Raw genomic sequence first — 57,671 nt, forward strand, 5'->3', positions numbered from 1 at the left:
TTTCGGGCATTGCTTTCAATTCCAACCAGCCAAAACAATTCCTGAATTCCTCAATTCCCAATCCCTCAATTCATGCCTGCTTTCTCTTATACATTGCTTCGATCAGGTCGCCGAATGCCTCATTTACATATTTCCGTTTGACCTTCATGGTAGGCGTCACCTCGCCGTCCTCTTCATAAAGCTTCTTGGGGAGGATGGTGAATTTCTTGACCTGTTCCACCCTTGCCAGGGTTTCATTCACCTGATCCACCTCTTTTTGAATCAGCTTGATGATTTCCGGGCTCTGGGTCAGGTCTTTATAGGTGGAAAACTGGATTTTGTTATCCTGGGCATACTTGACCACATTATCCTCATCGATCATGATGAGGCTGCTCAGGAACTTCCTTCGATCGCCGATGACCACCGCATCATTGATATACGGGCTGAACTTCAACTTATTTTCAATATACTGCGGGGTGATGTTCTTGCCCCCCGCCGTCACGATGATGTCCTTCTTTCGATCCGTAATCTTGAGGTATCCGTCCTCGTCAAACTCTCCCACGTCTCCCGAGTAAAGCCACCCATCCTTCAGGGTCTCTGCCGTACTTTCCGGGTTTCTGTAATATCCTTTGAAAACGCTGGGAGATTTCACCAGGATCTCCCCGTCCTCGGCGATCTTCACCTCTGTACCGGTAATGGGGGGACCCACCGTTCCGAACTTGACCTTCCCCACCCTGGAAACGCACGTCACCCCCGTGCCTTCTGTCTGGCCATACCCCTCGATCAGGTTAACGCCGATGGACTGGAAAAAGTGGAGCACATCAGGCGAGATGGGCGCCGCCCCGGAGTAGGCGACCCTTAGCCGGTCGAACCCCAGTCTCTCTTTGAGTTTTCGAAAAACCGCGAGATGGGCGAGGTGGTAGAGCGCCTCCAAATAAGCAGGTACGGGCTTGAAGTTCATCTTGAGGGTGGCTCGGGTCTTTCCGATCTTGAGGGCCAGGCCGAAGACGACTTTCTTGAACCACGTGGCGTCGGACATCTTGATATAGACGGCGGAAAGATATTTTTCCCAGATACGCGGCACCGCATATCCGACGGTGGGCGATATCTCGGTCATGTTGTCTGTCACCGTGTCCAGACTCTCGATGAAATTGACCGTATACCCATGGGTAATCTGGGCAAAGACCGAAAAGAGCCGCTCGAAGATGTGACATAGGGGGAGAAAGGACATGACCTCATCGGTATCGTATACCGGGTTGTCTTTGGAGATGGTCTTTCCCATCCACATGACGTTTCGATGGGTCAGCATGGCCCCCTTGGGCGGGCCGGTGGTCCCGGAGGTATAGATGAGCACAGACAGATCCTCCGGCGTCACCTCGTCCATCCTTTTTTCGATCAGCTCCGGTTGTTTTTCCACCACCTGGCGACCCAGTTCCAGGATGTCCTCAAAGGTCATGACCATCGGATCTTCAAAATGTCTCAACCCTTCCAAATCCCACACAATGACCTTCTGAAGATTCGGTGCATTGTCCCTGAAGTTGAGCCACTTATCCAGCTGCTCTTCGTTTTCGACAAAGAAGAATTTCGATTCAGAGTCGGAGATGACATATTCCACCTGGGGCCATGCATTGGTGGAATAGACCCCTACGGCCACGCCGCCCGCGCACTGAACGCCGAGGTCGATGATGACCCACTCAGGGCAGTTGTCGCCGATGATGGAGACGCACTCCCCTTTCTTAAGTCCCATGGAGATAAGCGCCGCCCCCACGTACTTGGCCCGGTTGAAATATTCCGTCCAGGAGATATCCTGCCAGAGGCCATATTCCTTTTTCCGCATGGCCGTTCGGTCGCCATATTTCTCTGCGGTCTTTTTGAAGATGCTGGGTACTGTTTCAAGGGTCATTGATCAGCCCCTTTGTAAATTGAATAGTGAGAATTGATGAGTGGATATTGATGGTCTCGCAAAAAAACCGGGACATTCGGAGGGGCAAACACTGCTGCCAGGACTAACCAACGTCTCCGAATTCCTATAAGTTGATGTAATCATATATCTTTCGCCGGCAGTTGGCTGTGCTGTTGACCTGGAATGATGGAATCGTGGAATAATGGAATGATGGGCATGAGAAGCAGAAAATCATTTTTTCTAATTGTCTCCATTCCGCTAAACCCATAATTCTCACGCCTGGGCGTGATTCCATCATTCCAACATTCCAATTGGGGCGAAGCCACTGAGTTCCAATCCCTCAATTCCTGAATTCCCAAAAATTGAATATTTCCTATCTCCACCGTTTTTTACGCTTCCAACGCTGAAATCCCTTTGCCGATTCCTCTGACCGCATGCCCATGTAAAACTCCTGCACATCCTTGTCTTCCATGAGTTCCCTGGACTTGCCTTTCATGACAAACCGGCCGCTTTCCAGAATAAGACCCACATGGGAAATGGTCAGGGCCATTCGCGCATTCTGTTCCACCAGCAGGATGGACACCCCCTTCTGGTTGATGGTCCGGATGATCCTGAAGATCTCCTTGACCAGGAGAGGAGACAGACCTAAAGACGGCTCATCCAGAAAGAGGAGTTTCGGCCGGTTCATGAGGGCCCGGCCGATCGCCAGCATCTGCTGTTCGCCGCCAGACAGGGTTCCTGCCCACTGAGCCTCTCTTTCCCTGAGAACGGGGAAATAGCCGTATATCAGTTCAAAATCCTTCTTGATGCCTGTCCGGTCCCGCCGGATATAGGCCCCCATGAGGAGGTTTTCCCTCACGCTCAGTTCGTCAAAGACTTCCCTCCCTTCAGGGACGTACGACAACCCCGCGCGGACAATCACCTCCGGATCTTTGCCGTCGATCCGTTTCCCCATGAATTCGATGGTCCCTTTATCCGGCTGATCATCCAACAGCCCCATCACGGTCTTTAAAATGGTCGATTTTCCGGCCCCGTTATTCCCTAAGATGGCGGTAATGGTGCCTTCTTCCACCGAAAGGGAGACTCCCCTGAGTGCATAGATCAAGCGGTAAAACGTCTCAATATTTTTTATCTCAAGCAATGTGCTCAATAGCTTCATCCTCCCCCAGGTAGGCCTTTAGGACCTCGGGATGCTGCTGCACCTCTTCAGGGATCCCCTCGATAATCGGTTTGCCGAAGTTGATGGCCAGAATCCGGTCCGATATATCCATCACCATCTTCATGTCGTGCTCGATCAAGAGGATCGTGACGTCCAACTCATCCTGAATATCCTTGACCCAGAATATCAGGTCCTGCTTTTCTTCGGAATTCATGCCTGCCGAAGGCTCATCCAAGAGGAGGAGCTGGGGTTCCAGGGCCAGGGCCCTCCCCAGTTCAATCAGCTTCTGCGTGCCGTAAGGGAGGCCTCCCACAAACTGGTTTCTGGCGGACTGGAGGTCAAGAAGATCAATGATCTGCTCAACCCTTTCCCGGTGCGCGATTTCCTCCCGGGCGGCGCTGGAGCCCTTCCTGAAGAAGGTGGCACCGGTCCAGACATTGGTCTTCATATGGATATGCCGGCCCAGCATAAGGTTTTCCATGGTGGTCATTCGTGAAAACAGCTCGATATTCTGAAAGGTCCTGGCGATTCCCTTCCTGGCGATCTGGTGGGGTTTGAGGCCGGTGATGTCTTCCCCCTTGAAGGTAATACTCCCGGAATCCGGTTTATAAAGGCCGCTGATGCAGTTGAAAATCGTGGTCTTGCCCGCCCCGTTGGGGCCGATAATGGAGAAGATAGTGCCCTTCGCCACCCCGAAATTGACCTGGTCTACCGCCCTGAGTCCGCCAAAGCTGATATTGAGACTTTCCACTGAAAAGAAGTTGTGATCCGTCATATTGTCACCGGTCATTGGTCAATTGCCATCGGTCTTCGGGATCTTCTCGCCCTGAATGGCGTTCCTGGATTCATTTTTTTCCGGGCCCCTTGGTCTTGGCTGATCTTCCCCGCCCATTTCTCATCCTTAATTCTTCTTTACACCTTTCTCACATAGTGCCTGGCAAAGAGTCCGCTGGGCTTGAAGCAGAGCACCAGCACAATAACCAGAAAGGCAACCACGGACTTGAATTCCAGAGAGACATATCCGCCGAAGAGGTTTTCGAGAACCCCGAGGATGTATCCTCCCAGGGCGGCCCCGACCAGCGTGGTCATTCCGCCCAACACAGCGGCGGCAAAACCTTTCAAAAGCGGTTCAAGCATTAGATTGGGATCCAGGGTCGCAATAGGCGCCAGCATCATGCCGGCCACGGCCCCGATCATGGAACTCAAGGCCCAGGTCAGGGCCAGGATGCGATTGGTCCTTATGCCGTTAATCCGCGCGGCCATGGCATTCTGCTGGGTGGCCTTCATGGCAATGCCGACCTTGGTATATTTAAAAAAGAGAAAGAGGATAAACATCAGAAACAGGGTGATCAAAAGGGTCGCGATATTGAGATAACTGACCACTGCGGGGCCTATATTGACGATGTCGAAATCCGAGACCGGAAATGGAAAATTCATCTGTTCCGCACCCCATTTCCAGCTTGCCAGGCCATACAACACCATTTCGAACCCCAACGTGATCAGAATCAGGCTGAGGATATTGGGATCTTTGGCCCGTCGCAGAAAAACAAACTCCAGAAACATCCCCAGGGCCGCAGCAAAAGCAAGGGCGCCCGCAAAAGAAACGACAAAGGAATACCCATGGGTAACAAGCAGGGTATGGGCCACAAAGGTCGAAATCATGGCCATTTCACCCTGACCGAAATTGGGCACTTCCGAGGTCTTGTAGATAATCACCATGGCGAGGGCGATCAGGGCGTACAGACTCCCAAAAGCAAGACCGCTGATGATGAGTTGTAAAAACATGATGACAACCCCTGAGACGGAAAAAAGTGAGCAACATGCCTAAAGCGGATACCCGAAACCAATCCCACCCATGCGGGACTCACACAAAGCCACCAAGACACAGAGATTTTTTTGTCTAAAGGCGATGATCGAATAACGATCTACCACCCGGCAGGGCTTGGTCTGTTCTGATCCTGAATCTTTCTTCCAGGATCAGAAAAGACCCATCAAGCCTTCTTCGCGTCCTTCGCGCCTTGGCGGTTCAACAAAACTTCTCCGCAAATTGTCCCGCAGGGCGGGATTGCAAACAAGATTCTAAAACGGCCAGGTCTTCCAGTAGATCTTGGTCCGTATCCAGAAGCCATACAGCCCCAGCGGTTCAAAAACCACCAGCAGAATAATAATGAGACCGAAAATAATGCTGGCGATATTGGGAAGCCCGGAAAGGTTCATCCATCGCTCTGAAAAAGATATCAGGGCCGTTCCTAAGTACGGAAGTTCCTGGACCTTGTCCAGGACCAGGAGGAGCCAGGTCATGACCACCCCTCCCATGATAGAGCCGAAAATAGACCCGAGTCCCCCGACAATGACAAACGCCAGAAAATAGATGGAGAGAATGAAGTTAAAGGAGTTGGGGCTGATAAATCCGAGGAGGAATGCCATGAGCCCCCCGGCAACGCCGGTGTAAAATGCACTCACCGCAAAGGCCAGCGTTTTATAAAGGGTCAGGTTGACTCCCATGGTTTCCGCCGCGATGTCGCTGTCCCGAATAGCGATAAACGCCCGCCCGACCCTTGTTTTCATCAGGTTCCGGGCCGCCAGGATCAGTAAAAAAGCGACGGAGACGATCACGAAATAGAGTTGTCTGTCGGTCCCCATCACATAAGGCCCGAATGAGAGTTTGGGGGCCTCGAGCCCCATACGTCCGCCAAACACCTGCCACCGCCCGATCACCTGGGTAATGGCCATCCCAAAGCCCAGGGTGGCAATGGCCAGATATGGCCCTTCCAGTCGCAGGGCCGGCAATCCCAGAATAAAGCCGAAGAATGCCGCAATAAGGCCGCTCGAGATCAGGGCCAGCAGGAAAGGGAAATGGAGGTTCGTCATCAAGAGGACCGTACCATAGGCCCCTATGGCAAAGAATCCGGCATGGCCGAGGGATATCTGACCCGTATATCCCACAAGGATGTTCAATCCTACGGTGACAATGACGTTGATGGCCATATAGTTGGCCATGTAGATATGATAGTTTCGGGCCACAAAGGGAAAGGTAATAAGGGAAGCAATCAGCATGAGGAACCAGAACCAAAGGACCCTGCTGTCCAGAAGCTGAATATCCTCGTAGTAATCCCTTTTCATATCCATAGGCTGGTTCTCCCCGCACTCAGAGAGCAGTTAAGATCATTTCCCTGCAAACTTGTCAAGCACCTTTTTGTAATAGATCTCCGTCTCCTCCAGAAGGGGGGATCGATTTCTCATCACATTAAGCTGCATGATCTTGTAGTTGATTTTCTTGATCTGGCGGTATTTTTCCTTCTCATCCGGGATGCCCTCCAGTATATCCTCCATCTGCCTGATCTCTTTTTGGAGCTGAAGTTCCGGAGGGATGCAGTCCGCATTTTTCAGGATCTTATACACCAGGCGGAGGTCTTCGGGAATATGGCTGTCATCTTCCAGGTGAATGGGCTGGCCATGGCCGGGGAGGTTATCAAAGTCCCCCCTCTCCTGAGCCTCCTTGATCCGCCTTTCCACGATGTTTTGTAAGGCAAGCATCATAATATTTTAAAAATCCTTCATTTCTTAACCGGTTCATGAAACTATAAAAACCGGGGGTCCGATACATTGACTACAACTTTCATACATGACAAACAAGATCATTTCAAGCGAAATGATATGGCAAACTCGAAATATCGCGCTTGACAAGCCAGGCCCTATTCGATATCTCCACAAATACGTGAGACGCAAGGGGGCCATAGGCATCGGGCGCAAGGCGCAAGGAGGGGAGTGTGCGTTTTAAACCCGAAACTCCAAATTTGGGAATACCGGCATCCAGCAACAAGTAACCCGCATCATGATAGATCAAACAGATAAAAAGATCATCAGCGTCATTCAGGGCGATCTCCCCCTGCATGCCAAACCCTTTGCCGTATTGGCGGAAAAGATCGGGATGACGGAAAAGGCCTTTTTGAAAAGAATAAGGGACCTCAAAAAGGAGGGCATTATCCGGCGATTCGGGGCGACCCTCCGTCATCAGGAAGCGGGCTTCAACTCCAATGCCATGATCGCCTGGTTGGCGCCTGATGAAAGGATAGACGAAATAGGAACCCTTTTTTCCCGGTCCCGAGAGGTATCCCATTGTTATCACAGGGCGCCTCAAAAAGATTGGCCTTACACTCTCTATACCATGGTTCACGGCAGGAACCGGGAAGCATGCCGCCGGATTGCGGAAAGGCTGTCGCAGTCTGCGGGAATGAGCGACTATCTCCTCCTTTTCAGTGAAAAGGAGTTCAAGAAAACCAGTATGGCGTATTTTTCGGAGAAAAGTCATGACCAATGAATCTGAAGCCCTCTTTGAAAGGGCCCGGAAAACCATTCCCGGAGGGGTCAACAGCCCGGTGAGGGCCGGTAAATCAGTGGACATGGATCCCCTCTTTATTGCCGAGGCCAAAGGGGCGATCATCCGGGATGTGGACGGAAATGAGTATATCGACTATGTCGGATCATGGGGGCCCATGATCCTGGGACATGCCCATCCCGAGGTGGTGGCTGCCATTCAGGAAAGACTCGGCCTGGGGACCAGCTATGGTGCGCCCACGGAGTTGGAGGTGATCATGGCGGAGGCCATTGTCCAGATGGTCCCCTCCATCGAGATGGTCCGGATGGTCAATTCCGGAACCGAGGCCGCCATGAGCGCCATTCGTCTTGCCAGGGGGGTCACGGGGAAAAAGATGATCGTCAAATTCGACGGCTGTTATCACGGACACGCAGACAGTCTCCTGGTATCCGCAGGGTCGGGCGTGGCTACCCTCGGGATTCCCGGCAGCCCGGGCGTCCCGGAAGACCTGGTCAGGCATACCCTCTCCCTCCCCTTTAATGACATTCAGGCCCTCAACATGGCTTTTGACCGGTACGGTTCCGACATCGCCTGCATCATTGCCGAGCCTGTCCCCGGCAACATGGGCGTGGTCATCCCGGATAAGGCCTTTCTGCAGAGGCTCAGGGACATCACAGAGGGCTCCGGCGCCCTTCTCATATTTGACGAGGTCATCAGCGGCTTCAGGGTCGCCCCGGGAGGCGCGCAGGAACTGTATGGCGTACTCCCCGATCTCACCTGCCTGGGCAAGATCATCGGGGGCGGCCTCCCTGTGGGGGCATACGGGGGCAAACAGGAGATTATGCTCAATATGGCCCCTGAGGGGGATATCTATCAGGCCGGCACCCTGTCAGGAAACCCGTTGGCCATGGCCGCGGGAATTGCCGCGCTCACCCTTCTCAGGCAGGAGGGTCTCTATCAACGGCTTGAAAAAATGGGGAATGCCCTGTTCTCAGGGCTTGAAACCCTGGCGGTGAATGAAGGGGTCCCGGTGACGGTCAATCGGATCGGCTCGATGGGCTCCCTCTTTTTTACAGATACACCGGTTTCGGATTTCAGGACGGCGAGCGCGAGCGATGCAGGACGGTTTAAACGATATTACAGGGCCATGCGCGAGCAGGGCATCTACCTGGCGCCGTCACCCTTTGAAGCCTGCTTTGTATCCGCGGCCCACACTGAAGAGATGATAGACAAGACACTGAATGCCGCCGAAAACGCCTTCAGGCAAATCTTGCGCTGAGCCGACAAAAACCTGTTGACTTTGCCGGAAAACCTGTGATACGAACGGCTCGTATCTGGTTCGCCGTGCTCACGGTCCCTGGAGGTGACCCGAATGGATAAAGACTTGAAAAAAACCTTCAAGGACCTGGGGTATATCAGCACGGTCGGCATGACCATGGCCTTTTCCATCGCCTTGGGGGCGTTGTTCGGCTATTATTTGGATAAGTGGCTGGGGACAAAGCCGTGGTTATTTTTCCTTTTTTTAGGATTCGGCATCGCCGCGGCGTTCAGGAACCTTTATATCCTGTACAAAAAGGCAAAGGACCTATGAGGGACAGAGAACCGCTGATTAAGCACATCCGAACCAACAACTGGATCATCCTCTTGATCGTAGGATCGCTGAGTTCTGTCTTTATGAGCGCCTCATTTACCCTGGGGGTGATCATAGGGGGTCTTATGGTCATTGCCAACTTCAGCGTGCTGCAGCATACCATTCGCTATGCCTTCTCCGATCTGGGGGCATTCCAGGGAAGAAAGCTGGGTCTCATTGCAAAGTCATATTTAAGGCTTGCCTTTATGGGCCTTATTATTTATATGGTGATCACCAAAGGGTGGGTACATCCTCTAGGTTTGACCATCGGGCTGTCGGTCGTCATATTCAGCATCGTTGGATTTGGAATCCGTTCGGTCTGGAAAACATCATCGCGGGAGGCAATATAGGACTATGGATCATCCAATTTTCTTCATTGATGCCATCTTATCGGCCATGGGAGTTGCGCATGCTGCTGCGTATACACATGTCACCTATACATGGTTGGTGATGCTCATTCTGATCGTGAGTGCCCTTTTCCTTGCGAAAAAAATCAAGCTCGTCCCTGAAGGCAGACAGAATTTTTTTGAGGTTGTAATTGACGGTCTTGAAAAGTTCATGGTGGATATCACCGGGCCTGAAGGGAGATTCTTTTTCCCCTTTGTCGCCACCCTCTTTCTCTTTATTTTCGTCTCAAATCTCATCGGCCTCGTGCCAGGCTGCTTTTCACCCACAGCCAATCTGAATACCACGCTGGCCATGGCGCTTTGCACTTTCGTGCTCACCCATATCATCGGGATCAAGTTCCACGGTGCCAAATATATCAAGCACTTTTTGGGCCCTGTATGGTGGTTGGCCCCTTTGATGTTCCCCATTGAATTAATAGGTCATTTTGCCAGGATCATGTCCCTGAGCGTTCGACTCTTCGGGAACATCTTCGGCAAAGAGATGGTGCTTGCAATCCTGTTCGGGCTGGCAGGTCTCTATCTTGCGCCCCTGCCGATCCTTTTCCTCGGGATATTGGTGTGCTTTATCCAGGCGCTTGTCTTTATGCTTCTGTCCATCATGTATTTTGTCGGCGCAATGGAGCATGCACATTAGGCGAATTCAGGGATTCAGGAATTAAGGAATTGGGTAATTGGGTAATTGGAAATCAAGGAATTCCGTCCAATTCGTAATCCCCAAATTTCGTTTCGTTTTTTAATCTTCGGAAGAAGGCCACAAACATAATTTTTGGGAAAGGAGGTCCACATGTCTAAGAGAACTTTAGTTGGCGTTTTGACACCGGTGTTTCTCCTCGGGATAGCCTCATTGGCCTTTGGCCAGGAAGACGCTGCAGCCAAGGCCGCAGGGTTATGGGTATATTTCGGAATCGCCATTGCCTGCGGAATCGGCATCGGAATGGCTTCTCTGGGTACCGGTCTCGGCATGGGCAATGCCATTAACGCCGCCCTGCAGGGAACAGCCAGGAATCCGGAAGCAGGAGGAAAGATCATGACGACCATGATTATCGGTCTGGCACTGATCGAGTCCCTCTGTATTTATGCCCTGGTTATCTGTTTTATTCTTGTATTCAAGATCCCGGACCTGGGTGGCATGCACGAACTCATCGTAAAATCCTTCGGCGCTTAACAAACCTTCAAACCAAAAAAGAGGGCCTCATGGAGGTCCTCTTTTTAACGCAACTCATGTGCATTATTTCACAAAAGAGGCGCTTCGCAATAATGTCCTTGTCCATATCGAATTATCCCAGCCATACAGACGGGATTCATATTCAAAGCCTTCATCTATACTCAGTTTAAGGGCGTTGTCTTAGATAAACCGATGACAAAGGAATCCAAAATACCCAATCCCACGATTGAGAGACTCGCCCTTTATTCAAGACCTCTCGAGGCCTTTGTGAAGGGCGATATGTTGATCGTTTCATCAGATAAGCTCGCCGAGCTGTGCGGGGTCAATCCTGCCCAAGTCAGAAAGGACCTGGCCTACTTCGGTGAATTCGGCGTCCGCGGAGTGGGTTATGAAGCCCATGACCTGTTGAGGGAAATCAAACGGATATTGGGAACAGACAGAAAATGGTCCCTTTGTATCGTTGGCATGGGGAACCTAGGGATAAGCCTGGTTGAAGACGACAACTTCAGGAAAAGAGGCTACCGGTTTGCCGCGGCCTTTGATCTAGACCCCAGAAAAGCAGGCAAAAGTCTCCCCTGTGGCCTGACTATCCAGCCGGCGGGCAACATACCGGAACAGGTCCGGGCACTGGGTATTGACTTAGGCATCATTACCACCCCCGCCCGTGAGGCGCAACGGGCAGCGGAACTTCTCCTTAAAGCGGATATTAAAGGGATTCTTAATTTTTCCGCCATCCAGGTGAGAACGCCCGAGTGCTGCATCGTTGAAAATGTCGACCTCTCCGTCAAGCTCGAGAATCTTGTTTACCATCTGGAAACGCTCTTTAAGAAAAAAGTGGGGTAAGGTTTCATCAACACCGGGCACATTCCCGTGGCCTTTTGTGAGACAGCTGCTTTCGCCTATTCGGCTCCAGCTTATTTTTTGAGGATATCTTTCAAGAACTGTCCGGTATAGGACCCCTTGATCATCGCCACCTCCTCCGGGGATCCCGCCCCTACAATGGTGCCCCCTTTTTCACCCCCCTCCGGGCCGAGATCAATGATATGATCGGCCGTTTTGATAACATCCAGGTTATGCTCGATCACCACAACCGTGTTTTTCATCTCCACCAGGTAATTGAGCACCTCCAGCAGCTTCTGAATATCGGCGAAATGGAGACCTGTTGTGGGTTCGTCAAGGAGATACAACGTCCTTCCGGTATTGCGCTTGCTCAACTCCTTTGAAAGCTTGATCCGCTGGGCCTCCCCTCCGGAGAGGGTCGTGGCCTGCTGCCCCAATCGAATATAGCCCAATCCCACTTCCACGAGGGTCTTGAGCTTGTTCCGTATGCTCGGAACATTCTCGAAAAAGGCAAAGGCCTGGTTGACCGTCATATCCAGGATCTTGGCGATATGATATCCCTTGTAGGCGATCTCCAGGGTATCCCGGTTATACCGAAGCCCCTTGCACGCCTCACAGGTGACATAGACATCCGGGAGAAAATGCATTTCGATCTTGATGATCCCATCGCCCCTGCACGCCTCACATCTCCCCCCCTTGACGTTAAAACTGAATCGACCGGGCTTGTACCCCCGGGCCTTCGATTCGGGGAGCATGGAAAAGAGTTCCCGAATATGGGTAAATGCCCCCGTATAGGTGGCAGGGTTTGAACGGGGGGTCCTCCCGATGGGACTCTGGTCGATATTGATGACCTTGTCGAGGTGTTCCATCCCCCTGATCGCCCTGACAGGCCCCACCCTTTCCTTTGAACGGTACAGCCGCTGACTGAGGGCCGGATAGAGGACCCCGTTGATAAGGCTGCTCTTCCCGGAACCCGATACCCCTGTGACACAGGTAAAGGTCCCCAGCGGGATGGCAGCAACCACATCTTTCAGGTTGTTCTCCCGTGCACCATCTATGACTATCGCATTTCCGTTGCCCCGCCGCCGCTTCGCGGGAATAGGGATGGATTGCCTGCCGGACAGATAGGCGCCGGTCAGAGATTCCTTGTGAGACATTAATGCACCAGGGGGACCGTCAAAGACCACCTCGCCCCCCTTCATTCCCGCGCCGGGACCCATGTCGATGACATGGTCCGCCGACAGAATCGTCTCTGCGTCATGTTCCACCACCAAGACCGTGTTCCCCAATTCCTGGAGACGTCTCAGGTTCTGCAAAAGTCTCAAGTTATCTCTCTGGTGAAGACCGATGCTCGGTTCGTCCAGCACATAGAGTACCCCGGCAAGCCTCGAACTGATCTGAGTGGCGAGCCTGATCCGTTGATCCTCCCCCCCTGACAGGGTGCCGGATGAACGATCGAGGGTGAGGTAATCGAGTCCCACGCTCAACAAAAAACCGATCCGGTCCCGAATCTCCTTGAGCACCCTGCGGGCGATCAGCTCCTCCTTGGGATTCAGCTTCAGGACCTCGAAAAACCCATATGCCCCTTCAATGGAAAGGCCGGTCACCTCGTGGATGCCCTTTCCTCCCACCCTGACCGCCAGGCTGACCGGCTGCAGTCTCGCCCCCTGACAGACAGGACAGGGTCGGATACTCATATAGTTCTCGATCTCGTACCTCACCGGGTACGAATCTGTCTCATGATACCGCCGGTCCAGATTGGGGATAATCCCCTCAAAAGGACGTTTATATGAATACCTCCGGTTTTCCCTTTCAAAATAGAACTGGATCTCCTCTGATCCGGATCCATGGAAAAAAACATTCTGAATCGCCTTGGGGAGGTCTCTGAAAGGGGTATGAATACGGATCCCATAATGCTGGCACAGGGAGTCGAGCATCTGCTGGAAATGCACCGAATGCCGGTTCGCCCATGGTGCAATAGCCCCCTCTCTCAGAGAAAGGTCGGGATTCGGGACGATGAGCTCCGGATCGAAATATCGCTTGGTCCCCAGGCCGCTACACGCCTCGCAGGCCCCCTGGGGATTGTTGAAGGAAAACATCTGGGGGGTCAGATCAGGAATGCTGAGACCGCATTTGGGACAGACGGCCCTCTGGTTGAAGAAAAGGATCCTGCCGCCGACAACGTCCACAGCAGCCTTTCCACCTGAAAGGGAGAGGGTAAGCTCCAGCGAGTCGGTCAGACGTCTCCGAATATCCGGTTTAATGACGAGCCTGTCCACCACCACCCGGATCTCATGCTTCTTGTTCTTTTCAAGGGTGATCTCCTCGTCTAACGGCCTGACATCTCCGTCTATCATGACCCGGGTGAACCCATCCTTCCGGAGTCCCTGGAAAAGCTTCTGATAGGCGCCCTTCCGTCCCTCGATCAGGGGCGCCAGGATCTGGACCCTGCTCCCCTCTTCCAGGGCCATGATCTGGTCGACGATCTCCTGGGTGGTCTGGGAGCGGATTTCCAGACCGCATTCGGGGCAGTATGGCTGCCCGACCCGTGCAAAAAGGATCCGAAGGTAGTCGTATATTTCAGTGACCGTCCCCACGGTGGAACGGGGATTTCGGCTGGCGCTCCGCTGGTCAATGGCAATGGCCGGGGACAGCCCTTCGATGGAGTCCACATCCGGTTTGTCCATCTGCTCCAGGAACTGTCTGGCATAGGCGGAGAGCGACTCCACATACCGCCGCTGGCCCTCTGCATAGATGGTGTCAAAGGCCAGAGAGGACTTGCCTGAACCGGACAAACCGGTAATCACCACAAACCGGTTCCTCGGGATATCGAGGGAGATATCCTTGAGGTTGTGCTGTCTGGCCCCTCTGATTTTAATGGTGTCGGTCATAGGGTATTGGTCATGAGTTATCCGTTATCGGTGATCGGTGATATGCAAGGTTTCAGGGGCATCGAATTTATTGGGACACCGGATTTCTGAGTTTATCGGGTTTATTAAGATCGCAGAGGTCATCGGGTGCGCGGTTGCGCTCCCGGTTTTCGGCCATCAGCACCGCCGTTCGGATGGCGGCCTTGAGGCTGGAAGGATCGGCCTTTCCGGTCCCGGCGATATCATAGGCCGTGCCGTGGTCCACCGATGTTCGGATGATGGGAAGACCCAGGGTCACATTCACCGCATCGGAGAAATGGAGGAGCTTGAGGGGGATGAGCCCCTGATCGTGGTACATGGCCACCACTGCGTCGTATGCGCCGGATACCGCCTTGTGAAACAGGGTATCGGCGGGAAATGGCCCTTCCACCTGAAGGCCCTCTTTTTGGGCCTCCTCTACAGCGGGAGCAATGATGGTGGTCTCCTCATCCCCGAACAGCCCGGCCTCGCCCCCGTGGGGATTGAGGGCAGCTACGGCCAGGCGGGGACTCCGCAGCCCGAAATCCCGTCTCAGGGCCCTTTCGGTAATTCGAATCGTCTTGAGGACCCCGTCCCGGGTCAGAAGCTGCGGCACGTCCCTGACGGCGCAGTGGATGGTCACAAGGGTTACCCGAAGCCGATCTCCGGCCAGCATCATGACAACATCGGATGTGTCCGTCAGGTGGGCGATCAGTTGGGTGTGCCCCTCAAAGGCATATCCGGCCTCCTGCATCAACGCCTTGCTGATGGGGCAGGTAACCATACCGGCGATATCACCCCGCAGGGCCATTTCCACCGCCCGGATGATGTAGGCCACCATGGCCCGGCCCCCGGCCGCCGACGGTCTGCCGGGCAGGAACGCCCCATCCTCCAATTGGGAAACGGCCATCAGATCCACCACCCCGGGCCTTCCCCCGGCCTGATCCGGTGTCGGGATCACGTTCACCGACAATCCTCGTACACCCCCGAGGGAACAGCGCGAAAGGGCGGACAGGAAGACCCCGGGATCCCCCAGGACCACGGGCCGACAGCATTCATAGATGGTCTTGTCCACCAGGGTCATGGCAATGATCTCCGGACCGATTCCTGCAGGATCGCCCGTGGTAATCCCTATCAGCGGTAACCTATTCAACCATTTCCCTCCATTGAAAACGCAGGTATGGCATTCGCGCGATTCATGTATGTTGAAGGCGTCTCGATTTTCACACACAACAAAGCCCGGCCAAAAAAAAAGACCGGGCCCGGATCGAGTTGGATCTTGGCCGTTGCCTTACATCATGCCAAGTTCTTCCGGGGAGACCTCCTTTAATATGGAAACCTCATGGCTTTCCACGGCCCCTGCCCACTCCTGCATCATCTGCATCATTTCCGGATCAGCGATCATCCTGTCCATCAATGTCTCCATGCGGGCAAGGCTGTCCCAGTCGCTTTCAAATGTGAGGGTCTGCACTGCATCCCCGCCGCTGATATACACATACATCTTGAATGGAGGGTAACCGTTCTTCTCTCCCACTTCCTTAAAGCGTTTCATCAGCGGGCCGGCCTCTTTCCACTTTCCAACGGCAAATTTTACCTTTTCAACGACCTTGACTTTCATCCGTGCCTCCTGTGAATTATAAGGTTGTCGGGTCTTGACATACCACGACCGACCCGATGGAGCCTGGATACCGTCCGATGCCAATCCCGTCATGTCGCCGTCGCCACATCTTGTATAGAAACTACCAGTTTTGAGATCCGGTCTCAAGGGAAAAATAAGGGCTCGCCCGGGGTCTTTCATTCGACAAGAATCTCATCCACCTTCTTCTTGATCCTGGCAAAATGAGTCCCTTGCCAGTAGATCCTGTCACACCCGCTGCAATATGAATAGTCCTCGTGACAGGCCCTGGCCTTTGGGGGGATCCTGTCACATACGCTCTCCTTGGTGACCCTGGCGAGGGGGCTGTTGCACCGAAGACACCTTGAAAAAGGTACAATCACCCCACGCAGCGACAGCAAATCCATGATCCTCCTGATCTGCTCGACAGGGGTTCCGGGTCGCAGGAATATCCCCCGGGTGACGTCTCTGAATTTGAGGAGCTTTCTGCTCTTGGTCAGGATCGTCCTATTCTCTTCTCTGGATATCCGGACGATATCGGCCGGGGACAACCTTGGATCACAATAGACGTCCAGCCCCAGGGCCCGCATATATTTCACGATATCGCCGATGTTGACATCTGCAATGAACCGGGTTTGCCTGAGGGGCAGATCCCTTAGACGGGTCGCGTCCCGGATATCAAGGGATTCAAACACCGGATATACACTGACCCGGTCCTTATCCTGCACCATATATCCGAAATCCACCGATATCCCGTTCACTAAAATAAGATCCACTTCCGTGTGCGGCACGCCGATGGCCTCAATCATGTCCTTTACAGATTGTCTCCCTTTGAACACCCCTTTAAACTCCCGCCTACGGCGTTCCGGCGGCAGAAAATCATTCAGCTCTTCATAAAAACGGAAAGTCGCGGCCGGCATCCTCTATCCCCTTCGCTTTAAGGCTTCATGGTCCCGTCTGATTCTGGTCCGAATCACACCCCATCATCTTGTATTCAGTATACACCCTTTTTCCTGCCACCCCCAAACAATGACCGGCATCAGGACAGTATGATCTGCCCACCCGGCTGTCCATCGGCTTTTTTCTTGACCGGATCAGGCGGTTTCTTATATATATATCCGGTAATTTCCGAATGGCCCGGAGACCTCAAACGGCAGTTAGGATCAGCGTTTGGTTTGTAATAGTGATTCTCCCATCACGGAAAAGGCCTCTTCATGAAACGCTCTGCCCTGGCAGCAAGCCTGATCGCCACTGCCCTTCTCACCACGCTGGCCTACCATCTATTGAAGCCCGATTGGGTCCTGTTTCGTAAGGCGGAGGTCTACTTTTCCAAAAAGGCCTATGCAGAGGCCATCCCCTGCTACACCCGACTGCTCAAAAACGGGTTTGAAACACCGAGGCTCCTGAACCACCTGGGGACCTCCTATGTCGCCACCGGTCAATTTGCAGAAGCCGCAACGATCTTCGAGAACATCCTCAATCAGACCCCGCATAAACTGCCGGTCTTGAAGGAACTGGCCAATATCTACGTGGCCTTCGGCCGATTTAAAAATGCCATCACCCTCTATCAGAAGTTCCTTCAAAAGGAACCCGAAGACAGATCCGTCCGTATCCTTTTAGCAAGGGTTTTGTCCTGGTCCGATCGTTTTGATGAGGCCATTGTTCAATACAGAAAAGCCCTGGGAGAAGAAAAATGAAAAGCTCAAAAGTCCGATGTCTTCTGTTTGCATGCGTATTGCTGTCATGGCTCTGTCTGTTGGGGACACCCCCTGCCTTTTCAGAGGAAGCTACGCCAAAATTCCCCATTCCACTCATCACTCAAGGCACTTCACCCCCCGAATCACAGGGGGCCAATCCGGAGCAGGTGAAACCCGGAGAGGATATCCCGGACTGGGTCGCCCGTTGGGAGCTGGCCCGGGTCCTCAGTTATGTGAAGCGATACGATGAGTCAATTGCCGAATACGAAAAGGTCCTGAAAGAAAAGCCCGGGCTTACGGAAGCAAGGGTCGAGATGGCCAAGGTCCTTTTCTGGAAGGGCGATCAAAAGGCGGCAGCCCATATCCTGGAGCAGGTCCCGCCAAAAGACATCACCGGAGACACAAAGGTCCTGATGGCCGATCTTTTTGTGGCGCAAAAAGATTATGCAAAGGCAGAACCCCTGTACAGGGCCTACCTGGAGAGCCACTCCGAGGACCAGGCCGTGAGGCTCAAGCTGGCGGAAATGCTGAGCTGGCAGAGGAAATACGATGCATCCCTGGCTGAATTCCGAAAGATCCTGGAGGCACGGCCCGACGATATACAGGTGAGAAGGCGGTATGCCTTTGTGCTCATCTGGGCCGGTAAACATGCCGAAGCCGCTGCGGAACTGAAGAAAACCCTGGATTGAGTCGGTGCTGCCAGGGAGCTTTCAACAATGACGGTCTTGATAGGACAATCCTCATGGATCAGGCGGATGGATATATGGCATTGGTTCTCTTGACGACATTGCTGACGTGCCTCGGAAGGGCGACGTCTTTCCGCCTCCCAAAGGATCTGCCTCAGCGCACGCCAACATCAAGAATAGGACGGAGATACGGATACATCCTCTTCTTCACCATCCTGTGTACCTCCCTGATTGCTCCATACTCGGTATACGCGCTCCGGTCCCCCCGGTCGATGGTTGACTTGACCGGCCTGACATGGGAGAGAACCCCGCGGGGAATAGATGCCGTTATCTCTCTTTCCGGGCCGCTGAAATTCCAGGAAAACCGATTGCAGAACCCGGAGAGGGTTTTTCTTGACCTGAACCATGCAAAAATCCGGACCGGGGTCCAACGAAATTACGGCATCAACCATCCTCTTCTGAAGGCCATCAGGGTGGGTCAGTTCGACCGAGAGACGGTAAGGATCGTGTTTGATCTTGGTGCAGACCATAACAGGATCAATGCCGTTTTTCTCGAAGATCCATATCGAATTACGGTTCGCATCCACAACAAAATCGAAAAGGAGGAGACGGCGCATAAGCCGCCGGCGCACACCCCCGATGGGCTGATCCCCAAAGACCAGTGGATCACCGATACGGACGCCCGACTGGCCCTTGCCAGGATTCTCTCCTACGACGATGCCACCCTGGATGAATCGCTCAACGCATACAGGATCCTTCTCCGTCAGAAACCTGAAGACCCCCTCATCGTCCTGGAGATGGCGCGTGTCCTCATCCGGAAAGGGGATACCCGAGAGGCCGTTTCCCTTGCCGGGAGTATTCAACGAACGGCCCTGAATAACCCTGAAACCCTGGTTGCCCTGGCTGACCTGGAGGCAAGTCTCGGACACGCTGCGCGATGCCGCGACCTCTATCTGGAGGCCATTCGACGTAGCGATCGGCCCGAGACCATCCGGCTCGAACTGGCGGACCGGATGAATATGTGGGGGGATTTTTACGGGGCCGAAAGGATTTACCGCGAGCATCTTCATGCCCACCCTCAAGACAGGGAGGCAGCCCTCCGGTTGGCCGCCCTTCTGAGAAGTCAGGAGCGGTTTGCCGAATCAGAAGGGATCTACAAACAAATGCTTCCGAAATCCCCTGATTCAGGCGAAATCCTCATGGGGCTTGCCCAGTTAAAACGCCTGGAGAAAAATTTCCGTACATCCGAGAAATATGTTGACCGACTGCTTGAGCGTGACCCCGATAATCCCCAAGGTCTTCTCCTGAAGGCGGATATCCTGTTCCTCCAAAAGCGATATGAGGATGCACTGGCAATCTACTCGAGATTGTCAAAGATGCCGTGCTGCCGCGTCAAGGGCCTTATCGGCATGGGAAAGACCTATCTGGAACAGGGAAAAGACGACCTTGCCCGCCCCTGCTTTAAAAAAGCCCTCGGGGTTGATCCACAGGATATAGAAGCCCGATTTTATGCGGTGGGGTCAAATACGGCCACATCCGAGGACTTTGTGAACGCCCTGTTGCGGGATAAGGACCTCTCGGCCATGACACTGGAAAGATGGGCGAGGCTGTATGCAATGCACGGGTTCAACGAAATTGCCATCCAGTGTTACAATGCCTCTATAGAGCGCGACCCAGACTATTTCCCATCACAGATCGGCCTGGCTGAAGTCCTCGCCATCGATCACCGGTACGATCCGGCTGGGGAACGGTTCGATGCCCTCTCACAGGTATTTCCCGGCAACCGGAAGATTCTCATGGGCTGGGCCAGGGCCCTGGGGTGGGGCCGACAGTACAATAAATCCATCGCGTTATATGACAACATCCATGATATGGCCCCCGCTGATCCGGTCCCTCAAATCGAAAAGGCCCGCACGGCCGTATGGGCCAAAAAGATGGATCAGGCCTTCGATGCCTACAAGGCGCTTGTGACGCCCCCTGTTGACGCACAACTGGCCCAATCTCTGAGGCCTGTTGCTGAGGTATCCGGCAATCCTGAATTGATTGCCGCTGTAAATCGCCTGGCTGAGAATGCGGCGCAGGGATCGGTCTTTCAAGGGTTTGAGGCGTTCAATAATGAGCTGACAAATCTGAAGTCTTCCCTCTCCCCGGATACAAACAGCCAGATCGACGCCATACGGGCCCGGCTTTACCCCGCGTTCGCCATCCAAAAGGCGGCATACCTCGAAGAAGAGAGCAAACGTCTTACATGGAATCGACGGCCCACCCAGGCCATGGATGCCTATGAGGAATTACTCGCTTTTTCGCCGGGAAACCAGGAGGCGATCTTCGATTACGCCCAACTCCAGTGTGCCCTGGGCCTGTGCAATCGTGAAGAAACGACCTACCGGCGACTCCTGGATATGGACAAATTCCACAGCCTGGCAGGGAGGGCCATGAAACGCCTGGAGATCCGTCGCAGCCCCTCTCTCAAATTGGGACAGATCTACTGGTCCGAACGCGGGAGAGACGGGCTGACCGAGATCGACCGGTATCGCACCGACCTGGGGGTGGACGTGCCCATCGACTGCCGGTTTCATCTCAAACTCATCGGCCATCACTGGGTCGAGCACCCGAGCTATACCCATGACTCCTACAAGGCGAACGGCTTTACCCTCGGCGTCAGCGGCGTATTGAACCCCTATATCAAAGGAGAGGCAGGCTGGACCAAGAAGATCTATAGAGACGGCCGATTCGAGAACACCGATACGGGTTACGGCCGTATCTGGGTGAATCTGAAAGACTATGTCACGGTCGGTCTGGGGTATGACCGAACCGATGAACTCTACAACTATTTCGGAATCAGACAGGGGATACAGGCCGATGCCTGGTGGCTGACCCTCAATTCCCATATCACCCGGCGGCTGGAGCTTCTGGGACAGGCCAGATACCTGAGCTACAGCGATAACAATGACGGCCTGCACTACATGGCAGGCGCGGGGTATTCATTTACCGACCATCCCAGGATATTCAAGGTCGCCTTGACCGGAGAATATCGCAATACTCGAAAACAGGACGTGTACGACTATGAAAACGGCGTTCTTGTTGACATCACCCATCCCTATTGGACCCCGAAAGACTATTACGCGGGAGCCGTTACATTTGAATGGTATCATGACCTTTCGAAACTCCTGTTCTGCGGCAGCCAGCTCCATTTTTACGATCTGGCCGTGGCCGTGGGGACCGATACGGAGCATAATCCGTCCATTGAACTCCGGGGCGAATGGCACTATGAGTTCCTCGATCACTGGACATTCAGCATCAAGGGCCTGATCCACCGTTCCAAGCTGTGGGATGCGGAAGGCGTCTGGGCCGATATCAAGTATCAGTTTTGAAGCAGGGAGCGGGGAGCAGGGAGCAGGGAGCGACGAGGCGGAAGCTGAAAGCAACGAGCAAGCAGAGGCGCAAGGGGATTAATCCAGTAACCAGGATCCAGTATCCAGCATCGAACATCCAGTTTAACGCCATGACAAAAGAGTCGCCATACCGGCTGGGCCGTATAGGACTCCTTCTTCTTCCGATGGGGGTTATCCTCCTGGCCGTGGTGTATCTCCTGGTAAGGACCTTTCTCTTTCTGATCCTGGATTATCACTGGTATGAAAAGATTGCGGCACTTTTTCTCCTATTCGCCGAAACCTTTATTATCATTCATGGCATCGGCTATTTTCTCGAAATATTCCATATCGTCGTCCGTGGAAAAGGCCTGGTTCAGACTGATGAGGACCCGCCGCCGCTCGAAACCTATCCGCCCGTGGCCATCATTGTGTCTTCCTTTAATGAACCTCTCGAGGTCGTAGAGGATACCTTGATCACCTTTTACAATCTCGCCTACCCCAACAAACGTATCTACTTTCTGGACGACACGCGATATGATCTCCCCGACCGGGACCCTGAGGAGCGAAGCCGCTACCGGGAGGCGATCGACGAAATGTGTCGGCGCATCGGGGTGTGTCTTTTCCGGCGGCAATGGCGCGGCGCCAAGGCAGGCATGATCAATGATTTCCTCGACCATATCGAGGGAAATCCAAAGGAAGGGTTCGAATGTCACGATTATTCAGGCACGGAAAAACCCGAAAAGGAAAAATACATCGTGGTGTTCGACGCCGACCAGAACCCGTTGCCCGAATTTGTGGAGCCCCTGGTGGCCAGGATGGAGGCAACCCCCCGGCTGGCCTTTATTCAGACCCCTCAGTATTATACCAATTTTGAGTCCAACCGGATTGCGCGGGCCGCAGGTCTGCAGCAGGCGGTATTTTACGAATACATCTGCGAGGGGAAGAGCCTCACCGATGCCATGTTCTGCTGCGGCACCAATGTCATCTTCAGACGCGAGGCCCTGATGGATGTGGGGGGATTTGATGAGACATCGGTGACCGAAGACTTTGCAACCTCCTTGAAGTTCCACCTCAAGGGATGGAAGTCCGCCTATATCGGCAAGGTGCTGGCGTTCGGGATGGGTCCTGAGGATCTGGGCGGATACTTCAAGCAGCAGTTCCGATGGGCCCTCGGCACAATAGGCCTGCTCAGAGAGATCGTCCGGGTCTTCATGCACAACCCCAGACAGCTGGTCTTTGTAAAGTGGTGGGAATATTTCCTGTCAAGCACCCATTACTTCATCGGCCTGGTTTTTTTGATACTGGTCCTCTGTCCACTCCTGTACTTGTTTCTGGACGTGCCCAGCTATTTTGCAAGGCCGGAAATCTATGCGATTTTTTTTATTCCCTATTTTGTCCTCACCATTATGATTTTTTTCTGGACCCTGAGGCAACGCAGCTATCTTTTCAAAGATGTGATCCAGGGACAGCTTTTGATGGCCGTTACCTTTCCGGTTTATATCAAGGCGTCCATACTGGGACTCCTGGGGGTCAAAGGCACCTTCGGCATCACGCCCAAGAGCGGCGCCCTCCAATTGCCGCTCAAGGCCCTCTGGATTCAGCTCTCCATGGCCGTCCTGACTTTTTCGGCAGTCATCTGGGGCATCAACCGGATCATCTACGAACGGGAGCCCATAGCCGCCCTTATTGTCAATATGTTCTGGTGTTTTTATCATTTTCTGATATTGTCTTCGGTGCTCTACTTTAACACCCCTGAAGAGGACTGAATCCATGATATCCCGGAATTACCGGCTGTTGCCCTGGCTTTCCATCCTGCTCCTCTTTCCGCCGCTGCTTGGGGCCGAATCGCGCCCGCAGGATTCCCGCCCGTTCTTCTTCGGCGTGGCCCTGGATGGATATCCGATCACCAAAGAACGCTTAATAGAGACAGGGGAGGAGATCGCGGTAACGCCTCAGATGGTGGTTTTCTTTCTTCAGTGGCCCCCCATCGGAGACCAGACATCCAGCCGGTTTCCAAAGGGAAGCCTGGATGCCATCTGGCACTCCGGGGCCATTCCCTGCCTGACCTGGGAGCCCATGTATTTCAGCGAGGGTCGTGAGATCATGGTTCCCTGGAAAGCCATTGTCCACGGGGCATACGATGAATACCTGAAGGGATTTGCCCGGGAGGCGGCATCGTGGAACCGGCCGTTCATGATACGATTCGGCCACGAGATGAACATTGCGCGGTATCACTGGGGAACCGACCCTTCTGGATACGGTCCTGAAAGCCCCTCCACCTACAAACGGATGTTCAGATATGTCGTAACCCTGTTTCAAGAGGCCGGTGCGGACAATGCGGTATGGGTCTTCTGCCCCAATGCGGAATCGGTGCCCAATGTTTCCTATGATCCGACCGCCTCTTGGAATCGGGTGGAGGCATACTATCCCGGATCGGCATACGTTGATATCCTGGGGATGGATGGCTACAATTGGGGAACCACCCAGACAAAGGCGGCCAACGGATGGGACAGCCAGTGGAGAGAGTTCGATGACATATTCCGTCCCGCCTGGGAAAAGCTGCGTGGGTTAGCCCCGAACAAGCCTGTTTTCGTCTTTGAGACGGCCAGTGTCAATCAGGGGGGCGATAAGGGGTTGTGGATCAAGAATGCATTTGAGACGGCAAGGGGATGGGAACTCAACGGCCTTGTGTGGTTTCACGTCAATAAGGAAACCGACTGGCGCATCAACAGGGGGCAAGCGGCCTTATACGGGAATCTCCCGGGGCCGACCCGGTGTTCCCCCCATGGATGGATCAGGGGGTTTAGAAAATGACCAAGGAAGAATTAATCCGCCATATTCAAGAGGGCATTAAGACGGAGGAGAGCGCCATTACCATCTATGCCAGGCACCTTGCGGCGATTGTGGGTCGAAGCGGGCTTCCGGAATCCCGGCTCTCTCAGGTAAAAAAGACCCTCGATATTCTCATCGAGGCAAACAGGGAACACAAAAACCTGCTGGATACTCTTTTGAGGCGGATCCAGGGAGAATCCATCGATGTTTACTGAAGACGATCTCTTGAGTTATTTCGATCAAATCCAGAAGATCGAAACCAAGATGTACGAGACCTACCACTATCTCCACGATCAACTGAGCCATCCAGAGTACAAAAAAATATTCGGCCAGTTGGCCCGTGATGAAAAGGCCCACGATATGCTGATTCAGGATCTTAAGGATCTATTGGTCGGATAAGCCGGGCGTGCGCACCATGGTGATCGCCATAAGCACCGCATCCTTTGAAAGAATGTCCATTGGCGGTCATGGCTGAATCCGTCAGCCATGGCCGCCGTTTTTTATCCCGGGACAGGAACCTGGGGACCCGCTTACTTATATCCCGCTGAAACCACTGCCGTATCCAGGTTGCTCACGAATTGGAATGAATCATCGAGCAGGGCCGCATAAAAGGTATATTCCTTGAAGGGGATACTTGTGATCGGCACGGAAAGCACTTTTTCATAAAAGGTCTCCGATGGATTGGTGCGAAAGGGCGCAGGGGATGTGCTGAGACCGGGAAGATAGCGAAGGACGCCGTCATACAATACGGCGATGTAGAGGGATGCGCCCTGCGGGATGTCCCCCTTGATGAACAACATGAGATCCAGCGTAAAGCCCTCGCCCAGACCGGCTGAAATACTCACCGTGGCGGTCTGCTTTTCCGATCTTACGATCTGAACGGTTTTTTCACCGGCACGACCCGAACTCGTGCCGAATGCGCAGATAATAACCGTCCCCTCGCTGATCCCTTCAAGCTCTCCTGTGTCGCGGTTCAGCCTGGCGACCTCTGTGCTACTGGAACTGGAATAGATGATCACCCAGCTGTAGCTTTCACTTGCGACACCCCCCGTGGTTGCGGAAAAGACCACCTTGCTGCCGATGGCCACCTTGTCCGGCCCTGAAATGCCCACATCGCCGTTTTCATTGGCGACAACCTCCACATGGAGTTGGGCCTGACGCTCTGCCCCGGTGTTGTTGCCTGCGACCCGGATTCCTATAATTCCTGGGCTGACAGCGGTTAAAACGCCGTTTTCAATGGTCGCGCAATCATTTGTCCTGTACCCCCACCACCACTCATAACTGCTGTCGGTCCCCCCCACGGTCTCGACGGTATAGGTCACGGTGTCGCCGACGTGCACCACGTCAGGGCCTTCAAGCACCAGGTAAGGTTGTTCCGCAGCGTATGCCGCTGCCGCCAGTATCAGACTCATTCCAAAAAAAAGTGAGCCCATCTTCAGATAGAACTTTTTCATCTTCTATTTTTCCTTTCGTTGGCTTTAGTTGAATCGATATCCTATTTTTTGCGAAAAGGGACCATACCGGAGCCTGAATTGGATGTCAATGACTAAAATGACGGTCAATTATCCAGATGGGACTCAGGGGGCGGGACGAATGCGCTCACGAACTCTTTTTCGGGGAGGACGCGTAGAAGGTCTTGAGCGAATCATGTAATTTCTGTGGCAGGGGCGGTGCAACATAGGTGTCTGTCACTACCTCGATATATGCGCCGCTGCCGCAGCTCTCCGCTTTCCAAATGGCCGCATCGAGTTCACCACAGGTGGTGGCACGGGCAGTGAACCAGTTGTCGCAGCCCAGGGCTTCGGGCAAAAGATGGTAGCGCCACTCCGCCAGATCGTTGTAGTAGATGTCAGGGTCTTTGCAGAGGAGCCGTTCGATGAGATAGCCGTTGTTGTTGAGCACGAAGATAATCGGCTTCAGACCATAGCGGCAAAACATGCTGACCTCCTGGGCGGTGAGCTGATGGGCGCCTTCGCCGGTGACCAAGACGGTTCGCCGGCCTTCATCCGCCAGGGCCGCGCCAAAGGCTGCGGGCGTGGCCCAGCCGATGGCGCCCCACAGGGTCTGATTTTGAAACGTCGATCCCTCCGGCATGTCGGCGAAGCCGAGACCCATGGAAGCGGTTCCTGTCTCCGCAATGAGGACATCTCCCGGCCTTAAAAATTGCTGCCATCTCGGGTAGAGATACTCAGCGGTGATCCTGTCATCCGGATTCCCTTTTGGCGCTCCAAGCCCATGGGCCAGGGGACCTTTTACATCCGTTCTCCTCGGAATCCTTTTTGCCAACGCCTCCAGCACATCCCGCATTTCCACATTGGAATATCCGGCATGACCCACCCGCACATGGTGATGCATGATGTTGATGCTCCTGGCGCGGTCGATTCTCGCTGTGAATGCACCCGAGTTCAGGTCCGTCATGAGAGCGCCGATTTGGATGACGCAGTCGCATCCTTCCACAAACTCGCGGACCTCCTCGTTCATGAGCCGTCCATCATACATGCCGACATAATTCGGGTGGGTCTCGTCCAGCACGCATTTATCCATGAACATGGTGGCGAAGGGGAGTCCTGAAGCAGTCACCACATCTGCTGCGTGCTTCCCGAGCCCGCAGCGGGAAAGGATGACCCCTGGAAGGACGCAGGCGGATTTGGCACGGGTCACGCTGTCAATAATGGCGTCCACGGCTGTTTCGAGGACCGGTGGATCGCTCTCGCAAGTGCCGATCGCCGGTGCCGTGCCGTTCACCGGCATATCCGCATAATCCGCGGGAAAGGCCATGTAGACCGGCCGGCGGTGATAAAGCGCCGCTGCGATCAATCGTTCCGTCTCGCAGAGGCAGTTATCCGGGGTCAAGATGGCGCGCCCGCAGACCACGGGCTCGGTCATATGGTAAAACAGATCGAATTGGCCGTTGCCGAGGGTATGATGGACCAGCTTACGGGATTTCTGGGTCCCGCTTGCAGGCATCCCTACCAGGTGAAAGACCGGAAGGTGTTCGGCGTAGGAACCGGCAATTCCATTGATGGCGCTGAGTTCCCCCACGCCGTAGGTGGTGCATAGCGCTGCGACGCCCCGAATGCGGGCATATCCGTCGGCTGCATAGGCGGCATTCAGTTCATTGCAGTCACCGATCCAGCGGAAATCACCGTCCTGGCAGATGGCGTCATTGACCGGGAAGGAAAAATCTCCCGGTACCCCAAAGATATCGGTCACGCCAAGGGCGAAAAGACGGGAAAGCACATATTGTATCACTGTCTGACGCATATTGTATTCCCACATTTGCCCCTGACATGCAAGCCGACTTTCTCCCTGCGCATCGCTCAAAAAAAACACCTTCTCAACGGCTCGATCTCTTTAAAGGGCAGAAATAAATCTTTCACGAGCCGGAGAAGATTGCCTTTGTATCCCATTTCGTAAAAACAGCAATTCCGTTGAGGACGTCTCCTTAAGAACTCAACGGAATTGCTGCAGGAAAAGCTAAAAGTGACGTTATCCCACAATTTTCTCGTTCGTATCGGTAACGGTGGGGAGGAGCGGGCCTTCCCCGATTCTCTGCATTCCATCCATGAACCAGATCCGGTTTTCGCCCGTAGAACTGTTTCTCCAGAGAATGTCGGGTTTGATATCGGCATTAAAGTCATCAACACCCACAATCTGCCAATTCTGATCGGGTTCGGGAATCGTTAGGGCATACGTCAGGTAGGTCATCCCATTCATATACCAGACCCCGATGGATCCCGTTTGGGTGTTTCTCCACAGGATGTCGGGCCGGCCATCGCCGCTGAAGTCGCCCGTACCCATAATTTGCCAGCTCTGATCGAGAAGGACTGAAGTAAATCCATTCCCCAGGTAGTCCACCCCATTCATATACCAGGCACCTACGGATCCCGTTAAGGTGTTTCGCCAGAGAATGTCAACGCGACCATCACTGTTGAAATCCCCCGTGCCCACAATTTGCCAGTTCTGATTGGGAACGGTGGGGAGGATGGGCGCCTCTCCAATCTTTATATTTCTATCCATGTACCATACCCTGTTCTGGCCGTTTGACGTGTTTCTCCATAGGATGTCGGCGTTGCTGTCACTGTTCCAGTCGCCTCTGCCCACAACCTTCCAATTCAGATCGGGTTCGGTTTCTGATGCCAGGCTTTCAGCGACACTCACAACCCCCTGCTCGGAATAATCGAGGAACCAGAAAGCGGTTGCCCCACTCAACGCGTTTCTCCAGAGAATATCAACCTTGGCGTTGGGATTCAGGACAATGGGACGCATCATATCATGTTCTTCATGGCTCAGAATATGGCAGTGCCACACATACTCATGGCCGAAGTTGTGCATCACATTTTCCACGGGCGGAACCACGGGTTGCGCCGTCACCGGATCCAGCTGGCTGAAACCGACTTGTGACCCCATGGGTTCGGCCGGGTTCAACGGGCGAATGCTTTCCGGAACCGTAAAGGGATAATACATTCGCGCCGGCCTGAGGGCCACAATCGTGTCTTCCAGGGGGTGTATCCTGACCGTGTCTTTCCAGCCGATTTCGTTTGGATCGGGCAGATAGATGAACCCATCCCACCCTACCCGGTTGAGCACCTGCACCTCAAAGAAATGAAAGTGAACCGGGTGGGTATCCACCCCATTGTGGGTGATCTTCCAGATCTGTACCTGATCCTGCGCCACGATTTCCGTGGGCGGGTCCACAAAGTTCTGCAGCACAAAGGTCTGGATCCCCGCAGTGGTGGAGGCCAGTTCCAGGCCCAGATTGGCGCTCATGCGTCCAAACTCATCAAAGGTCTCCCCCATCTCATCCTGAATGGCCTTGGGCTTCATCGGGTAGTCGGTCACGATGGACCCATCCGGCCGCATGAAATTGAGGGAGGTGGACCAGATATACGATAGCCCCCAGTTGGGAGCAGTGGCGGGAAAAGTCATGCCATACGCGTCATTATAGGCGCTTTGCCCAACAATGATCGGCTCCTGCCCCCGTTCAAAAACCCCCGGTGATCCGGGTGTCGATGTGAACGCGGCCTCCAGAGCGGTCAGAGCAGCGGAATCATAGGCATCTGGAGTCGCGGTGCCAGGGCCTCCCGCACTTACCACAATCTGCATGATCGTCCGGGTGTTGGGGCCAAGGCCGGGTTGCGTCGTATCGGCGCCGCCCATTTCTCTGTTATCCGGCGCGCCCGTGTAGTAGTCATAATGGGGATCGAGCGCCGGCCATGGCGCCGGTGCGTCATTATAGAGGATCAATGTCTTTCCGCCAAACTCGCTGAAGTCGATGATGACATCCGCTCGTTCCGCCGGACCCAGCATCAAGGTTCCGCCGCCCTCATTCTGCTGAAGCACCAGGCCGGCGGTAAAGGTTGTGGGATCCGTGTTCCAGTTGATGGGCTGGTTGGGCAGTAGAACCGGACCCGGCAGGAATCCGCCTTCAGACCCGATCTGAATCATGGCCGGGCCTCTGGTGGCGGGAGCCGGCACGCCGCCTTCCCGGTCATCCTGCGGCCAGTTCTCAGGAAATCCCACGGTCGTTACCGCAGGAACCATCGCAACTTCCGTCAGATCAGTCGTGGGGCCGGTAAAGACCGGCGCGCCGGCTCCCGGAAGGGTGGGGTTGTTTTTATTGGCCGCCCGATACAACTGCAGATTAAAAAAACGGTCATGGGCCGCATTCAATATGCGGAAACGGTACTTCTTGGGCTGCACGGTAAGCGTGGGATAAGCGGCGCCATTGATCACCGGTGTATCCATGAACGCCTCTGCTCCCCAGGAAGGATTGGGCGTCCCCGGCCTCAGCGGTGGCTGGCAGAAAAAATTGTTTGCGGCTTCCGGCACACAGTCCGGATCATAATATTCATTGGCCACCGGCGGATAGGGAACATCGGTGGGCGGCCAGAACCAGGGGCCATAGTGCCACCGGCCATACGCTGCGACGCCGCTCAGATCCGGATTGAATGGATTCTGAGCAGGCATGTACACGTGGGGCCACCAGAGATCGCCGGTTACGGGAACCGCACTTGTGGAATCCCAGGGCAGAACCGTACCCGGCTGGCTTCCCCATATCCAGGTGGGGTCCGTGTCGAGGATGGTGCTGGCGTCTACGTATGTCTTGTCCATGAGGACCAGCGGAATCTCCTCCCCGGCCACACTGCCCGGAATCAGCCCGGCTGTGATCAGCTCGTTTTCAGTATCATCCCTGATCAGGTAACCCGCAGCCCCCCCCACATAGACGCCCGTACGCGTGATTCCCCAGGCGTGTTCGTGGTAAAACATCAGCCTTGAGCTCTGTTCGTTGGTCCAGTAGTAGGTCTGGGACCCGTATCCGGGATTGTTGGTGGCGCCAGCCACGTCACAGGTGGACTGTCCCGCGCAGGAGGCGATGGTGTTTCCCGCGGCGTCAAACCACATATCGGGCACATAGTCCACGCTGACCCCTTTTGGGTAAACCGTATTTTCATTCTTCGGGGCAATCCACTGGTGGGGCGTTCCGTCACTGATCCACGGCGTTCGACCCCCATGAAGATGGAGGACCGCCCGGTTCTGCGTGAACACCCCGCGGGTCACCGGAATCGGCAGTTTGGTCTCCGGATCGTAATCGATCTCGAATTCCCCGGATCCCATGACGGTGGTATCCGTGGGAATAAACGCGTCGCCGGCCACGCCGACGGGAAGCGAATTGGTAAACTTGATGCGCACCGCTGTGTTCTTATCGGCAATGATCAACGGCCCCAGAAAATGAAACGGCTCTGCGAGACCGTTGGGTCCATTGGTCTGCCGGTATCCCCGCAGCAAGGTGCCCCCTGCCCCTCCGGCCACCGGCGGAAGGTCGCTGTGCATCTGCTCCCGGTACTGTCCCATCTCTATTTCATAATAATCGGATCCCGGATAGGTGGTTGTGTCGGGAACGGCCACGGGTATATACTGACCCAGGTTGTTCTGACCCGCAGGATTCAGCAGCGGCAACCCATCCACAAATTTCCGGAGCGGCGGCGAGTTGGCCCAGTTAAAGGTATTGAAGTAATCCGGTATACCGTATTGGCGGGGGCCGGTCGCAGGATCGAGGGTAGGTACTGCCCCTGCCGGATTGATGCCTGAAAATGAAACCGTCAATGCCATGAGCACAGTCATCGCAATCACTAATCGCCTTATTTTCATAATTTTTCCCCAACTAATAAGGTTAAGAGCGTTTTACAGCCACAATACAATTAAATATCCGTCGGTGATTTTACTTTCGTCGGCATCGGAGGTTTTTTCTGTCTTTCCTTTGCAGCCTCTCCCAACAGGAGATTTCTACTGGCTTGGCCCCGCTTCTTGATTTCGCGAAACATCATGACCCTGGATTTCCAGTCGATCCCCGCCTCGGGCGGTATAATCTGCTCTCCGTCTATGGATGTGTTCGGCTGAATTGCCTGGTCCTGAGTCGCCGCAGCATTGTCCTGATCGGCGCCGGCCATGGCAATCCACATAAAGCTAAGTAAAACAAAGACAACTGCACAAGGCATCTTTTTCATGGTTCCCCCCTCTTCCCTGGATTGATTCTCTCAATGACACCGCGATTCTTTACCCGGACATTCACTTGATGGCAAGGAGTTCCGTTTCAAAAATGATCGTGTCCCCCGGTTCGATGTGGTGGCCGGCTCCCCCCGCTCCATAGGCGAGTTCAGACGGAATAAAAATCTCCCATTTGGAACCGACCGGCATGAGCTTGAGCGCCTCCTTCCAGCCGGGAATGACGCTGTTGACCTTGAGGCTTACTGGACGCCCCCTGCGGTAGGAGCTGTCGAATTCCGTACCGTCGATAAGCATTCCCCGATAGTGGCACTCTATGGTATCGGTGTCGGTGGGCCTTTTTCCTTCACCCGACCTGATGATCCGGTATTGCAGGCCGCTTGGCAAGGCTATGACCCCTTCCTTTTTCATGTTTTCCGCCAGAAACGCCGCTCCCTTTTTCCTGTTCTCTTCCAGTGAAGCGGTTCGGATCCTTGCCTGCGACCGTCGCACTTCGTCCTGATAGGCCATTACGGCCCTTCGAATCTCGGCATCGGACATAAGAAGCCCCTTGCCTGAGTAGGCGTCCTGCATCCCCCTTATCACCATCTCCAGGTCAATATCGACTTCCTGCTTTTTGAAGTTGCCGATTAACTGGACGCCGATGGCGTAATTCACCTGATCCCTTTGTGTCTTGAGAAGAGATGGTTCGTCGGCCTTCTCCGGTGCGGTCTGCCCACCCTGTGCGGCCTGTGGGGCGATATCCGGCTGAGATTGGGCCCGGGCATCCCTATCCCTTGCCCAAGGCGCAAACACCATGGCAACAACCGCCAGGCATATTATGTAATACAATCTTCGATTTTTCAATTCAAGTTCCTCATGGGTCATCCATTTTCTCTTATGCGGGCGCAACCGGAATCATTCCAGTCCGCTTTCAGAACCCTACCTTTCCACCATTCGAGCCGAAGTCGACAGGGCCCTCAGTCCAATTGTACTCGAAAATCACTCGATCACCCGGATCTCAACCCAATCATAAAAAAGCGGTTCATCCACAATATCATCGGGATTCGTATCCACCCCGAAGTAAAAGATATAGGTCCCGGCCTGAAGAAGACCGGAATAGATCTGCACAGGGGATACCGTCACCAACGGAGATTGCATCACGGGACGGACTCCCGGTATCCATTCGGTGTAGGGATAGGAATAGAACTCTCCAAACGCGCTCGCGATAAGCCACCAATCCGCCTGTTTTCCATCCTCATCTCCCGGCGAAAGGCTAACCGTTATAATAACGGCGGTTCCGGCTGAAACCGTAAGAGGCCCGTCCTGTCCGTTGGCCTTTATGTCCGGCAGACACGGGGATGGAGGCGCCGTCATTCCCCCTCTCACCGCGCGCACAAGCCTGAGGCTCCCTTTGTTGGCGCTGTATCCGCCGCCGGTCAGGAAAAATATACCCCACGCATTGGCAGCATTGGACGCATAGGTCGTGGACGACCAGTAGAGCAAAGAGACCGCATTGGGGAAGAAGGTCGTATCCATCGATGGATTATAGCGCCCGTAATTTGCCAAAGACCGCAGTTCGTTGATGCTGGGTAAGCGCCAGTCCTCATGACCGCCAAGGGAGAGGCCTTCACAATAGGCCAACGCCTGTTCCCAGGTGAACGCCTCCTCCAGCGTATCCTGCTGCCATGTTAGCCCTGTTGAGGTGTCCGTCACCGTACCGTCACCATTATCGACATACGGTTCTGACACCGAGTCTGTTACGCCACGGACAGCACGTACAGAACCATAAACGTTCTTTCCTTTTGTGTCATCAAAGCCGTAATCGAAGCTCACCCCCCAGGCCCTGTAGATATTCTCGACGGGAGTATTCGACGACCAGTAAAACGATGAAATCGCATGGGGAAAATAGTTGACATCGATCGTCGGCCCGGGCTGAGACACACCGTTATCAACGAGATAGGTCAATTCTTGAACCGTCGGAAGCCGCCAATCTCCATATCCCCCAAAATTGGCATCATTCAACGCATTGATAAAATCTTCCGTATCCGTGCCATTGCCCGGAAAACCGGAATTTCCACCATTGGACATCGGGTTGTTGTCGTACCAGGTATAGGTGTTGTCTTTATCATGGATGGTCCCGTCATCGGTCTTGGTTTCCCAGATCAGGCCGGTGACATTGTCTTTGACCATGGCCCATGAAGCCGCGGAATCCGGCAGCGCATTTCCGCTGTGGTCCAATTTTGTATAGGAGGGTGGGTTCATGGAATAATTTGCATCCTGCCCGTAAAACAGCTGGCCCGGAGAGGGACAGGGGATCTCGCCGCTATCATCATAGCACTTGGTTTGGCCCGTATCCGGAATTGGGCCGGAAACCGCATGGCCTGCCAAAAGGAGCATCGCAAGGCATAGAAAAATCTTTGTAAGATCTTTTCTTTTCATAACGGTATCCATTTTCCAATCTAAACGACGATGAATCGAGGTTAATTCCCAACGGCATTGGGAACTTATTCCTGCGTTGGTTCCGACATTGGCCCTAAGGCGCTTAGTGAGTTATTTCCGGGTTTTCTGTCACAAAAAACAAGAAACGTTTTACCTCTTTGCGTCTTGGCGTCTTTGCGCGAGACATGTTTTGGCTGCGGTTATCCGCGTTAGACATATTACTGGTTCATGTTCACGATGGCCCCCGGGCTTATGTCTACGCCCGGTTTAATATTTATTCTGGGTGCCTTGAAGTTGATTTGGGCGCCGTTTTCGATGATGACATTGGGGCCCATGGTAATGGATGTTGTGGCTACGCATTCGCACTGGGTGCCCGTACGAAATCTTACGTTTGTGAGGACCACCGGGTCTCCGTCACACTCCGGGCAGGGAGGAAAGACAACCGCGCTGACTTTTGTAACAAAGGCATCGGAGTTACCGAGAAAGGGGTCGCCCGCGCCTCCGGCGAAGGTCGGCTGATACGCATTTGCCGTAGGAAAATTGTCCGAATAGGTATATCCCGTAACATAGGTGTTGTCTGAAGCGTCTACGGCGATTCCGTTTCCATAATCGCTACTGTTTCCCCCCAGGTAAGTGGAATAGTAAAACGCGTTTCCCGCTGAGGTGAGCTTGGTGACAAAGGCATCGGAGCTGCCGCCAAGTGCCGCCTGGATCGGTGCGAACGTGGGAAAATTGAGAGAAGCGGTATATCCCGTGACATAGGCGCGCCCTGAGGCGTCTACGGCGATTCCATTTCCGGACTCGGCACCGGCGCCTCCCAGATAAGTGGAGTAGGATAATGCGTTCCCTGTTGCGGAAAGCTTGGTTATAAAGGCGTCGGAACCGCCGCCGAGGGAGAGTTGCAGCGGGGTTACCGTGGGAAAATTGGTGGAGTAGGTCTCTCCCGCGACATAGACGTTGCCCGGAGCGTCCACGGCGATCCCATATCCCGAATCGGAACTGCTGCCCCCCAGGTAGGTGGCGTAGAAAAGGGCGCTTCCCGTATAGGAAAGTTTGGCGATAAAGGCATCAGCGCTGCCGCCCAGGGTCCCCTGAACCGGGGTTAACGTGGGGAAATCCATGGAGGCGGTATATCCCGTGACATAGGAGTTGCCCGTATTGTCTATGGCTATCGCATATGCGGCGTCGGAACTGCTGCCCCCCAGATAGGTGGAAAAAAACAGGGTGTTTCCGTCTGAGGACAGCCTGGCAATAAAGGCATCTCCGCTGCCGAAAAAGGGATCATCAGAGCTGCCGCCAAAGGTTGGCTGATACGCAGATGCCGTGGGAAAGTCAACGGAAGCGGTATCTCCCGTTACAAAGGCGCTTCCTAAGGCGGTCACGGCGACTCCATATCCGTAATCTTTGCCCCCCCCCCCCAGATAGGTGGCGTAGGAAAGGTTTCCCGACGGGGAAAGTTTGGCCACAAAGGCATCAAAGTCACCGCCGAGGGTTCCCTGGTACGGGTTTCTCGTGGGGAAATTGGTGGAAAGGGTGTATCCCGTGACATAGGCGTTGTTTGAGGCGTCTATGGCGATTCCGCATCCAACATCCCAACTGCTGCCCCCCAGATAGGTGGAATAGGAAAGGGCGCTTCCCGATGAGGAAAGCTTGGTGATGAAGGCGTCTGAGGTACCGGCGAAGGTCCCCTGATACGGGGTGCTCGTTGGAAAATTGCTGGAATAGGTATATCCTGCGACGTAGGCGTTGCCTGAGGCGTCTGCGGCGATTCCCATCCCGATATCATCGCCACTGCTTCCCCCCAGATAGGTGGAGTAGGAAAGAACGGGATCGATAATGAGGGGATAGGAGGGGTCATAGGCGGCGACCTGAAATCCGTACGAAAATTTTCCGGTTTGGGACTGACCGGCAGGGCTCAGGATTTCAAACCTTCCATCCACCGCCGTTTCGCCCTCTATCTCCTGATAGATATAGGGCTTCGTCTCTTTGAGTTGGCCGAATGCGGTCGCTATGAGAAGTTCTCCTTCCCCGTTTTTGGCGAGTCCTTCTATTCCATTGTAGGTTAATAAAATATCTTCGGGTTCCCCCCCCGGGTTTACAACAAATTCATACTCGATGTCCTTGCCGTTTCCAAATACCTTCAGGTCGATCCCCTTGTATACCCCTTTGTAGACCACTCCCCGATAGGTAGGAATGCCCGTCTTCCATTGACTCCTGTCATTGCCGGCCAAGAAATTGATGCCACCCTCTTGACGGTCCAAACCCTCCATCAAGACCCCTTCCCGGGCATTTTCAAACCCAAGGCTGAACACCAGCCGTTCTGGTTTTTCCTCCGAGGTGTATGGACCCTTTTTCGGCCCCCGTGTCCTCTTCCAGGCCGCCTTTTCCCAGCGAAGAAGGTCGAATACGATCCCTTCATCTGTAAAATACAGGGTCTGACCGGATGTCTTGACATAAAACCTGACTCTGGAATCAAGCTGCCCCTTGTTTTCAATAAAGTGTAGCGGCAGGTTTCCATAGGCCTCCAGGATACTCTCCCTGTCAGCCTTTCCAGACGCAGCAGCCCCTGAAAACCATAGGAATGAAACAGAGAAAAGAAACAAAACAATGGCCGGCAGGAGATTTAATCCAAGTTTTGTCTTCATGTTGTCTCCTTCTTGCAAAATAGGAATCGTCTATTTGTAACCAACCCGATCGCTCCCAAAAATATTAACGTCTTTCACCCAATCCTGATGGGCCAATAAAAAGTCCAAAACGCCACATTCGAACCGAGTGATTTTACCCTGTTGTCCTTACTGAAAAGGCTGGATTGCAAACCTTTACCAGACCATCAAGGATTAGAGATCTCAGGGAAATAAACAATCACCCCGGCTTTCGCTGGGGTAACGGACTCGGGGCCTTTTTATGGTAAAGGCGGATTTTGCCATAACCCGGAATGTGGAAACGCTATTGGCGGTAAGACGGCTCCAGAACCGCAATGGGTGCGCTCCATAGCCCGGCCCGAAATTTCCTTTTTTTGTTTTCTTGCTCTTTTTTGTGTGAAGTGTGAAGAAGGATTCACGATTTGACAGCATTTTAATTTCCGTAAAAAAAAACGGCAATGGGGTCTATCCCTTATTCTCAAAAATTTCTTAAAAAAATTTGTACTCCATATTACATGACCTTTCGCAACAAGATAACGTCCTGAAAAAATGTGAAAAAAGTGACGTTTAGGAAAAGGATGGCTGGAGAATACCCGTCTGAATACCCTCATTTTTGGAGAGGCCATGGCCCAAACAACCCGGTCTTCCATTTGACAAGCGGTCGATTAAAGTAGAATATTATGGCCGACTTGATCTGGAACGCCATGGAAGTCATCACAGATCATTGTAAACCAAAGAAACCGGCTGACCAGATCCAGGTCCAATACATTGGTGCCAGGGTGGGCCTGAAACCTTTTACGCACCAACATCTTCGGTGTCTTAACGGCCCCACAGGAGGTACTTTTCCCCAGGAGCGTCTCAAAAAAAACATAGGAGTTTGATACCTCGATTCAGGCGGAAAGCAGGCTGATTGATACTATGAAAAAATTCCTCTTTATGTTTCTGCTCCTCATTCTTCTCATCGCATCGTTTCGGGGAGGTACCTGGTACAGCCAACGCTGGACTGCCGAAACCGACGATCTTGGAGAAGAACGCCGGATCCTTCACTATGTGGACCCCATGAATCCGGCGAATGTGTCTGAAAAACCAGGACTTGCGCCGTGTGGTATGCCGATGGAGCCCGTTTACGACGATCGGGAATCGGGATCGTTCGCCCTGGACCCAAAGGGGGCAATGTCCCTCGGCACCGTGAAAATAACCCCTCAAAAACAACAGATCATCGGTGTGCAGATTGGCACAGCGGAGAGGACCTCGGAAACCCACCGGATCCGCACATTAGGACGCATCGCAGCGGATGAAAACCGGGTATTCCCGCTCATTTCCGCGGTGGATGGGTGGATGTCCTACATCCCGGGGAGCACCACCGGCAGCCTGGTGGAAAAAGGCCAGCTCATGGCCCTCATCAAAATCTACGACTATGATTTCTTCTCATGGCAACAGCGATATCTGGCTGAGCTTTCCAACATAGGGCGAAGGTATCTCCCGGCAACCAATTTTACCGGAGCCCGTCAACCTCTCCCCTATCCACCCCGACCTTCCCGCAAGGTCGCACCGACACCCGGCGACATGTCCTCCATGGACATGCCTTCTGCAGCCATGCAGACAGGAAAAGAATCGCCAACAGCCCCGCCCCGACCCAAACCCAAATCAACTCTGGGAATGCCGTTTTCAGCCATGAAACCCAAATTTGCCCTGCAGGCGACTCCCCCAGGCGGCCTGCCCCAGTCCCAAATTCCCTTGCCCGGTAAAACTCCACCCGCCCATACACCGGCCTCCTCCATGCCGGGAATGGCGGATCACTCCATGCCCTTTGGCAATGAAAGACGGCAAGGCGATTTAGATCCAACCTATATGCGCGAAGACGACATCCTGTATGCCAACAAGGCCAAATTGGAGCTGCTGGATCTGGGGGTTGACGAAACCCAGCTCCTTGAGCTTGCACTGGAGGGAAAATATATCCCGAATATTCAGGTGAGGTCTCCGGTCACAGGGCTGGTGATCGACCGCGGTGTTTCACCCCTTGAAAAGGTGTTTCGCGGTACCGAGTGTTTTCGGGTGGCCGATCTCAGCAGGGTATGGATTCTGGCGGACGTCTTCAATACCGATGCCAAATATATTCAACCGGGTATGCGTGCCCGGGTATCTCTTCCCCGACAAAACAAGCCCGTTGACGCCGTCGTGAGCGACATCTTTCCTGAGTTCGACGCCACAACGCGCACGCTGAAGGTTCGTCTGGAGATGGATAATCCCCAAAATGCATTTCGTCCGGACATGTTTGTGAATGTGGACTTTCTCATCCCCCTTCCCGAGGCCATCACGGTTCCGGCGGATGCAGTACTCGATTCCGGGCGGAGAAAAATCGTCTTCATCGCCCTTGGAGAGGGGTATTTCGAGCCCCGGGAGGTGGTGACCGGCTGGCAGTTCGGCGATCGGGTTGAAATCGTCAAGGGAATTGCTCCGGGAGAACAGATTGTTGTTTCAGGCAATTTTCTCATTGATTCGGAAAGCCGGATGAAACTGGCCACCATCGGACTCATGGCAACACCGGAGACGGAAAAGGGATCTTCAGACAGGGAAAAATCAGGCATCCCCTCTGATGCGGAGCCGGGGAATGATTAACCGCATCATTGATTTTTCCGTTCAGAACCGGTTTATCGTCTTTACCCTCGTTGGCGTCGCGTGTATCGCTGGCTGGTGGTCCATGAACCATGTTGCACTGGACGCCATCCCGGATCTCAGCGACACCCAGGTGATTGTATATTCCCGATGGGACCAAAGTCCGGACATCATCGAAGACCAGGTGACCTATCCCATCGTGACCGCCATGCTGGGTGCCCCGCAGGTAAGAGCCGTTCGCGGCTTCTCCGATTTTGGGTATTCCTTCGTCTACGTAATTTTTGAAGATGGTACCGACATCTACTGGGCCCGCTCCAGGACCCTTGAATATCTTTCCGGGGTTCTGCCCCAGCTCCCTGAAGGGGTGAAAACAGAACTGGGCCCGGATGCCACGGGTCTGGGCTGGATCTTTCAGTACGCCCTGGTGGATGAGTCGGGACAGCACAGCCTGGCCGATCTTCGATCATATCAGGATTGGGTGTTGCGATACTATCTGAAATCGGTTCCCGGTGTTGCCGAGGTGGCGCCCATCGGGGGCTTCAGAAGGCAGTATCAGGTGAATGTGGATCCGAACCGGCTCCAGTTTTACAATCTTTCCATCCGTCAGGTGGTGGAAGCGGTTCGGGGGGGAAACAGCGAGGTGGGGGGGCGACTGATCGAGTTCGGCGGGACCGAGTACATGGTCCGGGGACGCGGTTATGCCAAATCCGTCGCCGATTTTGAAAATATTCTGTTAGCCGCCAGTGACGACGGCATCCCCATTCGCGTCAAGGATGTCGGACAGGTGGTTTCCGGACCGGATCTGCGCAGGGGCATCACCGATCTTGACGGCGACGGAGAGGTTGTCTCCGGGATCGTGGTCATGCGGCAGGGCCAAAACGCCCTTGACGTGATTGACCGCGTGAAGGCTAAAATCCGTGATATCGCGCCGGGACTCCCTTCCGGGGTCAAGATCGTTCCCATCTACGACCGATCGGAGTTGATTCACCGGGCCATCGACAACCTCAAGTCCACCCTGGTGGAAGTCATGGTAACCGTTTCCCTTGTGATTCTCCTCTTCCTCTGGCACATTCCCAGTTCCATCATTCCGATGATCACCATCCCCATCGCCGTCCTGCTGGCGTTTATTCCATTCCGCTTGATGGGGCTCACCGCCAATATCATGTCGTTAGGAGGCATTGCCATCGCCATCGGAACCATGGTGGATGCGGCCATTGTGGTGGTGGAGCAGACCCACAAGAAACTGGAGGAATGGGAGGAGAGCGGCCGGAAAAAAGAGTATCGGACGGTTATCATCGATGCCGTAAAGCAGGTTGCCGGCCCCAGTTTTTTTGCCATGCTGGTGATCGCCGTCTCTTTTCTCCCCATACTCACCCTCGAGGGCGAGGAAGGCCGTCTGTTCAAACCCCTTGCCTACACCAAGACCCTTTCCATGTTTGTTGCCGCGCTGTTGGCCATTACCCTGGATCCGGCGTTGCGGCTGTTTTTCACCAGGCTGCACCCCTATCGTTTTCGTCCCCGCTGGCTGTGCCGGGTGACGAATGCCGTGTTCGTCGGGACCATCCACTCCGAAGAGAAACACCCCATCAGCCGCGTCCTGATTCGACTCTATCAACCCATTGCCGAGTGGACCCTTCGATGGAAATGGATCGTGCTGACAGCGGCGTTGTTGCTGGTGATCGGCACGGTTCCCCTCTTTCTGCGACTGGGGTCTGAATTCATGCCCCCCCTTGACGAGGGCGCCATTCTCTACATGCCGTCCACCATGCCGGGCATCTCCATTGCCCAAGCACAGCAACTACTGCAGAATACGGACCGGATTCTCAAGCAGTTTCCGGAAGTGGATCGGGTATTGGGCAAGGCCGGCCGTGCCGAGACATCCACGGACCCGGCGCCGTTATCCATGATGGAAACCGTGATCATTCTCCATCCCAAAGAAAAATGGCGACCCGTGGATACCTGGTATTCGTCGTGGGCGCCGGAATGGGCCAAGGTCGTATTGCGCCGCTTCACCCCGGATCACATCTCCTCGGAAAAACTGATCAGCCTCATGAACGACGCGCTCCGGATTCCGGGGCTGGTCAATGGGTGGACCATGCCGATCAAGGGAAGGATCGATATGCTCACCACCGGCATACGAACGCCGGTAGGGCTTAAAATATCAGGCGCCGACCTTGCGGTGATCGAGGAGATCGGATCCAAGATCGAGGCCCTCCTGCCCGCTGTCGAAGGGACCCGCAGCGCATTTGCCGAACGCACGGGGAGCGGGTATTTTCTGGACTTTGAATGGGACCGAGAGCAACTGGCCTTTTTCGGCTTCAGCATGGACGACGCCCAGGCCGCAGTGTTGAACGCAATCGGCGGAAAGACCGTAACCACGACCGTGGAAGGGAGGGAACGCTATTCGGTCAATGTGCGCTACATGCGCGATTTCCGGACAGATCTGCAATCTCTTGAACGTGTTCTGGTGGCAGGCCCGAAGGGGGAGAGACAAATTCCCATTGGCCTCCTTGCCGATATCAAGGTGACCAGCGGACCCGCCATGATTCGCAATGAAGACGGCCTGTTGACCGGCTATGTTTACGTGGATCTGGCCGGCCGCGATACAAGCAGCTACATCCAGGAAGCCGGAAGCCTCATCAGGGAAAAGATAAAGCTCCCGGCAGGGTATGCGGTTATCTGGAGCGGCCAGTACATCGCCATGGAGCGGTTCAGGGAGCGACTTGGAATGATTCTCCCCCTGACCCTGTTTCTGATTTTTCTGCTCCTGTATCTGAACACCCGATCAGCGATCAAGACCTGCATTGTCTTGCTGGCGGTCCCGTTTTCGGCCGTCGGCGCGGTGTGGCTGCTGTATGGGTTGGGGTATAATATGAGCATCGGGGTATGGGTCGGGCTCATCGCCCTCCTTGGCGTGGATGCGGAAACCGGCGTTTTCATGCTTCTTTACCTGGACATCGCCTACGAAAAGGCCAAAAAGGAAGGCCGTCTTCGCAGCCTGAATGAACTGCGAAGCGCCATTCTCGATGGGGCTGTCCAACGTCTCAGACCGAAATTCATGACCACGGCCACCATGTTCCTTGGGCTGGTGCCGATCATGTGGTCCATGGGCACAGGGGCCGATGTGATGCGACGCATTGCAGCGCCCATGATCGGCGGGATCTTCACCTCATTTCTATTGGAACTTCTGGTGTATCCATCGATTTATGAGATCTGGAAATGGAACTCCGATGTCAAGAAAACCGTACAGGATCAAACGTGAATGGTTCACGACGAGGCGTCTTTTAATCAAACCTAAACCAAAAGGAGGCTACGATGAAAAAAGGAGTTCTGTTAGTGGTGTTGTGTTCATTCTTTTTGTCCACGACCGGAGTTGTTCTGGGTGCGAATGATGTTCAGGAAGATATTCAAAAGGAGCCCACCTGCAAGTACTGTGGCATGGACAGGGGCAAATTTGCGCACAGCAGGATGCTCGTGGTCTATGATGACGGATCGGTCCTGGGGACGTGCAGCATTCACTGCCTGGCGGTTGATCTCGCCCTGAATATCGATAAAACACCCAGTTCGGTGCAGGTGGGAGACTTCAACACCAAAAAGCTCATTGATGCGGAAACGGCCTTCTGGGTTATTGGCGGGAACAAGCCCGGCGTCATGACCAAACAGGCCAAATGGGCCTTCGGAACCAAAGAGGACGCGGAAAAATTTATCATGCTGAACGGTGGAACGCTGGCGACCTTTGATGAGGCCATGAAGGCGGCCTATGAAAGCATGTATGCCGACACAAAGATGATACGGGACAAGAGAAAGAAGATGAAAATGATGAAGATGAAAAAGTCAGGCCATCAATAGCAAGTTTGAAAAAAATATCCGGCACCCATTCGGTCAGACGGCTAAAGCAGGCGAACCGGTGTAACTCGGTGGTTCCGTACCCCGGGTCCCAGGAAGCGAAATCAACACCGTCTGGCTGAATGCGAGCCGGGATTGGATATTTCACGATTTGGTACCCGAACGGAAACCCGGAAAATCAAGAAACAGTGAAATATGAGAAGAGGTTCTGTTAATGTAAATTTTGTTCCATCAGTTTTCAATTTTCAATTCTCGAATATTCAATTGTGCCTGAACCGGGTTTTCGTTTAGGCACGATTTACTTCATTACAGGAGGCATCATGAAAATTATCAAAATCGCTCTTGTTGCCATGTGTCTGACATTCCTCTTGGCGCCGGCCGGGGAAGCAACGCCGGTTAAGGCCTTAAAAACGGATAAATGCCCGGTCTGCGGGATGTTCGTGGCGAAGTACCCCGATTTTCTGGCCCAGATCATCTTCAAGGACGGCGCCTATGCACTTTTTGACGGCGTCAAGGATCTGTTTAAATATTACTTTGACATCAAAAAATATGATGCGTCACGGGATCTGGCCGACATTGCCTTCATCTATGTCACGGATTATTATGAAATGGCCCCCATCGACGGTCGTAAGGCCTGGTATGTTCTTGGAAGCGATGTCTATGGACCTATGGGGAGGGAACTCATACCGTTTGAAAAGGAAGCGGACGCAAAGGAATTCATGAAGGATCACGCAGGAAAAACGCTGATTCGCTTCAATGACGTGACACCTGATTTGATCAAAGGTCTGGATTGATGTTCGAGAGAAAATCGGATGCTTTTTTCATCTGTCTCATTATGGGAGTGTCTCTGATTTGTCTGATATTCCTGGATGCGGCCGTCAGCCGGCGTCTTGACAGGGAAGCGGTTCAGGAGCGACGTGAGATGGTAAGGGTGCTGACGCTGACCGATTTGTGCCTGTTTACAGAGGCGCGCTACACCCGCCATCCGAGTATGACGGATCTGAATACGCCGTTTCAGGACCACCCCACGTCCCTCGAACACTTTCCAACGGGCGCCATCATGCCGGTGCCGCCTCACCTCAACACGCAGTCGCAGTGGTGATGATATGGGATACATCGATAAACAAAGGAATATACTTGATTTCACCCTCTCTTCCCTGGGGAGAAGAAAGGGCAAAAATCTTGCCCTGGTGACGGTGTATACGTTTGTGATCTTCCTGTTGGCCTCGGTCCTCTTTTTTACGCACTCCATAAAGAAAGAGGCGTCCCTGATCCTTCAGGGCGCGCCTGAAATGACGGTCCAAAGACTGGTGGCGGGGAGGCAGGATCTGATTCCCAATCACTATATCGACTCCATCCGCCGGATTCGGGGGGTTCAATCCGTTGCGCCGCGGTTATGGGGATATTACTACGACGCCCTGAGCGGCACGAACTTTACCCTGATGGCCAACCCGGATCTAAAAGATTGCGTGGGACAGATCATCATCGGCAGCGGCGTGTCATGGCGGAGCGGGACCGGAAAGGGGAAAAAGGCCATCCGGAAAAACGACATTATCCCTTTCAAGACCTATGACGGATCCGTTCTCACCCTGAAGGTGAAGGGGATCCTCTCTTTTTCATCCCAACTGGTTACCACTGATCTGATATTGGTATCGGAGACGGATTTCAGAAAAATTTTTGCCATTTCCCATGATCATGCCACGGATCTGGTGCTCAAGGTCAGAAACGCCAAAGAACTTGCCACCATTGCCGCCAAGATCACGCAACGCCATCCGGATACCCGTCCCATACTGCGGGAAGAGATCCTGCGAACCTATGACGCGGTTTTCGACTGGCGCGGCGGAATGATCATCTTGGTTCTGTCAGGCGCTATTTTTGCCTTCATCATCCTGGCGTGGGACAAGGCAACGGGATTGAGCGGGGAGGAAAAACGGGAGATCGGTATCCTCAAGGCGATCGGATGGGAAACCTCGGATATCCTCCTGATGAAATTCTGGGAAGGCGCTACACTGTCCCTTGCGGCGTTTTTCATGGGAACGTTTCTAGCCTACCTCCACATTTTTCTATCATCTGCCATACTGTTCGAGCCCGTATTAAAGGGGTGGTCGGTCATCTATCCCCATTTCAGGCTGACGCCGTATCTCAATGCCTATCAGATAGCGACCCTGTTTTTTTTAACCGTCATTCCCTATACCGTGGCAACCATCATCCCTTCCTGGCGGTCGGCAACGGTTGACCCGGATTCCGTCATGAGGATGTGAGATCATGATTCACCTTCAGGATATTCGAAAGGTTTTCAATGCGGGCAAACCCAATGAATTTGTGGCCATCGAAGGGGTGACGCTCACCATCGCCTCCCACGGGGCCACCGCACTGAAGGGACCGAGCGGGTCCGGAAAAACCACCCTGTTGAGCATGCTGGGATGTATGGCCAGACCGACATCGGGCAGAATCACACTGAACGAGCGGGAAATCACCAGCCTTCCCGAGCGGTTTCTTACGGAAATCAGACGGGAAACATTCGGCTTCATGTTTCAGCAGTTCAATCTCATCAAGGGCATTACCACCCTGGAAAATGTGATGATCCCAGCCTACCCGAAGGGCGAGAAGCATGCCGCTCTGAAGAAGCGGGCCATGGATCTGCTCGGTCTGTTGAACCTTGGGGACAAGGCCCTATCAAAGGTGGAGTGGCTTTCAGGCGGGGAGGCGCAAAGGGTCGCCATTGCCAGGGCCCTGATCAACGATCCCCCCATCATCATTGCAGATGAGCCGACCGCGCACCTGGACACCCGACTCTCCATGGAACTCATTGAGATCATGAGGCACTTTAAGAAAAACGGAAAAACCCTTCTCGTCGCCAGCCATGACCCTCTCGTGTATGAGTCCGATGTCATAGATCGAATCGTCGATATGAGAGACGGGAAGGTTGTGTCCTCAGGGGATGTTCCATGACCTTTCATCCCGGTATTCTGGCATTGCTTCTGGGTTCGGTCCTGACCACCGCCATGCTGTGCTATGCCTCATACGAAGGGGTGCGAATCATCCGGCATTGGGATATCAGCAGCGGCAGTGAGCGTCAACTGGCGCTTGAGCGAAGAACCTATCTGGTTTCAACGGTCATGAATTATGTCCTGGGATTTCAGCTCCTTTCCCTGTTTCTGTTCATCTATACGGCCGATACCATCAGCCCCCTCTTTATCGGCGCCATGTGTGCCGCCGGGAGCCTCAAGGTGAATGGATTCGGCTATCCGGCCCTCATTTTAAAGATCGTCAGCTTTCTTCTATCCGGTCTGTGGCTCATTCTCAACTTTACCGACAACAAGGCCCATGACTATCCATTGATCCGAACCAAGTATTGGTTCCTCCTTTTCATTGCCGCTTTTCTGATTGTCGAAACCATTGTTGAGGGGGGGTATCTTCTGGGCCTCAAGCCGAATATCATCACATCCTGCTGCGGAACCCTTTTTACCGCGGACGCCGAAACCGTCATATCCGACCTTCTTGCCCTTCCTCGTGAACTGTCGGAAGCAGTTTTTTTCATAAGCGCCCCGATCACAATGGCATTGGGGCTTTGTGTCTACCTGAAAAACAAAGGCGCCTATCCCTTTTCCATCGCATCATTGATTCATTTTCTCATATCTATTGTCGCACTCATTTCTTTTATCAGCATTTATGTCTATGAGCTGCCCACACACCACTGCCCGTTCTGCGTCATACAGCCGGAGTACGGATATGTGGGGTATGTCCTGTATTCAGCGCTTCTTTTGGGTGCTGTATCCGGAATGGGGGCCGGCATCATCATGCCGTTTCGAAACATCGAAAGCCTCCGAACCATTATCCCGCCCATTCAAAAAAGGCTCGCCCTGATATCGATCCTCTCGAACCTCCTTTTCCTGCTGGTCACAGGATACGCAATCCTCTTTTCAAACCTCAGTATGGCGGCATACTAGCGCTTCAGCCAATTTTTCACTTACGCCGGTCCATGACGTTCGAGACCTTGATTCTCTTCCTCTCCCTAATTCCACAACGGGATCCCGCGATGCCAAAATCCAAGCCTCCAGCCTCAATTTTAGGGCCATTGATCGCCTTTCAAAGGTATCCTTCATACCATCGCTCGATGTGGTCAGAAACCGTTTAGCTTCTGCAGGCTGCTTTCCACCCGCATGATTGCACCATAAGAAAAACCGATTGCTGACCCCAAAGATCATTCCGCTCTTGACAACTCCTCGCCGATGTGAGACGAAACCCAAAAACAAAAGACTCATGCTGACTGCAACCCCCCACGCGCGCTCTGAAAATTTCCGGGATTTGCACCCATACCTTTTTGCTTGCGGCCGTCAGACCGCCTTGGGGAAATGCTTCAAAGAAAAAGATTATGAAATATAAGGATATTTTTTGCACAGGGCATCCGCGATCCGGGACCCACTACATAACCGCCCTCATCAGCACGAATTTTTTGCATGATTCCGATTACCTGAAAATATATGGGAATCATCAATTGCCCCAAGTTGCAAATGATCCCCGTGTGGCATATGTTCATATATGGCGGGATTTCGAAGGGGTGGCCAAATCCATTTTCGTCCTGAGGGAGAGATTCGGTTTGAAGATCGAAAGTTACCAGGTCTTTCTTAAGACACCCTATAAGAATATGTGGGCGGAAAAAGAACCTGATAGCGTTGTCACAAATGTAAGGACTTTGACAGGCAGTGCAAAATTCCCTGGCGCCGTTGATTTTTTTAAAGGCATTGATATGACGCCTCGAGACTTCTGGGAGTATTATATCGGAGCATGGGGTACCGCCAGCGAGAAGACCCCCAATATCATTAACGTGAAGTATGACAGTATCTTAAAGGATTTTGACGGCACAATGGCCCATATCGGAAAGATGCTTCATTGTGATGTTGACCGGTTCCAGAACATAGACCGAAAAGTTGGCTGGTGGAAGTGAATCTGCTGGTGATTTCCTTGTCGTACCGCAAGCGCCCCAGCCGGTTGGCATTGTAGGCCGCATTCTCCTTCCTCTTCACGGTCTCCATCTCTCGCTTGTAGGTGGTGATCTCCACCAAGGCGTCTTCCACCTCTCTGAATGCCGTCAATACGATATTTTCGTAGAGGTGGAGTGCCTCTCCTGCCCGGGCTTCCTCGATCTCGACCCGCCGGACGTTCTTATAAAACTCAAATATCAGTCCGAACACGCCTCCGGCAATTGACCAGGCACCGCCCTCGGTTCCATGGCTTTACATAATTTGCTTGAAGCGTTATGATTCCCGAACCGGATAGCGTGACCCGAAATGCCTCACGCGGAATCTTATTTTTAAAGGGGTTACACAACTCAGGCACCAAATGGGTGAAAAATATTCGTTAAGTAATTGTATCCGGGACACGGACCGGATCGACATGGTCAAGGAGATATTTTCCACGATCACCGGGAAGTATGATTTCCTGAACCATTCTCTGAGCCTGAGACGGGATGTTTTCTGGCGCCGTTTTGCCATCAGACGGATAAGACTTTTTAAGACCCGCAGGTTTCTGGATGTGGCCACCGGCACCTGCGATCTGCTCATCGAGGCGGCCATCCACCGCCCTGAAATGCAAGGGACAGGGCTTGATTTTTCAGAGGCGATGCTGGATCAGGGGAGGAGAAAAGTCAAGCATCGGAGGCTTTCCCGAAATATTGATCTGATACAGGGGGATGCCCTCCACCTCCCGTTTCCCCAGGATACCTTTGATGCCGTTGGAATGGCATTCGGCATACGCAATATCCCTGACAAACTAAACGCGTTGAAGGAGTTGAGGCGGGTGGTCGTCCCGGGGGGAGAGATCCTGATCCTGGAACTGACGCTCCCTCACAGCGGGTATTTTCGCCGGGGTTATGATCTCTATTTGAAGAGGCTTCTGCCCCTAGTCGCCGGGGCCTTTTCTCCAAACCCCGAGGCATATCAGTACCTCGGCGATTCCATCATGAATTTTCCATTGGTCGCGGACTTTGCCGGAATCATGCAGGATGCCGGGTGGGTGGAGGTCCGGGCCTATGCCTTGACCCTGGGGATATGCCGTCTCTTTGTGGGCCGCAAACCTGAAAGGAGCCGCTGACAAGTTCCATGGATTATGAAACCATCGAATATGAGGTAGTGGAAGTGGGCATCGGCATATTGTCTCTGAACCGTCCCCGCAGGTATAACGCCGTCAACTCACAAATGGCGGAAGAACTGGCGGACTTCTGGCGCAACCGGCGGTATGACCTCGACACCCACGTTATTGTCTTGAGAGGGAATGGGACCAGGAATTTCTGCGCCGGGCTCGACATGAAGGCAGCCATGAAGACATTGCCTGATATGGATACGGATCAGTTCTACAGGTTTCAGGCGCGTCTGGCGCGGATCACCCTGGCCATGCGCCACGCTCCCCAACCTATTGTCTGTGCAATCCACGGCGCGGCCGTCGGCCTGGGCTTCAGTTTCGCCCTCGCATCGGATATACGGGTGATCAGCACGGACGCCCGGTTTTGCGCCGCCTTTATCAATATCGGGCTCGGCGGGGCTGATATGGCCTGCAGCTATTTCCTGCCGCGTCTCATCGGGGCCGGAAGGGCATATGAGTTCATGTTGACCGGTGAGTTCATGTCATCGGAGGAGGCGGTCTCTTTGGGTCTTGTGAGCCGGCTGGTGGCGCGCGACCGTCTCATGGATACGGCGCTCGATGTGGCCCGCACCCTGAACAGCAAAAATCCTATGGGTCTCCGGTTGACCAAGGAGGCGATCAATATGAATATGGATGCCAACGGCCTGGAACAGGCGCTCCATATGGAGGATCGGAATCAGACCCTCCTGGCCCTTCGGGCGAGACTCGGGAAAGGGGAAAAAACAAGCCGGTATTTTTGAAGCCGGGGTATCAGATCAACTTCCTTTATTCCAATCCTTCACTGTTCCAGTTGATTTTTGTCTGTGTTCTCCGTGTCTCTGTGTGAGATTCTTTGGGTCCCGGACAGGGCACGCAAGGCAACTTTCAATCCTCCCTCCTTAACCGGTAAAGGGCCGACAGGGCGTGGATCGCCTTTTCCGGAGAAGGGAAGATGACCACACGCTGATCTTCCAGCGACTGCAGGACCTCGTGCCTTCCGGGGTCCATGCCGGCAAGCCACAGGGCGATCGGTTTTTGCAGGGCCGCAGCGCTGCCGAACACCTCCAGGAGTTCATTGGGGAACAGAAATGCCATCGGGTGGAGCTGAATCGCCAGGGCATCCACATTGGGGTCGTTCATCATGGCCTCGACGATGATCCGGTAGACCCGATTCGGTTCGTGAAACTGTATGGTGAGGCCCAGGTCCCAGGGGTTGGCCGGGATATCCCAGGGGGGAAATACCTTGCGCAATTTTTCAATAGTTGCCTGCTCCGTCTCGGCCAGTCTGAGACCTTCCGACTCACACAGATCGGTGGTGATCACCCCTTCACCCCCCGGGAATGTGGCAAGGAATACGCGGTTTCCCTTCATGGACACAGGACCGAAACGTTCCAGGGCGCGGGACAGGTAGAAGAACTCCTCCAGGGTGCCGGCCCGCAAGGCCCCACACTGCTTCATGGCACTGTCAAACACCCGATCACTCCCCTGGACCATGGCCCCGGTATGGGACGCCGCGGCCTTTGCGCCGGCCCGGGTCCGGCCTGATTTGAGGACCACTATCCGTTTGTTATGGTGCCGCGCCTCCCGAATAAGCCGCAGGAACTCCCGCCCGTCGCCGGCGATGCCCTCAAGATGAATGCCGATCACATCGGTTCCCGGGTCATGGACCAGATAGCTCAGGGCATCCACCTCGTTGATGTCCATCTTATTGCCCAAGTCGATAAGCTTGTTGAGATGGAGGTTGAAATCCGTCAGTAGCCAGGTGAACCTGGGTTCATAGAGACCCGACTGAAAAATGAGAGAAAGCCCGCCCCTCTTCATGGCGCTTAACGGATGAAAGCTGATGCAGAAACTGGCCGGCACATTGATAGGGCCGAGGGCATTGGGGCCGATGACCCGGATGCCGTGATCCTTTACCATCTGCCGCATCTCTTCTTGCGCGGCTTTTCCCTGTTCCCCGGACTCAGAAAACCCGCCCGCAATGACAGTGACCCGCCGGATCCCCTTCAGGACGCAGTCTCTCAGTATTCCCGGTACCAGGGCATGGGACACCCCGATCACCGCCAGATCCACGGATTCATCGATCTCCGCCAGGCTCGGATAGGCCCGAAGGCCCATGATCTCCTTTTCCTTCGGGTTCACAGGAAAGATCTTACCCTTAAAGCCGAGGTGGACCAGATTGGCCACCAGGTAGTAGTTGATGCCTGCGGGATTATTGGATGCGCCTACCACGGCAACATTATCAGGTTGTAAGAATCCGGCAAGGATATGTTCGTTGTTGTTCTGCACGGCATTCACCCCATCTTATAAAAACCCGGTTGGCTTGGCTCACAATCGGAATGTTGGAAGCGTGAAATGGCGTAACCTTCTGCGAGTTACGGGTATTCTCTAAAGCGGATACCCGCAACCAATCCCGTCACCGCGGGACTCACACAGAGACAGAGCACACAAAGGTTTTTTTTGTAAAGAAACGGGAACATGCCCTTTTCTCTGTGTTCTTTGCCTGCCCCGCCTGCCCAGTTAAATCTTTTGTTTTCTTTATTTAACCGGGGTGAAACCTTTTTCTCTGTTGTTTCACTCGGGGTGGCTCCGTGTGAGTTTATAAAATAAGGCGTACTGAGATACAAACAGATTTTCTTGTTTTTTGTTACAGGGTTATTGGAAGGCAATAAGGGCCTAAAGTTGCCCCACGGAGAAGGCCAGGAGAAACTGCCCTCCGTAGTAGAGGGGAAGCCCGATAAATCGATTAAACGCCTCCTTTTTCACGAACCGGTCCCGTGCCACAAATATGTCCGATATATAGAAACAGCACGCCCCTGCAAAAATCATCATCCGGCCGTTCCAGGCAAGACGGGGGTCCCCCCACACGGACCAGGCGCCCGAAACCATGATGGTGATGATGACGATATAGGCCAGGACCGGTGCATTCATGCTTCCAAGAAAAGGCTTGAGCCGGAGGTATATCCATCCGCTGGCCATAAGCGTGACGAGGGTTCCCCACCAGGTCCAGACGTTTATATGGATTGTGGTGAAAAAGGCGAAAACATAAGCAATATGCCCGATGAGGAATGAAATTAATCCGAGACGGAACATTCCGTCCCGGGGCAGGGCGAGAAATACATCCCCGGCCAGGCAGAACAACAGGCCGATCAGGAGGAAATGGTAATAGGCAGGCATCGGATGGGCCTGGATCAGGGCGGTGATGACAAACAGGGCGGAAAGGGCGGTCTTCGCGGGGAGGAGGCCTCTATGGTTTTCTTTGTATTCATAATAGAGGAGAATGGGGAGGAGGATGGCGGCGGCAGCAATAATGATGATATCGGACGTCATTTCGGTTCTGTTACCCCCTGTTGAGGCGGCCCCTCACTAATTGTGGGATCGAGTGTTTGAAATTCATAATATAACGTGCTATATTCCTCTTGGACAATCGCGAACGGACTCGCCTGCGCACTCTTCGTTGTATGGTGGGCCTATGATACAGGGGATCCACCCAAGCCCCATGTGGCAAAATTTTCTTTTTTTACCTGTTGATCACGCCTGTTTGCAAGTATAATGTTCGGACCACGTCCAAAAGAAGTTGCTTTCAGAACATTTACGACATGTGCGCTTCCCCTGTAGCATAAATATTCAGAAGGTGACAGCTGACCCAACAGATCGAAATTCTGGAAAGGCAGTGGAATTCGCCGAATGTCACAGACCGTCCGGCGAATAACAGGCGAAGACATAAACACCAAGCAAGGAAATGAATATCATGACCCAGATGAAACAAGCAAGATCGGGCATTATCACGCAGGAGATGAAGATCGTCGCTGAAAAGGAGCAGGCGGACCCTGTCTGGCTCAGAGACCAGGTCGCCGGGGGGAGGGTGGTTATTCCTGCCAATAGAAGGCATTCTGGACTCGTCCCGTGCGGCATCGGTGAAGGGCTCTTTGTAAAGGTGAATGCCAATATCGGGACCTCTTCGGACAAATCTATCCTGGAAGAAGAGATGGCCAAGCTGAGGGTGTCCATGGAAGCAGGGGCCGACACGGTAATGGACCTGTCGACCGGCAGTCAGCTGAACGCGACGAGAAAAAAAATCTTAGCGGAGTCAACCCTTCCCATCGGAACCGTCCCCATTTATCAGGCTGTGGTTGAAACCGTAGAAGAGAGGGGTGGGCTGACCCATCTGACGGTTGACAAGCTGTTCGATGTTATTGAGCAACAGGCCCGGGAGGGCATTGATTTCATTACCGTGCACTGCGGGCTTACGAGAGCGGCATTGGAGATGCTGAAAAAACAGGGGAGAACCACGGATATTGTGAGCCGCGGCGGTTCATTCCTGACCACCTGGATGCTCCACCATGACAGGGAGAACCCGCTCTACGAGCACTATGACAGGCTCCTGGACATCGCCCTGAAATACGATGTGACATTGAGTCTGGGAGACGGATTGCGGCCCGGATGTCTGGCCGATGCAACCGACCGGGCCCAGATTCACGAGTTGATGACCCTTGGCCACCTCACCCAATTGGCCTGGGAACGGGACGTCCAGGTAATGATTGAAGGCCCGGGCCATGTTCCCCTGGATCAAATCGAACTCAACATAAAACTTCAGAAAAGCCTGTGCCACCACGCCCCTTTTTACGTTTTAGGCCCCCTGGTGACGGATATCGCTGCGGGATACGATCATGTGGCCTGCGCCATTGGGGGGGCCCTCGCCGGCATGGCGGGTGCGGATTTCCTCTGCTATGTCACCCCTGCAGAGCATCTTTGTCTCCCGAACGTGGAGGATGTCAGGGAGGGGGTCGTCGTCACCAAGATCGCAGCCCATGCCGCGGATATTGCAAAAGGGAACCGGATCGCCATCGAGCGGGACAGAAGCATGGCCGTTGCCAGAAAGAACCTCGACTGGAAGACCCAGATGGAGCTGGCCATCGACCCCGTAAAGGCGCGGCGATACCGGGAGCAGAATCCTCCCTCAGAAGACGATGTCTGCACCATGTGCGGAAAATACTGCGCCATCAAACAGGTCAAGGAGTACTTTGGGAATTGATGATTGTCGATTGGTGATTGTCGATTGAGTAAAACAGTGACTGGATATTTCTCTATTATACACAATCACAGGGTGTCAACACCTTGATCAGATGAGAGACAATCTCCCTGCTTTGCCGATCGCCGATTAGCCCTTAGGGCCTCTCAACTGACAACATGTTGTAAGTTGCCAGGTTTCAGTGTTCAATTGTCAGCAAAGGAGAAAACGAAACGCGTTATCCCGAGACCTGAAACCTGACCAATCGTTGAGTTGCGGGCGTAGCCCGCGTCAGGGGTATACACTCAACAATCGACAATCATCCATCCCAATCACTTTCCCAGGCAAAATTGGCTGAATATACTGTCCAGGACCTCCTCTGTGGTGGTCTCTCCGGTAATCTCTCCCAGGGCGTCCAGACCGCTCTTGAGTTCCAGCGCCACAATTTCCATCGGGACATCCTCCCTTATCCTGAGGGCGGCCGCCTTGAAATACCCGAGGGCCTGGGCAAGGGCATGGCGGTGCCTCGCGTTGGGCCCGGCGTGGGAAGATATGGCATCCGTTCCGCTCCCAAGAATGGCGCCCTTTATCGAAGTTCTGAGGTGATCAAGCCCCTCTCCGGTCAGGGCGGAAACCCTGACAGAGGGGAAAAGGGAGAGTGCCTCGGCATCCGTCCCCCCATGGAGTCTTACGGGCAGGTCGATCTTGTTGATCACGATCAGGGCCTGTTTCCCCCGCGCCTCGTGAATAATATTCAGATCGTCCTGCCCCAGGGGACGGCTCTGATCTATGACAATCAGCACAAGATCGGCTTCCTTCAATTTGCGTCGGGTCAGGGTGATGCCGAGCCGCTCCACCTCATCGCCCACGCTCCGGAACCCGGCCGTATCCATCAGAAGGAGCGGGATCCCTTCGATGTTCAGGGAACCTTCAATAACATCCCGGGTTGTGCCCGGGATAGGGGTCACGATGGCCCGCTGTTCGTTCAGAAGACGGTTCAGAAGGCTTGACTTGCCGGCATTGACCCTTCCCGCAATGACCGTGCGGACACCTTCCACCCAGATTCTCCCTTCAGAAGCGCTGATCAACGACTCGATAGGGGCCATGAGACCGGTCTCTATCTCTTCCGGGCCCTCTTCCCTCAATACCGCATCGGCCTCCGCCTCAGGGAAATCGATGGCCGCCTCTGCCCGTGCGAGGATATGGACGGCCTTCTGTCTCAATGCCTCGATTTCCTCTCCCAGGGCGCCCCGAATCTGTTGCGAGGCCAGGAAAAGACCTCTTTCCGATCTGGATTGGATCAGATCGACGACCGCCTCTGCCTGGGTCAGATCGATCCTCCCGTTCAGAAATGCCCTCAGCGTAAATTCCCCGGGCCCGGCCAATCTCGCCCCTTCCGCCAGGAGGGTATCGAGGATCTTGGAAAGGAGTATGTAGCCGCTGTGGGAATTGATTTCAACAACATCTTCCCGGGTGTAGGTGCGAGGGGCCTTCATATAGGTCAGAAGGACCTCATCGATAGGGTCTCCAGAGGAGGGGTCGCAAAAATGTCCTAAATAGAGCCGATGACTCTTGAAATCAGGCACCGCGTTTCTGGGCCTGAAGATCTTCCGGACGATGGGGAGGCAACCGGGGCCGCTGATGCGGATGATGCCGATCCCTGCTTGCCCCATCGGGGTAGCGATGGCGGCGATGGTATCCTGATCAGAAGGCATGTCGAGAGGCATCTCAAATGAGGCATCCCGACGCCCATGCAGCCGGGAGAGACGGTTTTACACGGGCGCCGGTACAAAAAGATATCTAACCGTCCTCTTTGGCCGATTTTGACGTGCTGTATTTTTTAGGGATAATGACCACCTTTTTCAGGATACCCTCTCCTCTCCCCTTGGTGCTCAGTTCTTCTTCGTCTCTGAGGGCAAGATGCACAATCCTGCGGTCGTGGGGATTGAGAAGATTGGTGGCCACCGGTTTACGGATCCTTTTGGCCTTGTCTCCCATCTTCAGGGCCATTTGAACCAGAAAATCCTTCCGCCTTTCACGATAATTCTCTGAATCGACAACGACACGGGCCCTCTTTTCCAGCGACTTATTGACAATCTTATTCACAATAAACTGAAGGGCGTCCAGGGTCCTCCCTTTTCTCCCTATCAAGAGTCCTGATTTATCCCCCTCAATATTGAGATTGATGGTGCCGTCCCGCTGTACGGCGGTAACCACGGTTTCTTCCATCGGAATCAGGGCCAGGATGTTTTCCAGAGCCTCCCTGGCAACCGCTATTGCCTTTTCTCCCACCACCGCAAAATCTTCTTCCATGCCCTTGGGTTTGATCTTCACCGGGGCAGCCGACACATCCTCCGCTACCGGGTGATCGGTGTCTTCAACAGTTGGTGCGGGTGTCTCCCGGATGACCACGACCCTGATCTTGGCCTTTCTCCCGCCGACGAGCCCGAAAATCCCCGCAGAGCCCGGTTCAATGACTTCGATGTCCAGTTCCTCTCTTGTCAGGTTGAGTTGCGAGCACGCTGTCAATATGGCGTCCTCATCTGTTTTTCCTTCAAATTCAAAAGATTCCATGCTTTTCCTCCAAATATTAACCCGGTTTTTTGTGAATGCGGTATTGCTGGCCGATGGAAAGGACATTATTGACAAGCCAGTAAAGTACAAGACCGGAAGGAAAGTTGATAAACATAAAGGTGAAAATAATCGGCAAAAACATCATGATCTTGGCCTGAGCAGGATCGCCCGGCGTCGGCGTCATCTTCTGCTGGATGAACATGGAGGCGCCCATAAGGAGCGTCAACACGGGAATCCCATAGGGCGGCGTCATAAATGGGATCTGAAAGGGGAAATGGAACAGCCGGTCAGGGGCCGAAAGGTCGTTTATCCACAATGCAAATGGGGCATGTCTCAGTTCAATACATCCGCCCAGCACCCTGAAGAGCGCAAAAAACACCGGTATCTGGATAATCATCGGGAGGCACCCGCCCATCGGGTTGACCTTATAGGTCTTGTACAG

48 protein-coding genes (1 of these 48 running past the window's edge) are annotated in these 57,671 nt (G+C 53.7%); 26 read left to right on the plus strand and 22 right to left on the minus strand.

Annotated features, from left to right (window positions below; all coding sequences use genetic code 11):
• Positions 1 to 70: 70 nt before the first annotated feature.
• The 6 genes from K9N21_01145 to K9N21_01170 form a co-directional block, all read right to left on the minus strand.
• Positions 71 to 1,882, minus strand: coding sequence for an AMP-binding protein (locus tag K9N21_01145; GenBank protein ID MCF8142503.1), 1,812 nt, complete (start codon positions 1,880 to 1,882; stop codon positions 71 to 73).
• Between the two features lie 373 nt (positions 1,883 to 2,255).
• Positions 2,256 to 3,041: an ABC transporter ATP-binding protein gene (locus K9N21_01150; protein MCF8142504.1), complete on the minus strand. Its 786-nt coding sequence runs from the start codon at positions 3,039 to 3,041 to the stop codon at positions 2,256 to 2,258.
• Positions 3,016 to 3,816 (minus strand): ABC transporter ATP-binding protein, encoded by an 801-nt coding sequence (locus K9N21_01155; GenBank protein MCF8142505.1) that lies wholly within the window; start codon positions 3,814 to 3,816, stop codon positions 3,016 to 3,018. Before K9N21_01155 ends, K9N21_01150 begins: the two co-directional genes overlap by 26 nt.
• A 137-nt stretch (positions 3,817 to 3,953) precedes the next feature.
• The gene (locus tag K9N21_01160; protein ID MCF8142506.1) at positions 3,954 to 4,826 is read right to left on the minus strand and encodes a branched-chain amino acid ABC transporter permease; all 873 of its coding nucleotides are present in this window, start codon (positions 4,824 to 4,826) and stop codon (positions 3,954 to 3,956) included.
• A gap of 294 nt (positions 4,827 to 5,120) precedes the next feature.
• Positions 5,121 to 6,170: a branched-chain amino acid ABC transporter permease gene (locus K9N21_01165; GenBank protein MCF8142507.1), complete on the minus strand. Its 1,050-nt coding sequence runs from the start codon at positions 6,168 to 6,170 to the stop codon at positions 5,121 to 5,123.
• A gap of 36 nt (positions 6,171 to 6,206) precedes the next feature.
• A complete protein-coding gene (locus K9N21_01170; protein ID MCF8142508.1) occupies positions 6,207 to 6,581 on the minus strand; it encodes a DUF1992 domain-containing protein in 375 nt (124 codons plus the stop codon).
• A 295-nt stretch (positions 6,582 to 6,876) separates the two neighbouring features.
• On the opposite strand from K9N21_01170, the gene K9N21_01175 reads away from it, so the two are divergent.
• From K9N21_01175 to K9N21_01205, 7 genes are all read left to right on the plus strand, one after another.
• Entirely contained in the window at positions 6,877 to 7,362 is a 486-nt protein-coding gene (locus tag K9N21_01175; protein ID MCF8142509.1) for a winged helix-turn-helix transcriptional regulator, read from the plus strand.
• Positions 7,352 to 8,638: a glutamate-1-semialdehyde 2,1-aminomutase gene (gene hemL / locus K9N21_01180; protein ID MCF8142510.1), complete on the plus strand. Its 1,287-nt coding sequence runs from the start codon at positions 7,352 to 7,354 to the stop codon at positions 8,636 to 8,638. The genes K9N21_01175 and hemL overlap by 11 nt, the downstream gene beginning before the upstream one ends.
• A 93-nt stretch (positions 8,639 to 8,731) precedes the next feature.
• Complete coding sequence (locus K9N21_01185) at positions 8,732 to 8,950, plus strand: AtpZ/AtpI family protein (GenBank protein ID MCF8142511.1); 219 nt, start codon at positions 8,732 to 8,734, stop codon at positions 8,948 to 8,950.
• The gene (locus K9N21_01190) at positions 8,947 to 9,339 is read left to right on the plus strand and encodes an ATP synthase subunit I (protein ID MCF8142512.1); all 393 of its coding nucleotides are present in this window, start codon (positions 8,947 to 8,949) and stop codon (positions 9,337 to 9,339) included. The genes K9N21_01185 and K9N21_01190 overlap by 4 nt, the downstream gene beginning before the upstream one ends.
• Positions 9,340 to 9,343: 4 nt before the next feature.
• Entirely contained in the window at positions 9,344 to 10,030 is a 687-nt protein-coding gene (atpB, locus tag K9N21_01195) for a F0F1 ATP synthase subunit A (GenBank protein ID MCF8142513.1), read from the plus strand.
• Between the two features lie 150 nt (positions 10,031 to 10,180).
• A complete protein-coding gene (gene atpE, locus K9N21_01200) occupies positions 10,181 to 10,561 on the plus strand; it encodes an ATP synthase F0 subunit C (GenBank protein ID MCF8142514.1) in 381 nt (126 codons plus the stop codon).
• A 192-nt stretch (positions 10,562 to 10,753) separates the two neighbouring features.
• A complete protein-coding gene (locus K9N21_01205; protein MCF8142515.1) occupies positions 10,754 to 11,404 on the plus strand; it encodes a redox-sensing transcriptional repressor Rex in 651 nt (216 codons plus the stop codon).
• Positions 11,405 to 11,475: 71 nt separating this feature from the next.
• On the opposite strand, the gene uvrA is transcribed toward K9N21_01205, so the two are convergent.
• The 4 genes from uvrA to K9N21_01225 form a co-directional block, all read right to left on the minus strand.
• Positions 11,476 to 14,292, minus strand: coding sequence for an excinuclease ABC subunit UvrA (gene uvrA / locus K9N21_01210; GenBank protein MCF8142516.1), 2,817 nt, complete (start codon positions 14,290 to 14,292; stop codon positions 11,476 to 11,478).
• Positions 14,293 to 14,359: 67 nt separating this feature from the next.
• Positions 14,360 to 15,442 (minus strand): 4-hydroxythreonine-4-phosphate dehydrogenase PdxA, encoded by a 1,083-nt coding sequence (gene pdxA / locus K9N21_01215; protein ID MCF8142517.1) that lies wholly within the window; start codon positions 15,440 to 15,442, stop codon positions 14,360 to 14,362.
• Positions 15,443 to 15,580: 138 nt separating this feature from the next.
• Positions 15,581 to 15,907, minus strand: coding sequence for a hypothetical protein (locus K9N21_01220; protein ID MCF8142518.1), 327 nt, complete (start codon positions 15,905 to 15,907; stop codon positions 15,581 to 15,583).
• 176 nt (positions 15,908 to 16,083) lie between these two features.
• Positions 16,084 to 16,824, minus strand: a complete 741-nt coding sequence (locus K9N21_01225) for a Mut7-C ubiquitin/RNAse domain-containing protein (protein MCF8142519.1) — start codon at positions 16,822 to 16,824, stop codon at positions 16,084 to 16,086.
• Positions 16,825 to 17,118: 294 nt separating this feature from the next.
• Between K9N21_01225 and K9N21_01230 the strand changes: the two genes are divergently transcribed.
• The 7 genes from K9N21_01230 to K9N21_01260 all read left to right on the plus strand — a co-directional run bounded on the left by K9N21_01230 (position 17,119) and on the right by K9N21_01260 (position 24,892).
• A complete protein-coding gene (locus tag K9N21_01230; GenBank protein MCF8142520.1) occupies positions 17,119 to 17,601 on the plus strand; it encodes a tetratricopeptide repeat protein in 483 nt (160 codons plus the stop codon).
• Entirely contained in the window at positions 17,598 to 18,290 is a 693-nt protein-coding gene (locus K9N21_01235; GenBank protein MCF8142521.1) for a tetratricopeptide repeat protein, read from the plus strand. The genes K9N21_01230 and K9N21_01235 overlap by 4 nt, the downstream gene beginning before the upstream one ends.
• A 53-nt stretch (positions 18,291 to 18,343) precedes the next feature.
• Positions 18,344 to 21,661, plus strand: a complete 3,318-nt coding sequence (locus tag K9N21_01240) for a tetratricopeptide repeat protein (GenBank protein ID MCF8142522.1) — start codon at positions 18,344 to 18,346, stop codon at positions 21,659 to 21,661.
• A gap of 131 nt (positions 21,662 to 21,792) precedes the next feature.
• On the plus strand, positions 21,793 to 23,427 hold the full coding sequence (locus K9N21_01245) for a glycosyltransferase (GenBank protein MCF8142523.1): 1,635 nt from the start codon (positions 21,793 to 21,795) through the stop codon (positions 23,425 to 23,427).
• A 4-nt stretch (positions 23,428 to 23,431) separates the two neighbouring features.
• Positions 23,432 to 24,475, plus strand: coding sequence for an endoglucanase (locus K9N21_01250; protein ID MCF8142524.1), 1,044 nt, complete (start codon positions 23,432 to 23,434; stop codon positions 24,473 to 24,475).
• Positions 24,472 to 24,708, plus strand: a complete 237-nt coding sequence (locus K9N21_01255) for a hypothetical protein (protein ID MCF8142525.1) — start codon at positions 24,472 to 24,474, stop codon at positions 24,706 to 24,708. The genes K9N21_01250 and K9N21_01255 overlap by 4 nt, the downstream gene beginning before the upstream one ends.
• Positions 24,698 to 24,892 (plus strand): hypothetical protein, encoded by a 195-nt coding sequence (locus tag K9N21_01260; protein MCF8142526.1) that lies wholly within the window; start codon positions 24,698 to 24,700, stop codon positions 24,890 to 24,892. Before K9N21_01255 ends, K9N21_01260 begins: the two co-directional genes overlap by 11 nt.
• A gap of 131 nt (positions 24,893 to 25,023) precedes the next feature.
• Here K9N21_01260 and K9N21_01265 read toward each other — a convergent pair whose 3' ends face one another.
• From K9N21_01265 to K9N21_01295, 7 genes are all read right to left on the minus strand, one after another.
• The gene (locus K9N21_01265; GenBank protein ID MCF8142527.1) at positions 25,024 to 25,947 is read right to left on the minus strand and encodes a hypothetical protein; all 924 of its coding nucleotides are present in this window, start codon (positions 25,945 to 25,947) and stop codon (positions 25,024 to 25,026) included.
• Positions 25,948 to 26,092: 145 nt separating this feature from the next.
• Positions 26,093 to 27,757 carry an alpha-keto acid decarboxylase family protein gene (locus K9N21_01270; GenBank protein ID MCF8142528.1) on the minus strand — a complete coding sequence of 555 codons (1,665 nt, stop codon included), beginning with the start codon at positions 27,755 to 27,757 and terminating at the stop codon, positions 26,093 to 26,095.
• A gap of 225 nt (positions 27,758 to 27,982) precedes the next feature.
• The gene (locus tag K9N21_01275; GenBank protein ID MCF8142529.1) at positions 27,983 to 31,645 is read right to left on the minus strand and encodes an FG-GAP-like repeat-containing protein; all 3,663 of its coding nucleotides are present in this window, start codon (positions 31,643 to 31,645) and stop codon (positions 27,983 to 27,985) included.
• A gap of 50 nt (positions 31,646 to 31,695) precedes the next feature.
• Positions 31,696 to 32,001, minus strand: coding sequence for a hypothetical protein (locus K9N21_01280; protein MCF8142530.1), 306 nt, complete (start codon positions 31,999 to 32,001; stop codon positions 31,696 to 31,698).
• Positions 32,002 to 32,062: 61 nt separating this feature from the next.
• On the minus strand, positions 32,063 to 32,797 hold the full coding sequence (locus K9N21_01285) for an FKBP-type peptidyl-prolyl cis-trans isomerase (GenBank protein MCF8142531.1): 735 nt from the start codon (positions 32,795 to 32,797) through the stop codon (positions 32,063 to 32,065).
• Positions 32,798 to 32,980: 183 nt separating this feature from the next.
• A complete protein-coding gene (locus K9N21_01290; protein MCF8142532.1) occupies positions 32,981 to 34,420 on the minus strand; it encodes a DUF1566 domain-containing protein in 1,440 nt (479 codons plus the stop codon).
• Between the two features lie 218 nt (positions 34,421 to 34,638).
• Positions 34,639 to 37,065: an SBBP repeat-containing protein gene (locus tag K9N21_01295; protein ID MCF8142533.1), complete on the minus strand. Its 2,427-nt coding sequence runs from the start codon at positions 37,063 to 37,065 to the stop codon at positions 34,639 to 34,641.
• A gap of 915 nt (positions 37,066 to 37,980) precedes the next feature.
• Here K9N21_01295 and K9N21_01300 point away from each other — a divergent pair.
• From K9N21_01300 to K9N21_01350, 11 genes are all read left to right on the plus strand, one after another.
• Positions 37,981 to 39,681, plus strand: a complete 1,701-nt coding sequence (locus K9N21_01300) for an efflux RND transporter periplasmic adaptor subunit (protein ID MCF8142534.1) — start codon at positions 37,981 to 37,983, stop codon at positions 39,679 to 39,681.
• Positions 39,674 to 42,940 (plus strand): CusA/CzcA family heavy metal efflux RND transporter, encoded by a 3,267-nt coding sequence (locus K9N21_01305; GenBank protein ID MCF8142535.1) that lies wholly within the window; start codon positions 39,674 to 39,676, stop codon positions 42,938 to 42,940. The genes K9N21_01300 and K9N21_01305 overlap by 8 nt, the downstream gene beginning before the upstream one ends.
• A gap of 53 nt (positions 42,941 to 42,993) precedes the next feature.
• Positions 42,994 to 43,527 carry a nitrous oxide reductase accessory protein NosL gene (locus tag K9N21_01310; GenBank protein ID MCF8142536.1) on the plus strand — a complete coding sequence of 178 codons (534 nt, stop codon included), beginning with the start codon at positions 42,994 to 42,996 and terminating at the stop codon, positions 43,525 to 43,527.
• A gap of 347 nt (positions 43,528 to 43,874) precedes the next feature.
• On the plus strand, positions 43,875 to 44,318 hold the full coding sequence (locus K9N21_01315; protein MCF8142537.1) for a nitrous oxide reductase accessory protein NosL: 444 nt from the start codon (positions 43,875 to 43,877) through the stop codon (positions 44,316 to 44,318).
• Positions 44,319 to 44,371: 53 nt separating this feature from the next.
• The gene (locus K9N21_01320) at positions 44,372 to 44,626 is read left to right on the plus strand and encodes a hypothetical protein (protein MCF8142538.1); all 255 of its coding nucleotides are present in this window, start codon (positions 44,372 to 44,374) and stop codon (positions 44,624 to 44,626) included.
• A 4-nt stretch (positions 44,627 to 44,630) separates the two neighbouring features.
• Complete coding sequence (locus K9N21_01325; GenBank protein MCF8142539.1) at positions 44,631 to 45,785, plus strand: FtsX-like permease family protein; 1,155 nt, start codon at positions 44,631 to 44,633, stop codon at positions 45,783 to 45,785.
• 4 nt (positions 45,786 to 45,789) lie between these two features.
• Entirely contained in the window at positions 45,790 to 46,476 is a 687-nt protein-coding gene (locus K9N21_01330) for an ABC transporter ATP-binding protein (GenBank protein ID MCF8142540.1), read from the plus strand.
• Entirely contained in the window at positions 46,473 to 47,474 is a 1,002-nt protein-coding gene (locus K9N21_01335) for a hypothetical protein (GenBank protein MCF8142541.1), read from the plus strand. The genes K9N21_01330 and K9N21_01335 overlap by 4 nt, the downstream gene beginning before the upstream one ends.
• A 425-nt stretch (positions 47,475 to 47,899) precedes the next feature.
• Positions 47,900 to 48,472, plus strand: a complete 573-nt coding sequence (locus K9N21_01340) for a sulfotransferase domain-containing protein (protein MCF8142542.1) — start codon at positions 47,900 to 47,902, stop codon at positions 48,470 to 48,472.
• A gap of 395 nt (positions 48,473 to 48,867) precedes the next feature.
• Positions 48,868 to 49,617 carry a ubiquinone/menaquinone biosynthesis methyltransferase gene (locus K9N21_01345; GenBank protein ID MCF8142543.1) on the plus strand — a complete coding sequence of 250 codons (750 nt, stop codon included), beginning with the start codon at positions 48,868 to 48,870 and terminating at the stop codon, positions 49,615 to 49,617.
• Between the two features lie 8 nt (positions 49,618 to 49,625).
• Positions 49,626 to 50,405, plus strand: coding sequence for an enoyl-CoA hydratase/isomerase family protein (locus K9N21_01350; protein MCF8142544.1), 780 nt, complete (start codon positions 49,626 to 49,628; stop codon positions 50,403 to 50,405).
• A gap of 124 nt (positions 50,406 to 50,529) precedes the next feature.
• Here the strand turns inward: K9N21_01350 and K9N21_01355 are convergent, their stop codons facing one another.
• Complete coding sequence (locus tag K9N21_01355) at positions 50,530 to 51,933, minus strand: CoA-binding protein (GenBank protein ID MCF8142545.1); 1,404 nt, start codon at positions 51,931 to 51,933, stop codon at positions 50,530 to 50,532.
• A 387-nt stretch (positions 51,934 to 52,320) separates the two neighbouring features.
• A complete protein-coding gene (locus tag K9N21_01360) occupies positions 52,321 to 52,974 on the minus strand; it encodes a lysoplasmalogenase (protein ID MCF8142546.1) in 654 nt (217 codons plus the stop codon).
• A gap of 421 nt (positions 52,975 to 53,395) precedes the next feature.
• Here K9N21_01360 and thiC point away from each other — a divergent pair, with 421 nt between their 5' ends.
• The gene (gene thiC, locus K9N21_01365; protein ID MCF8142547.1) at positions 53,396 to 54,679 is read left to right on the plus strand and encodes a phosphomethylpyrimidine synthase ThiC; all 1,284 of its coding nucleotides are present in this window, start codon (positions 53,396 to 53,398) and stop codon (positions 54,677 to 54,679) included.
• A 308-nt stretch (positions 54,680 to 54,987) separates the two neighbouring features.
• On the opposite strand, the gene mnmE is transcribed toward thiC, so the two are convergent.
• From mnmE to yidC, 3 genes are all read right to left on the minus strand, one after another.
• Complete coding sequence (gene mnmE, locus K9N21_01370) at positions 54,988 to 56,370, minus strand: tRNA uridine-5-carboxymethylaminomethyl(34) synthesis GTPase MnmE (GenBank protein ID MCF8142548.1); 1,383 nt, start codon at positions 56,368 to 56,370, stop codon at positions 54,988 to 54,990.
• A gap of 85 nt (positions 56,371 to 56,455) precedes the next feature.
• Positions 56,456 to 57,229: a Jag N-terminal domain-containing protein gene (locus K9N21_01375; protein MCF8142549.1), complete on the minus strand. Its 774-nt coding sequence runs from the start codon at positions 57,227 to 57,229 to the stop codon at positions 56,456 to 56,458.
• Positions 57,230 to 57,245: 16 nt separating this feature from the next.
• Positions 57,246 to 57,671, minus strand: partial view of a membrane protein insertase YidC gene (yidC, locus tag K9N21_01380; GenBank protein MCF8142550.1) — the end only. It continues 1,242 nt past the right edge of the window; only the last 426 of its 1,668 coding nucleotides appear in the window; its start codon lies off the right edge, out of view; it ends in the stop codon at positions 57,246 to 57,248.

It is taken from the genome of Deltaproteobacteria bacterium, from assembly GCA_021737785.1.
GTDB lineage: Bacteria > Desulfobacterota > DSM-4660 > Desulfatiglandales > Desulfatiglandaceae > AUK324.

What these genes read in the sequence shown, in the direction of transcription:
- K9N21_01145 (MCF8142503.1), bottom strand. Translation starts at nt 1,882, where the DNA reads ATGACCCTTGAAACAGTACCCAGCATCTTCAAAAAGACCGCAGAGAAA.
- K9N21_01150 (MCF8142504.1), bottom strand. Translation starts at nt 3,041, where the DNA reads ATGAAGCTATTGAGCACATTGCTTGAGATAAAAAATATTGAGACGTTT.
- K9N21_01155 (MCF8142505.1), bottom strand. Translation starts at nt 3,816, where the DNA reads ATGACGGATCACAACTTCTTTTCAGTGGAAAGTCTCAATATCAGCTTT.
- K9N21_01160 (MCF8142506.1), bottom strand. Translation starts at nt 4,826, where the DNA reads ATGTTTTTACAACTCATCATCAGCGGTCTTGCTTTTGGGAGTCTGTAC.
- K9N21_01165 (MCF8142507.1), bottom strand. Translation starts at nt 6,170, where the DNA reads ATGGATATGAAAAGGGATTACTACGAGGATATTCAGCTTCTGGACAGC.
- K9N21_01170 (MCF8142508.1), bottom strand. Translation starts at nt 6,581, where the DNA reads ATGATGCTTGCCTTACAAAACATCGTGGAAAGGCGGATCAAGGAGGCT.
- K9N21_01175 (MCF8142509.1), top strand. Translation starts at nt 6,877, where the DNA reads ATGATAGATCAAACAGATAAAAAGATCATCAGCGTCATTCAGGGCGAT.
- hemL (MCF8142510.1), top strand. Translation starts at nt 7,352, where the DNA reads ATGACCAATGAATCTGAAGCCCTCTTTGAAAGGGCCCGGAAAACCATT.
- K9N21_01185 (MCF8142511.1), top strand. Translation starts at nt 8,732, where the DNA reads ATGGATAAAGACTTGAAAAAAACCTTCAAGGACCTGGGGTATATCAGC.
- K9N21_01190 (MCF8142512.1), top strand. Translation starts at nt 8,947, where the DNA reads ATGAGGGACAGAGAACCGCTGATTAAGCACATCCGAACCAACAACTGG.
- atpB (MCF8142513.1), top strand. Translation starts at nt 9,344, where the DNA reads ATGGATCATCCAATTTTCTTCATTGATGCCATCTTATCGGCCATGGGA.
- atpE (MCF8142514.1), top strand. Translation starts at nt 10,181, where the DNA reads ATGTCTAAGAGAACTTTAGTTGGCGTTTTGACACCGGTGTTTCTCCTC.
- K9N21_01205 (MCF8142515.1), top strand. Translation starts at nt 10,754, where the DNA reads ATGACAAAGGAATCCAAAATACCCAATCCCACGATTGAGAGACTCGCC.
- uvrA (MCF8142516.1), bottom strand. Translation starts at nt 14,292, where the DNA reads ATGACCGACACCATTAAAATCAGAGGGGCCAGACAGCACAACCTCAAG.
- K9N21_01220 (MCF8142518.1), bottom strand. Translation starts at nt 15,907, where the DNA reads ATGAAAGTCAAGGTCGTTGAAAAGGTAAAATTTGCCGTTGGAAAGTGG.
- K9N21_01225 (MCF8142519.1), bottom strand. Translation starts at nt 16,824, where the DNA reads ATGCCGGCCGCGACTTTCCGTTTTTATGAAGAGCTGAATGATTTTCTG.
- K9N21_01230 (MCF8142520.1), top strand. Translation starts at nt 17,119, where the DNA reads ATGAAACGCTCTGCCCTGGCAGCAAGCCTGATCGCCACTGCCCTTCTC.
- K9N21_01235 (MCF8142521.1), top strand. Translation starts at nt 17,598, where the DNA reads ATGAAAAGCTCAAAAGTCCGATGTCTTCTGTTTGCATGCGTATTGCTG.
- K9N21_01240 (MCF8142522.1), top strand. Translation starts at nt 18,344, where the DNA reads ATGGATCAGGCGGATGGATATATGGCATTGGTTCTCTTGACGACATTG.
- K9N21_01245 (MCF8142523.1), top strand. Translation starts at nt 21,793, where the DNA reads ATGACAAAAGAGTCGCCATACCGGCTGGGCCGTATAGGACTCCTTCTT.
- K9N21_01250 (MCF8142524.1), top strand. Translation starts at nt 23,432, where the DNA reads ATGATATCCCGGAATTACCGGCTGTTGCCCTGGCTTTCCATCCTGCTC.
- K9N21_01255 (MCF8142525.1), top strand. Translation starts at nt 24,472, where the DNA reads ATGACCAAGGAAGAATTAATCCGCCATATTCAAGAGGGCATTAAGACG.
- K9N21_01260 (MCF8142526.1), top strand. Translation starts at nt 24,698, where the DNA reads ATGTTTACTGAAGACGATCTCTTGAGTTATTTCGATCAAATCCAGAAG.
- K9N21_01265 (MCF8142527.1), bottom strand. Translation starts at nt 25,947, where the DNA reads ATGAAAAAGTTCTATCTGAAGATGGGCTCACTTTTTTTTGGAATGAGT.
- K9N21_01270 (MCF8142528.1), bottom strand. Translation starts at nt 27,757, where the DNA reads ATGCGTCAGACAGTGATACAATATGTGCTTTCCCGTCTTTTCGCCCTT.
- K9N21_01275 (MCF8142529.1), bottom strand. Translation starts at nt 31,645, where the DNA reads ATGAAAATAAGGCGATTAGTGATTGCGATGACTGTGCTCATGGCATTG.
- K9N21_01280 (MCF8142530.1), bottom strand. Translation starts at nt 32,001, where the DNA reads ATGAAAAAGATGCCTTGTGCAGTTGTCTTTGTTTTACTTAGCTTTATG.
- K9N21_01285 (MCF8142531.1), bottom strand. Translation starts at nt 32,797, where the DNA reads ATGGTGTTTGCGCCTTGGGCAAGGGATAGGGATGCCCGGGCCCAATCT.
- K9N21_01290 (MCF8142532.1), bottom strand. Translation starts at nt 34,420, where the DNA reads ATGAAAAGAAAAGATCTTACAAAGATTTTTCTATGCCTTGCGATGCTC.
- K9N21_01295 (MCF8142533.1), bottom strand. Translation starts at nt 37,065, where the DNA reads ATGAAGACAAAACTTGGATTAAATCTCCTGCCGGCCATTGTTTTGTTT.
- K9N21_01300 (MCF8142534.1), top strand. Translation starts at nt 37,981, where the DNA reads ATGAAAAAATTCCTCTTTATGTTTCTGCTCCTCATTCTTCTCATCGCA.
- K9N21_01305 (MCF8142535.1), top strand. Translation starts at nt 39,674, where the DNA reads ATGATTAACCGCATCATTGATTTTTCCGTTCAGAACCGGTTTATCGTC.
- K9N21_01310 (MCF8142536.1), top strand. Translation starts at nt 42,994, where the DNA reads ATGAAAAAAGGAGTTCTGTTAGTGGTGTTGTGTTCATTCTTTTTGTCC.
- K9N21_01315 (MCF8142537.1), top strand. Translation starts at nt 43,875, where the DNA reads ATGTGTCTGACATTCCTCTTGGCGCCGGCCGGGGAAGCAACGCCGGTT.
- K9N21_01325 (MCF8142539.1), top strand. Translation starts at nt 44,631, where the DNA reads ATGGGATACATCGATAAACAAAGGAATATACTTGATTTCACCCTCTCT.
- K9N21_01330 (MCF8142540.1), top strand. Translation starts at nt 45,790, where the DNA reads ATGATTCACCTTCAGGATATTCGAAAGGTTTTCAATGCGGGCAAACCC.
- K9N21_01335 (MCF8142541.1), top strand. Translation starts at nt 46,473, where the DNA reads ATGACCTTTCATCCCGGTATTCTGGCATTGCTTCTGGGTTCGGTCCTG.
- K9N21_01340 (MCF8142542.1), top strand. Translation starts at nt 47,900, where the DNA reads ATGAAATATAAGGATATTTTTTGCACAGGGCATCCGCGATCCGGGACC.
- K9N21_01345 (MCF8142543.1), top strand. Translation starts at nt 48,868, where the DNA reads ATGGGTGAAAAATATTCGTTAAGTAATTGTATCCGGGACACGGACCGG.
- K9N21_01350 (MCF8142544.1), top strand. Translation starts at nt 49,626, where the DNA reads ATGGATTATGAAACCATCGAATATGAGGTAGTGGAAGTGGGCATCGGC.
- K9N21_01360 (MCF8142546.1), bottom strand. Translation starts at nt 52,974, where the DNA reads ATGACGTCCGATATCATCATTATTGCTGCCGCCGCCATCCTCCTCCCC.
- thiC (MCF8142547.1), top strand. Translation starts at nt 53,396, where the DNA reads ATGACCCAGATGAAACAAGCAAGATCGGGCATTATCACGCAGGAGATG.
- mnmE (MCF8142548.1), bottom strand. Translation starts at nt 56,370, where the DNA reads ATGCCTTCTGATCAGGATACCATCGCCGCCATCGCTACCCCGATGGGG.
- K9N21_01375 (MCF8142549.1), bottom strand. Translation starts at nt 57,229, where the DNA reads ATGGAATCTTTTGAATTTGAAGGAAAAACAGATGAGGACGCCATATTG.